Origin of the sequence: Mesorhizobium sp. B2-3-5 (assembly GCF_006442395.1) — a bacterium.
Classification (GTDB): domain Bacteria; phylum Pseudomonadota; class Alphaproteobacteria; order Rhizobiales; family Rhizobiaceae; genus Mesorhizobium.
In genome coordinates, this window is sequence record NZ_VFVX01000027.1 from 1 (window position 1) to 57,271 (window position 57,271).

The 57,271-nt window shown below is 61.4% G+C and carries 53 protein-coding genes and 1 pseudogene (1 of these 54 cut by a window edge); 26 read left to right on the forward strand and 28 right to left on the reverse strand.

Annotation, left to right across the window (positions count from 1 at the left end):
* Positions 1–732, reverse strand: a 732-nt coding sequence (locus tag FJ958_RS23985; protein ID WP_140746062.1) for an NmrA/HSCARG family protein, incomplete at its 3' end; no start/stop codon positions are given.
* 119 nt (positions 733–851) lie between these two features.
* Here FJ958_RS23985 and FJ958_RS23990 point away from each other — a divergent pair.
* The 9 genes from FJ958_RS23990 (at position 852) to FJ958_RS24030 (ending at position 10,948) form a co-directional block, all read left to right on the forward strand.
* On the forward strand, positions 852–1,745 hold the full coding sequence (locus FJ958_RS23990) for a LysR family transcriptional regulator (protein WP_140746064.1): 894 nt from the start codon (positions 852–854) through the stop codon (positions 1,743–1,745).
* 639 nt (positions 1,746–2,384) lie between these two features.
* Positions 2,385–3,407, forward strand: a complete 1,023-nt coding sequence (locus FJ958_RS23995; RefSeq protein WP_140746066.1) for a LacI family DNA-binding transcriptional regulator — start codon at positions 2,385–2,387, stop codon at positions 3,405–3,407.
* 192 nt (positions 3,408–3,599) lie between these two features.
* Positions 3,600–4,613: an SIS domain-containing protein gene (locus FJ958_RS24000; protein ID WP_140746068.1), complete on the forward strand. Its 1,014-nt coding sequence runs from the start codon at positions 3,600–3,602 to the stop codon at positions 4,611–4,613.
* A 28-nt stretch (positions 4,614–4,641) separates the two neighbouring features.
* Positions 4,642–5,964, forward strand: a complete 1,323-nt coding sequence (locus FJ958_RS24005) for an extracellular solute-binding protein (RefSeq protein ID WP_140746070.1) — start codon at positions 4,642–4,644, stop codon at positions 5,962–5,964.
* Between the two features lie 128 nt (positions 5,965–6,092).
* Positions 6,093–6,935, forward strand: coding sequence for a sugar ABC transporter permease (locus FJ958_RS24010; RefSeq protein ID WP_246676910.1), 843 nt, complete (start codon positions 6,093–6,095; stop codon positions 6,933–6,935).
* The gene (locus tag FJ958_RS24015; RefSeq protein ID WP_140746074.1) at positions 6,932–7,792 is read left to right on the forward strand and encodes a carbohydrate ABC transporter permease; all 861 of its coding nucleotides are present in this window, start codon (positions 6,932–6,934) and stop codon (positions 7,790–7,792) included. Before FJ958_RS24010 ends, FJ958_RS24015 begins: the two co-directional genes overlap by 4 nt.
* Before the next feature lie 23 nt (positions 7,793–7,815).
* On the forward strand, positions 7,816–8,670 hold the full coding sequence (locus tag FJ958_RS24020; protein WP_140746076.1) for a sugar phosphate isomerase/epimerase family protein: 855 nt from the start codon (positions 7,816–7,818) through the stop codon (positions 8,668–8,670).
* A complete protein-coding gene (locus FJ958_RS24025) occupies positions 8,667–9,527 on the forward strand; it encodes a PfkB family carbohydrate kinase (protein ID WP_140746078.1) in 861 nt (286 codons plus the stop codon). Before FJ958_RS24020 ends, FJ958_RS24025 begins: the two co-directional genes overlap by 4 nt.
* A gap of 2 nt (positions 9,528–9,529) precedes the next feature.
* Positions 9,530–10,948 (forward strand): FAD-dependent oxidoreductase, encoded by a 1,419-nt coding sequence (locus tag FJ958_RS24030; RefSeq protein WP_140746080.1) that lies wholly within the window; start codon positions 9,530–9,532, stop codon positions 10,946–10,948.
* Between the two features lie 78 nt (positions 10,949–11,026).
* On the opposite strand, the gene FJ958_RS24035 is transcribed toward FJ958_RS24030, so the two are convergent.
* The 3 genes from FJ958_RS24035 to FJ958_RS24045 all read right to left on the reverse strand — a co-directional run bounded on the left by FJ958_RS24035 (position 11,027) and on the right by FJ958_RS24045 (position 13,735).
* The gene (locus FJ958_RS24035; protein ID WP_140746082.1) at positions 11,027–11,911 is read right to left on the reverse strand and encodes an SMP-30/gluconolactonase/LRE family protein; all 885 of its coding nucleotides are present in this window, start codon (positions 11,909–11,911) and stop codon (positions 11,027–11,029) included.
* A 106-nt stretch (positions 11,912–12,017) separates the two neighbouring features.
* On the reverse strand, positions 12,018–12,788 hold the full coding sequence (locus FJ958_RS24040; protein WP_246679730.1) for an SDR family oxidoreductase: 771 nt from the start codon (positions 12,786–12,788) through the stop codon (positions 12,018–12,020).
* Positions 12,789–12,958: 170 nt separating this feature from the next.
* Entirely contained in the window at positions 12,959–13,735 is a 777-nt protein-coding gene (locus tag FJ958_RS24045; protein ID WP_140746084.1) for an SDR family NAD(P)-dependent oxidoreductase, read from the reverse strand.
* 204 nt (positions 13,736–13,939) lie between these two features.
* Here FJ958_RS24045 and FJ958_RS24050 point away from each other — a divergent pair, with 204 nt between their 5' ends.
* Complete coding sequence (locus tag FJ958_RS24050; protein ID WP_140746086.1) at positions 13,940–15,334, forward strand: NAD(P)-binding domain-containing protein; 1,395 nt, start codon at positions 13,940–13,942, stop codon at positions 15,332–15,334.
* 9 nt (positions 15,335–15,343) lie between these two features.
* Here the strand turns inward: FJ958_RS24050 and FJ958_RS24055 are convergent, their stop codons facing one another.
* Complete coding sequence (locus FJ958_RS24055; protein ID WP_246679731.1) at positions 15,344–16,417, reverse strand: helix-turn-helix transcriptional regulator; 1,074 nt, start codon at positions 16,415–16,417, stop codon at positions 15,344–15,346.
* 84 nt (positions 16,418–16,501) lie between these two features.
* Between FJ958_RS24055 and betI the strand changes: the two genes are divergently transcribed.
* The 7 genes from betI (at position 16,502) to FJ958_RS24090 (ending at position 23,812) form a co-directional block, all read left to right on the forward strand.
* Complete coding sequence (gene betI / locus FJ958_RS24060) at positions 16,502–17,131, forward strand: transcriptional regulator BetI (RefSeq protein WP_140746088.1); 630 nt, start codon at positions 16,502–16,504, stop codon at positions 17,129–17,131.
* A gap of 114 nt (positions 17,132–17,245) precedes the next feature.
* A complete protein-coding gene (locus FJ958_RS24065; RefSeq protein ID WP_140746091.1) occupies positions 17,246–18,055 on the forward strand; it encodes an SDR family oxidoreductase in 810 nt (269 codons plus the stop codon).
* A 57-nt stretch (positions 18,056–18,112) separates the two neighbouring features.
* Positions 18,113–19,048 (forward strand): ABC transporter substrate-binding protein, encoded by a 936-nt coding sequence (locus FJ958_RS24070; RefSeq protein ID WP_140746093.1) that lies wholly within the window; start codon positions 18,113–18,115, stop codon positions 19,046–19,048.
* A 189-nt stretch (positions 19,049–19,237) separates the two neighbouring features.
* Positions 19,238–20,227, forward strand: coding sequence for an ATP-binding cassette domain-containing protein (locus FJ958_RS24075; RefSeq protein ID WP_246679732.1), 990 nt, complete (start codon positions 19,238–19,240; stop codon positions 20,225–20,227).
* A complete protein-coding gene (locus FJ958_RS24080) occupies positions 20,224–22,314 on the forward strand; it encodes an ABC transporter permease subunit (RefSeq protein ID WP_140746096.1) in 2,091 nt (696 codons plus the stop codon). Before FJ958_RS24075 ends, FJ958_RS24080 begins: the two co-directional genes overlap by 4 nt.
* Before the next feature lie 893 nt (positions 22,315–23,207).
* Positions 23,208–23,468, forward strand: coding sequence for a ribbon-helix-helix domain-containing protein (locus tag FJ958_RS24085; RefSeq protein ID WP_140746098.1), 261 nt, complete (start codon positions 23,208–23,210; stop codon positions 23,466–23,468).
* Positions 23,468–23,812 carry a type II toxin-antitoxin system RelE/ParE family toxin gene (locus FJ958_RS24090; protein WP_140746101.1) on the forward strand — a complete coding sequence of 115 codons (345 nt, stop codon included), beginning with the start codon at positions 23,468–23,470 and terminating at the stop codon, positions 23,810–23,812. The genes FJ958_RS24085 and FJ958_RS24090 overlap by 1 nt, the downstream gene beginning before the upstream one ends.
* Before the next feature lie 844 nt (positions 23,813–24,656).
* On the opposite strand, the gene FJ958_RS24105 is transcribed toward FJ958_RS24090, so the two are convergent.
* From FJ958_RS24105 to groES, 3 genes are all read right to left on the reverse strand, one after another.
* Positions 24,657–24,872, reverse strand: coding sequence for a hypothetical protein (locus tag FJ958_RS24105; RefSeq protein WP_246679733.1), 216 nt, complete (start codon positions 24,870–24,872; stop codon positions 24,657–24,659).
* Between the two features lie 71 nt (positions 24,873–24,943).
* Entirely contained in the window at positions 24,944–26,572 is a 1,629-nt protein-coding gene (gene groL, locus FJ958_RS24110) for a chaperonin GroEL (RefSeq protein WP_140746110.1), read from the reverse strand.
* Positions 26,573–26,629: 57 nt separating this feature from the next.
* Positions 26,630–26,944, reverse strand: a complete 315-nt coding sequence (groES, locus tag FJ958_RS24115) for a co-chaperone GroES (RefSeq protein WP_140746113.1) — start codon at positions 26,942–26,944, stop codon at positions 26,630–26,632.
* A gap of 325 nt (positions 26,945–27,269) precedes the next feature.
* Here groES and FJ958_RS24120 point away from each other — a divergent pair, with 325 nt between their 5' ends.
* Both FJ958_RS24120 and FJ958_RS24125 read left to right on the forward strand, forming a co-directional pair.
* On the forward strand, positions 27,270–27,617 hold the full coding sequence (locus FJ958_RS24120) for a hypothetical protein (protein WP_246679734.1): 348 nt from the start codon (positions 27,270–27,272) through the stop codon (positions 27,615–27,617).
* A 13-nt stretch (positions 27,618–27,630) separates the two neighbouring features.
* Entirely contained in the window at positions 27,631–27,909 is a 279-nt protein-coding gene (locus tag FJ958_RS24125) for an usg protein (RefSeq protein WP_140746116.1), read from the forward strand.
* A gap of 724 nt (positions 27,910–28,633) precedes the next feature.
* On the opposite strand, the gene FJ958_RS24130 is transcribed toward FJ958_RS24125, so the two are convergent.
* From FJ958_RS24130 to FJ958_RS24200, 16 genes and pseudogenes are all read right to left on the reverse strand, one after another.
* A complete protein-coding gene (locus FJ958_RS24130; RefSeq protein ID WP_140746119.1) occupies positions 28,634–29,095 on the reverse strand; it encodes a phasin in 462 nt (153 codons plus the stop codon).
* A gap of 337 nt (positions 29,096–29,432) precedes the next feature.
* Positions 29,433–29,575 (reverse strand): annotated as a pseudogene (locus FJ958_RS32185) (IS110 family transposase); the annotation flags it as partial.
* A gap of 257 nt (positions 29,576–29,832) precedes the next feature.
* A complete protein-coding gene (locus FJ958_RS24135; protein ID WP_140746122.1) occupies positions 29,833–31,032 on the reverse strand; it encodes a mandelate racemase/muconate lactonizing enzyme family protein in 1,200 nt (399 codons plus the stop codon).
* Positions 31,032–31,943, reverse strand: coding sequence for a D-2-hydroxyacid dehydrogenase (locus tag FJ958_RS24140; RefSeq protein ID WP_140746125.1), 912 nt, complete (start codon positions 31,941–31,943; stop codon positions 31,032–31,034). The genes FJ958_RS24135 and FJ958_RS24140 overlap by 1 nt, the downstream gene beginning before the upstream one ends.
* Positions 31,940–33,445, reverse strand: coding sequence for an aldehyde dehydrogenase (locus FJ958_RS24145; RefSeq protein ID WP_140746128.1), 1,506 nt, complete (start codon positions 33,443–33,445; stop codon positions 31,940–31,942). Before FJ958_RS24145 ends, FJ958_RS24140 begins: the two co-directional genes overlap by 4 nt.
* 29 nt (positions 33,446–33,474) lie before the next feature.
* Positions 33,475–34,218: an ABC transporter permease gene (locus FJ958_RS24150; RefSeq protein ID WP_140746131.1), complete on the reverse strand. Its 744-nt coding sequence runs from the start codon at positions 34,216–34,218 to the stop codon at positions 33,475–33,477.
* 49 nt (positions 34,219–34,267) lie between these two features.
* Positions 34,268–35,035 carry an ABC transporter ATP-binding protein gene (locus FJ958_RS24155; RefSeq protein ID WP_140746134.1) on the reverse strand — a complete coding sequence of 256 codons (768 nt, stop codon included), beginning with the start codon at positions 35,033–35,035 and terminating at the stop codon, positions 34,268–34,270.
* A gap of 64 nt (positions 35,036–35,099) precedes the next feature.
* Positions 35,100–36,098 (reverse strand): ABC transporter substrate-binding protein, encoded by a 999-nt coding sequence (locus FJ958_RS24160; RefSeq protein ID WP_140746137.1) that lies wholly within the window; start codon positions 36,096–36,098, stop codon positions 35,100–35,102.
* Between the two features lie 51 nt (positions 36,099–36,149).
* Complete coding sequence (locus FJ958_RS24165; RefSeq protein ID WP_246679735.1) at positions 36,150–37,070, reverse strand: dihydrodipicolinate synthase family protein; 921 nt, start codon at positions 37,068–37,070, stop codon at positions 36,150–36,152.
* 142 nt (positions 37,071–37,212) lie between these two features.
* Positions 37,213–38,316, reverse strand: a complete 1,104-nt coding sequence (locus tag FJ958_RS24170) for an ABC transporter ATP-binding protein (protein ID WP_140746143.1) — start codon at positions 38,314–38,316, stop codon at positions 37,213–37,215.
* A complete protein-coding gene (locus FJ958_RS24175) occupies positions 38,303–39,454 on the reverse strand; it encodes a sialidase family protein (RefSeq protein ID WP_181176498.1) in 1,152 nt (383 codons plus the stop codon). Before FJ958_RS24175 ends, FJ958_RS24170 begins: the two co-directional genes overlap by 14 nt.
* Positions 39,455–39,496: 42 nt before the next feature.
* Entirely contained in the window at positions 39,497–40,705 is a 1,209-nt protein-coding gene (locus tag FJ958_RS24180; RefSeq protein ID WP_140746149.1) for a sialidase family protein, read from the reverse strand.
* Positions 40,706–40,746: 41 nt separating this feature from the next.
* A complete protein-coding gene (locus tag FJ958_RS24185) occupies positions 40,747–42,216 on the reverse strand; it encodes an aldehyde dehydrogenase family protein (protein ID WP_140746151.1) in 1,470 nt (489 codons plus the stop codon).
* On the reverse strand, positions 42,213–43,079 hold the full coding sequence (locus FJ958_RS24190) for a carbohydrate ABC transporter permease (protein WP_140746154.1): 867 nt from the start codon (positions 43,077–43,079) through the stop codon (positions 42,213–42,215). Before FJ958_RS24190 ends, FJ958_RS24185 begins: the two co-directional genes overlap by 4 nt.
* Entirely contained in the window at positions 43,079–43,981 is a 903-nt protein-coding gene (locus tag FJ958_RS24195) for a sugar ABC transporter permease (protein WP_150833163.1), read from the reverse strand. The genes FJ958_RS24190 and FJ958_RS24195 overlap by 1 nt, the downstream gene beginning before the upstream one ends.
* 99 nt (positions 43,982–44,080) lie before the next feature.
* Positions 44,081–45,421, reverse strand: coding sequence for an extracellular solute-binding protein (locus tag FJ958_RS24200; RefSeq protein ID WP_140746160.1), 1,341 nt, complete (start codon positions 45,419–45,421; stop codon positions 44,081–44,083).
* 193 nt (positions 45,422–45,614) lie between these two features.
* Between FJ958_RS24200 and FJ958_RS24205 the strand changes: the two genes are divergently transcribed.
* The gene (locus FJ958_RS24205; RefSeq protein WP_210243469.1) at positions 45,615–46,688 is read left to right on the forward strand and encodes a helix-turn-helix domain-containing protein; all 1,074 of its coding nucleotides are present in this window, start codon (positions 45,615–45,617) and stop codon (positions 46,686–46,688) included.
* 321 nt (positions 46,689–47,009) lie between these two features.
* Here FJ958_RS24205 and FJ958_RS24210 read toward each other — a convergent pair whose 3' ends face one another.
* From FJ958_RS24210 to FJ958_RS24220, 3 genes are all read right to left on the reverse strand, one after another.
* Positions 47,010–47,381 carry a hypothetical protein gene (locus FJ958_RS24210; RefSeq protein WP_140746166.1) on the reverse strand — a complete coding sequence of 124 codons (372 nt, stop codon included), beginning with the start codon at positions 47,379–47,381 and terminating at the stop codon, positions 47,010–47,012.
* Between the two features lie 97 nt (positions 47,382–47,478).
* A complete protein-coding gene (locus tag FJ958_RS32190) occupies positions 47,479–47,874 on the reverse strand; it encodes a hypothetical protein (RefSeq protein WP_246679737.1) in 396 nt (131 codons plus the stop codon).
* Positions 47,875–48,054: 180 nt separating this feature from the next.
* On the reverse strand, positions 48,055–48,534 hold the full coding sequence (locus tag FJ958_RS24220; RefSeq protein ID WP_140746169.1) for a DUF2188 domain-containing protein: 480 nt from the start codon (positions 48,532–48,534) through the stop codon (positions 48,055–48,057).
* A gap of 380 nt (positions 48,535–48,914) precedes the next feature.
* Here FJ958_RS24220 and ligD point away from each other — a divergent pair, with 380 nt between their 5' ends.
* A complete protein-coding gene (ligD, locus tag FJ958_RS24230) occupies positions 48,915–50,684 on the forward strand; it encodes a DNA ligase D (RefSeq protein WP_140746172.1) in 1,770 nt (589 codons plus the stop codon).
* Positions 50,685–51,038: 354 nt separating this feature from the next.
* On the opposite strand, the gene FJ958_RS24235 is transcribed toward ligD, so the two are convergent.
* Positions 51,039–52,214, reverse strand: a complete 1,176-nt coding sequence (locus FJ958_RS24235; protein ID WP_140746175.1) for an acetyl-CoA C-acetyltransferase — start codon at positions 52,212–52,214, stop codon at positions 51,039–51,041.
* A gap of 131 nt (positions 52,215–52,345) precedes the next feature.
* Here FJ958_RS24235 and FJ958_RS24240 point away from each other — a divergent pair, with 131 nt between their 5' ends.
* The 5 genes in view from FJ958_RS24240 to FJ958_RS24260 are tightly spaced (each overlapping or abutting the next) and all read left to right on the forward strand, a layout consistent with a single transcriptional unit that may run on beyond the window.
* Complete coding sequence (locus FJ958_RS24240) at positions 52,346–54,283, forward strand: acetoacetate--CoA ligase (RefSeq protein ID WP_140746178.1); 1,938 nt, start codon at positions 52,346–52,348, stop codon at positions 54,281–54,283.
* Positions 54,280–55,431: a thiolase family protein gene (locus tag FJ958_RS24245; protein ID WP_140746181.1), complete on the forward strand. Its 1,152-nt coding sequence runs from the start codon at positions 54,280–54,282 to the stop codon at positions 55,429–55,431. Before FJ958_RS24240 ends, FJ958_RS24245 begins: the two co-directional genes overlap by 4 nt.
* The gene (locus tag FJ958_RS24250; protein WP_140746184.1) at positions 55,431–55,871 is read left to right on the forward strand and encodes a zinc ribbon domain-containing protein; all 441 of its coding nucleotides are present in this window, start codon (positions 55,431–55,433) and stop codon (positions 55,869–55,871) included. The genes FJ958_RS24245 and FJ958_RS24250 overlap by 1 nt, the downstream gene beginning before the upstream one ends.
* Positions 55,868–56,320, forward strand: coding sequence for a MaoC family dehydratase (locus tag FJ958_RS24255; protein ID WP_140746187.1), 453 nt, complete (start codon positions 55,868–55,870; stop codon positions 56,318–56,320). The genes FJ958_RS24250 and FJ958_RS24255 overlap by 4 nt, the downstream gene beginning before the upstream one ends.
* Positions 56,317–57,271: the 5' portion of an MFS transporter gene (locus FJ958_RS24260; RefSeq protein WP_140746190.1), read on the forward strand. The gene runs 290 nt beyond the window's last position; only the first 955 of its 1,245 coding nucleotides appear in the window; its start codon is at positions 56,317–56,319; the stop codon falls past the right edge of the window. Before FJ958_RS24255 ends, FJ958_RS24260 begins: the two co-directional genes overlap by 4 nt.

Below are 57,271 nucleotides of genomic sequence, written 5' to 3' on the forward strand. Positions count from 1 at the left end.
CTCGTAGGCCGTCCATTTCGGCATGAAGCTCGCCATGTTCTGCTCGAACGCGCCGGGATCGTCGCCCCCATAGACCACCGGGCGATCCAGAAGCTCCGACCAGATCTTAGCCACGTCGGGGCCGCTCAGCGTGTCGGGCCCAACCACGTTGATGGTCTCGATCGGCAGCTTGCCGGGTGCGGAGTCGCGGCGCATCAGCTCGATCGCTGCTAGTTCGGCGATGTCACGGGCGTCCACCATGGCTACGCCCTTGCTGCCAATCGGCATCGGATAGACGCCGTGCTCCATAATGACGTCCCTTACCATCGACTCGTTGTCGATGAAGTAGGTCGGACGCAAGATGGTGGCGCTGAAGTTCATCTGCACCAGCATGCGCTCGGCGCCGAACTTCACGGCGAAATGCGGGACGTTCACCGCCCGATCGGCTTCGAACACCGAAAGATAGACGACACGGTCGATGCCCGCTTCGCGAGCAACATTGAGCGCGATGATCGCCTGGGCAAATTCGTCACCCGTGACGGCATTGAGTAGGAAGAGCGTACTCACGTCTTTGAAGGCGCTGCGCAGTGCATCGATGTCGAGGAAATCGCCCTTGGCGACGTCGACACCGGTCGGGAAGCTGGCTTTCGCGGGGTCGCGGGTCAGCACACGCACCGTCGCGCCGCGCTGAAGGAGTTGGTCGACGACATGGCGGCCGACGCGGCCGGTGGCACCTGTAACGAGGATGGTCATTGGGGTTCACTTTCTGTTTGAGTCAAAAGGCACGCTCAAAATGAGTGATCCACATACATCCCGATAGATGGTATGTTTGGACACATCGTCTCATTGGCGGAACAGCAAAGAACAAAATCGTGGATCTTCTCGCTCTTGCCGACTTCAACCTGGTGGCCCGCCACAGCGGGTTCGGAAAGGCCTCACGTGCCGCCGGCCGGCCAAAGGCGACCCTTTCCAGACGCGTGGCCGATCTCGAGGCAAGTCTTGATCTGCGCCTGTTCGAACGTGGTGCGCGGACGCTCAAGCTCACGGAGGAGGGACGAGCCCTGTTTGAACGAACGGGCTTTCTGCTCACAGAACTTGATGAGACGGCGAAAGCGATCGCTTCGGGCGGCCATAGCCCGCGTGGCCGGCTACGCATCAGCGCGCCACTGCTCTTTTCTCAGACCGCGGTCGGAAAGCTCGCGGCCGGCTTCGTCCTTAGATACCCGGAGGTTCGGTTGGAGATCACCACGGAAGACAGGGCCGTGGACATGATCGAAGAAGCCTACGACCTCGTCATCCGGGTCAACCCGGAGCCGGATGCCACCCTTGTTGGGCGAGTGTTCCTGCGCGATCGGCTAGTGCTGGTGGCTAGTCCGCACCTGACGCCCCCAACCTCGGGAAGTCTCGTTCCCGCGATCAGTCGAGGCTCGTTGAACGAGTCCGAAGCCTGGCAAGTCACGACCTCGTCCGGCAAGTCGACGATTAACGCCAAGCCAGTGCTCAGCCTGTCGTCGTTCGTCATGGTCCGGGATGCGGTGCGCATGGGGCTCGGCGCCGCGCGCCTTCCGTTGTCGCTTGCCAGCGGCGATTTGGCTGCCGGCACGCTAGTGCATTGGGGGGATGTGTCAGGGCCCGAGACGGCGCTTTGGGCCCTTTATCCCTCGAGGCGTTTGCTCAGCCCCCGCGTGTCAGCGTTCCTCGACTACTTGAAGGAAGCCTTTCCGCAGGGGACGGCTGATGAATTGGCAGCCTATGTCGCGGACTGAACAATCCGGCACCCTTCCCTATGAACCCACCTCTACAGCGATCAAAAAGGCGAACAAGCCAAGCGGATCAAATGGGGAAAACTCCCCGTGGCGCAACACGCTCAACACCGCAGCCGCCATGACTCTGCGAAGCAGACCGACCGGTTTCGGCCCCATTTCAGTCATTCCAATCGCCGGCCTGTGGGCCTTTCTGCGAGCAATATATCGTTTCAGCGAGCGGCGATTGCCGATATGTCCGGCGCTCAGCAAATTCGTTAAAGGGTGCAGTGACGCGAAATCGACGCTGCGCCCTCGCAGATCGCTGGCTATATTTGCGATCTGTCAACCGTCGCACGACGGTGAGCCAAAACTCGCAAATCTATGATTCGAGGGAAATTGGGGAGGAGGTGGCCGGCTCAATCTTCGAATACGGCGTCGGAGGAGGTGCACGGCATCCGGTACAGGCGTCGCACATCGGAGGGGTGGATGGCTGACAACAGCGGAATGGTTGCCGCAAGTGAAAGAATCCCCCAATACGCTTGTGCCCGGAGCCTTGGCACGAATGTTGGTGCCGTGACTATATGCGGCACAACGGCGGATGCAGCGCCGAGGCGGAAGGCGGCCTGGCACAAAATCCTGGTCGCGGGAGAACCATGAACCGTGACGCAAAAAGGGATCACCTTGAAAGACGTTGCCGCCGCGGCCAATGTCTCGCGAGCAACGGCGGCGCGGGCGCTCAACAGCTACGGTTATGTCGGTGACGAGACGGCGCTTCGGGTGATGGAAGCCGCCGATAGATTGGGCTATCGGGGAAATCTCGTTGCTCAGGCGCTCCGCAGCGGCCAGTTGCCGATCGTCGGTTTCGTGCCCGGCGATATCCAGAATCCCTTCTTCGCCCGAATCGCCCACGACATCGAGGTGGAACTGCGTAAGCATCGTCACAATCTGCTGATCGCCAGCAGCGAGGAGAATGTCGAACTGGAAAAGGAATTGCTGGACAGCCTGCGCGCCCTCAGCGTCCGCGGCTTCATCCTGGCCCCAACATCGGCAACCGACAGCGAGCATATCGTGCAGTTGGCGCGTGCAGGTTCGCCAATCGTGCTGATCGACCGCGTCGTCAAGGACTTGCAATGCGACAGCGTGGTCGTCGACAATGAAGGGGGAGCGCGCGAGGCGGTCGAGTACCTCGTGGCCAACGGTCATGAGCGAATCGGTCTGCTGCGGGACGATTCACGCATCTTCACCGCGCAAGAGCGTCTCGCCGGCTACCAGAATTCGCTGAAGTCGCATGGCGTTGCGTTCGACGAATCGCTGATCGGCGTGTCGCGTTCGACTGTCGAGCATGCGGTGGAGGCCACTATAAGGCTGTTCAGCCGCCGCAACCGCCCTACCGCACTGTTCACCGTGGACAGCCTGATGACCCAAGGCGCGCTTCTCGGCCTGCGCTCGATGGGTCTGTCCATCCCCCATGACGTGTCGCTGGTCGGCTTTGACGATTTCAATCTCGCAACCTTCACGGATCCACAGATCACGGTCATCGCCCAGCCCATCTCCGAGATCGGGCCACTTGCCGCCAAGCTGCTGCTCGAAAGGCTGGCCGGCAAGAAGGTCGCGCCGCGCGATATCCGGTTCCCGACGCGCCTAATCGTGCGTGGATCGGTAGCTCGACCCCACAGGCGCTGACCGGCGCCCCAGCTTCCAGCATTGGCAAAACTGCGGTGAGGGGCTTGCAAAGCGCAAAAATGCGTGCCCATTATCGCCATGTGAGATCGATCTCATATCATATGAGCCGATCGAAAAGGCTGGTTAAGACGGCGCATTGATGCTCGCGCCTGGGCAAAGGCTCTGCCGCATCCGAGTACAAGGAAGAACGACATGCTGAACTTTGATAAGGACCGCTTCATAAGGATCCAGAGCGGTGCGATTTCCATCGCCGGCCAGGCGCGCTCGCTCATGCGCACGCTGCTTTCGGAAGGCGTCGAGCGGCTGTTTTTCATGGGAACCGGCGGCGTGCAGCTTCTGACGCTTCCCGCGATAGAACTGGCGAAACGCCATTCGACATTTCCCGTGAGCGCCGAGTATCCCGCGCAGGTCGTTCTCGATCCACCGGCCGGCCTCGACAACAAGGCCGCGGTCGTCATTCCGTCACTATCGGGCACGACCAAGGAAAGCGTCGAACTCATGACTTTCCTGAAAAAACGGGGCGTGCGCACGATCTCGCTCACGGGTCATTTGGACACGCCGATCGCGCGGGAAGCCGACCACAACTTCACGAACTTCGCCGAGGACGACACCTCCTCCGAATCCTTCTACCTGCAGACGATGCTGATCGTTCTGGCGCTGCTGGCCGAGCGCGGCGAATATGATGGTTTCGACGCCGCTGTCGCCGAGCTCAAGCTCCTGCCGGGCCTGCTCGCCGACGCAAAAGCCGACTTCGAGGACAAGGCCGCCGAACTGGCCAAGACCATCAAGGACGAGACCTATCACATCTTCACTGGCGCCGGTTCGGTTTGGCCGGAAGCCAATTACTATGGCATGTGCATCCTGGAAGAAATGCAGTGGATCCGCACCCGCCCGGTGCATGCCGCGGACTTCTTCCATGGCACCCTCGAGCTGGTCGAGCCGGGTGTCAGCGTCTTCGTGTTCAAGGGTGAGGATGCCCTTCGCCCGCTCGCCGACCGGGTCGAGAATTTCGCCCGGCGCTACACCGACCGCGTCCGCACACTGGATGCCGCGTCGGTCAAATTGCCGGCCATCTCCCAGCAGGTGCGCGGCATGATTTCGCCGGTGTTGCTCGCCACGCTGCTCGAGCGGTTGAGCGCGCATCTTGAGGTGCTGCGCAACCACCCGCTGACCACACGTCGCTACTACAAACGCGTTGAATACTGATCCACTCTCACCTCGGAAGGAGCTGCTTATGAAACGTTCGCTGCATGTCGTGGCGGTCACAGTGGCCGCGGTATCATCATTGGGGCTGTCGATGAGTGGCGGTTCCGCCGCTTCGCCAGCGGTCGCGGCCGATCCCAACGCCAAGGTCGAATATAGTGGCACGCTGTCGATCCTGACCAAGTTTGGGCTGCAGCAGCTGTCGCCTTATTTCGTCAACATGGCGCAGGCCTACGAGAAACTCCATCCGGGCGTGAAGGTCGAACTCATCCAGGAGAGCGACGACAGCGTGAAGGGCAAGACCAAGACGCTGGTCGCCTCCAACTCGCTTCCCGACATCTATTTCTCGTGGACGGGCAGTTGGGGCGGCAATTTCGTGCGCGGCAACCGTGCCGTCGACCTGAGCAAGGTCATCGGTCCGGACACCGACTGGGGCAAGACACTGTCGCCCGCCGCCGTCAAAGCGTTCGAATACAACGGCAAGTTCTATGGCATTCCGCTTTACCAGGATGCCAAATTCATGGGCTACAATAAGCAGACGTTCGCAAAGCTCGGCCTGAAGGCACCCGCGACTTTCGAAGAGCTGCTGAACAGCTGCGATGCCATCCGCAAAGCGGGCACGACACCGATCTCGCTCGGCAACAAGGAAGCGTGGCCGGCGATCCATTATGCGGGCCAGTTGCTCGCCTACAATGTGCCGCAGGCGACATTGGAACGCGATTTCGATCCCGCCACCGCCCAATATACGGATCCAGGCTATGTCGCGGCGCTCAAGCAGTACCGTCAGCTTGTCGAGCGTTGTACCGACGGCGCCGGCGTCAACGGCACGTCCTATGCCTCGGCTTTGCAGGCTTTCACGAATGCGCAGTCGGCCATGTACTATCAGGAAATCATCGAGTTCGATCAGGCCGCCACACCGGACTCGGCATTGAAGCCGGCCGATTTCGGCTTCTTCAGACTGCCCGTGCCCGAGGGCGCCAAGGGCGATCCCAAGTCGATCGAGGGCGCTCCCGAGGGTTACATGATCAATGCGGCCTCGAAGAATATCCCGCTGGCGATCGACTTCATGAAGTTCGTCACCTCGAAGGAAAACGCGCAGGTCTTGTCCGCGCCTCCGTACGGCCAGCCGAGCGCCACCATCGGCGGCGCATCGGAATCCAACATGAGCGCGTCGATCGTCGATGGACTGAAGGACATCAACGCGGCTTCGTTCCTCATGCCTTGGTTGGACACGGCCAATCCGCCGCGCGTCGCCGCTGTCTGGCTATCCAGCCTGCAGGCGCTGACGGGCGGCTCGATGACGCCCGAGCAAGTGATGGACGAGGTGCGCAAAGCCGCCTCGGCAGCCAAATAAAGCGGACCATGGTCAGGGCATCGGATACAATAGAAAGCGGCGCCGTCATTCTCGGCGCCGCCAGGCGGCGAAGGTCCAGAAGCCTGCGGACCCGCTTCCGAAATCTGTTGTCGTTCCGATGGGCGGCGATGGCGCTAATCCTCATCGGCTGGTTCGTCTATTATCCGATCGTCGACAATTTCGTCGTCAGCACCACCGATCAGGACATCTATACTGGCGAGGTCACCAATGTCGGCTTGGCCAATTATGACCGGCTGCTGCATGACCCGATCGTGCTGGTCGCACTCTGGAACAATTGCCTCTACGCCGTCATCTCCGTCATCTTCCAGGTCTTCGGCGCGTTTCTCCTGGCGGCCATCATCGAAGATTTGAGGAACGAGCGCTGGCGTCGGCTATGGCGCGCCGTCTACTTCGTGCCCTCGGCCATCTCGATCACCGTCACCGGACTGCTGTTCTATTTTATCTACCAGCCGCAGATCGGCTTGCTCGATGCCGCACTCAGCCGCCTCGGTCTCGGTCAGTTCGTCCTGCCCTGGCTCGGCGATGAGCACACGGCCATTTACGCCATCATCGCCATGAGCCAATGGCAAGGCTTTGGCTATTCGACGCTGTTGTTCGCCATCGCGATCCAGAAAATTCCGCGCGACCTCTACGACGCCGCCACGATCGACGGAGCCGGCCCGCTGCGCCGTCTTTGGAGCATCACCTTCCCACTGACCCGGGAAATGACCGGGCTGATGATCATCGTCACCATCACCGGCGCGTTCCAGGTGTTCAACGAGGTCATGGTCATGACCGCCGGCGGGCCCAACAACAGCAGCCAGGTCCTGGGCACATGGCTCTATCAGAAGGCGTTTATCGAAGACAATTTCGGCTATGGTGCCGCGATTGCCGCGGTCATCTTCGTGCTGACCATGCTTACCGGCGCGGCACAGCTCTGGTATACGAAGCGTCGCCGGGTGCAGCTATGAGCGCGACCCTCGCAGTCGCACGCAGACGGCAGGTCAACGTCTGGTCCGTCGTTGCCAGGACGTTCCTCTATTCGTTCCTCGTCTGCCTCGGCGTCGTCGTCATCTATCCATTGATCTGGATGGCTCTCAGCGGCTTCAAGGACAACGCGCAAATTTTCGGCGATCCCTTCGCCCCGCCGTTGCACTGGTCCTGGAACAACTATGTGCAGGCCTGGAACCAGGGCGTTCGTGGCTATGTGACCGTCTCCGTCCTGGTGACCGTTGCCTCGGCCGTTTGCACCGTGCTCATCAGCGCATGGACGGCGTTCGGCTTAACCCGGACCAGGATGCCGGGAAAATCACTGGTCGTCGCCGTCGTGCTGGGTGGGCTGATGCTCAGCCCTACAGTGGCGATCATTCCGCTGGTGAAGATGTTGCAGGCGCTCGGGCTCTACAACACTTACTGGGCGCTGATCATTCTCTACACGGCGTTCCGGGTGCCGTTCACCACCTTCCTCATTCGCGCCTACATGCTGGACCTGCCCAGCGATCTCGACGAGGCGGCGACGATGGACGGAGCCAGCGAAGGTCAGATCTTCTGGCGCATCACCTTGCCGCTGTGTCGGCCGATCATCATCTCGTGCGTCATCCTGCACGTCCTGTTCGCCTGGAACGAGTATCTGTTCGCCATGGTGTTCACGAGCGGCAGCGATGTGCAGACGCTGCCGGTCGGCCTCACTTCGATCATGGCAACGCACGGGACCAACTATGCCGTCGTGTTCGCGGCCATGACGATCTCGGCGCTGCCCATCGTCGTCGTTTTCTTTGCCGCGCAGCGCTACTTCATTCGTGGCCTATCCGAAGGCATCGGCAAGTAGCAATTCCCCTGAAAGGACCCTTCATGCCGCAGCTTGCCTTTCATCAGCTGATCGGAGCCAACTTCAGCTTTCAGCACTTTCCGTTCGACCAGGTCGCGAGGACTATTCGCGACTTCGGAATGCGGGAGATTGAATTGTGGGGCGTTGCCCAGCATCTCGACCTCTTCCACGCCACGGATGCGCGCGTCGACGCCGTCGGCCGCGTGCTGGCCGACAATGGCCTGTCCACCTGGTGCTTCACCCCCGAACAGGTGCTGTATCCCATCAACATCGCCTCTGGTGATGCGGATCTGCGCCGCGACAGCATCGAGCGGTTCCGCCGCGCCGGCGACATCTGCGCGATGCTCGGCGCGCGCTATCTATTCCTGACCCCAGGACGGGGATTCGAGAGCGAAGCACAGCAGCCGGCGTGGGACCGAGCGCTCGAGGCGCTCGGCGAGATCGCAGCGCACGCTGGCCGAAATGGCGTGCGCTGCCTTCTTGAACCGCTGCAGCGGTTCGAGACAAATATCGTCAACGATGCGGCAGGCCTGCGCGGGATGCTGGACATGCTCGACGCGGACAATATCGACGTGGTGCTGGACACTGTCGCCATGGCCACGGCGGGCGACACGGTGGCGAGCTATATCGACCTGTTCGGTTCCCGTTTGGCGCATGTCCAACTCGTCGACGGCTCGCCTGGCGGGCATCTTGTATGGGGAGACGGCTCGCTGCCGCTCGGCCGGTACGTCAGCGAATTGGCAAATCTGGGATACGCGGGAAAAATCACCTTCGAGCCCTTCGGCAACGGCTCCTACGCGCTCGATCCGGTCAGGGCTTGGACACGCTGCCTCGACGCCCTCGAGCCTTACCTGGACCGCGCGGCGGTGCCGGCATGACACGGATGCAGAACCTTGTCGCGGTCGGGGACAATTGCCTCGACGCCTATCTCAGCCATGGCCTGCTCACCGTCGGCGGCAACGCCCTGAACGTAGCCGCGCAATGGCGGCGCAGCGGCTTGGCCGCACGGTACTTCGGTGCGGTCGGCGAGGACCCCGAAGGCGAGGTGGTGCTTGCCGGACTGGCCAGCGTCGGCCTGTCGCCGGACGATGTTGAGCGCCTGCCTGGCGACACCGCCGTTACCTTGCTTAGCGAGGAGTCCGGCGACCGGAAATTCCTGCATGAATCCTTTGGGGTCGGCGAAAATTACATGCCTTCGGCGGAGCACTACGCGCTCATCGCCAGGGCGGACTGGGTGCATCTTGGCACCAATGCCAACAAGGACCTCATCCGCCGGCTGGTCGCCGATCATGTGCCCTTCAGTGTCGATGTCTCGACGGCGCATCTGGCGCTGCCGCTCGAAGGCGTGCCCCTGCTGTTTGCCTCCGGGCCCGACGCCGCCGATGCTCCTGTCGAGCCGTTGTTGACCGCGCTCAGGGCGGCTGGTGCAGGACAGGTGGTGCTGACCTGCGGTCGACGCGGCTCCTACTTCGATGATGGCGCGAGCGTCGTGCACGCGCCGGCCACGCTGATCGATGTCGTCGATACGTGCGGTGCCGGCGACAGCTTCATCGCCACGTTCCTGACCGGCTTCCATTTCGATGGCCTTCGCGCTGTGGATGCGTTGCAAAAGGCTTCGATCGCGGCTGCACAAACCTGCACCCATCTCGGCGGGTTTCCCCAGGAGCCGCGTCCCCTCCCGGGTTGGCTTCCGGCCAAATATGCCAGCTTCATCACAGACCCCCAAGGAGCCTGATCGTGACGACACTTCGTTTGCGACAGCCGGCGGTGGCGCTTCCGTCCGACCGGTCGTTCTGGCTGCAGGACATCGGCGCCGACGCTGTGACTGAGCCGATGCAAGGCAGCGAGCGCGCCGATGTGCTGATCGTCGGCGGCGGCTATACCGGCTTGTGGACGGCGCTGCGCATCCGTGAGCTCGCGCCGGAGACGCGGGTCATCGTGCTGGAAGCCGATCTCTGCGGTTCGGGTGCGTCGGGCCGAAATGGCGGCCAGGTTCATTCTTGGTTCGCCGAACTCGACCAGATCAGTGCCGTCGTCGGCCTCGAAGAGGCGCGGCAACTGTGCGCCGACACGGCGACTTCGATCGCCGAACTGAGAGGGCTGCAGCAAAGCGGCACGATCGACATGGATCTGCGGCTGGACGGATGGCTGTGGACCGCCAGCTCCAAAGCCCAGGAAGGGGCGTGGGATCGCGCGGTTGCCTTGACGGCAGCGGTGGGCGAGGACCGTTTCAAGCCGCTGACGGCCGACGATATCAAACGCCGCACCGGGTCATCGGCGTCCTATGTAGGCGTCGTCGAGACCAATGCCGGCACGGTCCATCCGGCCAAGCTGGCCGCCGGATTGCGGAAACTGGCATTGACGCGCGGTGTGATCATTCATGAACGCAGCCCCGTCCTCGACATCGAGACGGGCAAGATGTGCAGAGTGCGCACGGCGCTGGGCACAGTGCAGGCAGAGAAGGTGGTGCTTGCCGCGAATGCATGGCTCTCGGCGCTGCCGGAACTGCGCCGCCATCTCTATGTCGTCGGCAGCGAGGTGATCGCCACCGCCGCCATTCCTGAACTGCTGGACGGCATTGGCTGGCGTGACGGTGCATCGATTTGCGATTCCCAAGCTCAGGTCCTCTACTACCAGCGTACCACCAAGGGCAGGGTCGTGTTCGGCCGCGGCAGCGGCGACGTTGCCTTCGGCGGCAATTTCGGCGGCGGCTTCAACCGCAGTCCGCGGCACGGCCGCGACAACCTTCGTGAACTGCACCGGGTCTATCCGGAGTTGCGCGGCGTGCGGATCGACCATGACTGGGCCGGCCCCATCGACTGTGTGCCGGAGCACGTTCCCGTCTTCGATCATCTGCGCGATCACCCCAACATTTTCTACGGCATGGGGTTCAACGGAACCGGAATCGCGCAGACGGCGATCGGTGGGCGCATCCTGGCCAGTCTCGTCCTGGAGCGTAAGGATCGCTGGAGCGCCAGCGGCTTGGTCGGCATCGGGCGGCGCATGGCGCTGCCGCCGGAGCCGTTCCGCTATCTCGGCGCCCGCCTCGTCGGTAGCGCCGTGCGTCGCAAGAATGAGGCCGAGATCCACAACCGGAAGGCGGACAAGATCACCAATCTGCTGTCTCGGCTGAAGCCGGGCTATCGCAAGAAATAGGGCGGTCATTGGACCTGCACTTTGTATGTCCGGGAAGCAGCCGATCCGTTGACCCGATCCGCAAAGGCCATCGCCAGGCTAGAGGGCTAAAATAGGCTCAGGTAGTCCAGCAATATCAACAGGCCGCATGAAGACTGCGCCACCGACATCGTTTGCCTTTGTCACCTCCGTCGTGCTGCTGTCCCAACCGGTAGTGACGCACAGGGCCTTGAGCTCTGGTCCCGCGAAACATAGGCTCGTGACGAAAGCGGCTGGCAAATAGAGTGACCGACGGAGTGTCCCCTTGGGGTCGATGCATACGACCTTGCTGCCGCCATACAGTGCACACCACACATTGCCTGCACTATCAACCGCAAGGCCGTCCGGCATTCCATCGATGTTGGCAAAAGCGAAGAACACCCGACGGCCTGATATCGATCCGTCATCGTCAAGGTCGTAGGAGAAGATACGACGGCCGACTGTGTCGCTGAAATATAGCTTGCGATTGTCAGGCGAGAAAGTTGGGCCATTGCAAATGACGAAGCCTCTGTCGCCGACTTCCCAATCAGAGCCAGGGACCATGCGATAGAAGAGAGCGTTTGGAACTCTCTCCGACACATCGTAGGTTCCCACCCAATAGCGCCCCGCGCGGTCGACCTTCCCGTCATTGTAAACAAGGTTCATTTTTCCTTGCTTGGGATCCGCAAAAAAACGCGCCTTCCCAGTATGTGTGTCGAGGAGATGCAGCCCATGATCCACAGCGAGAAGCAGGCCTTTGTCGGTAAGTACGAGCGACCCAATCGTCTCAGCGAAATCCAGCTTCCAGCTTTCGACAAGGCCGCTGCCTTGCCTTTGCCGATGGACAACCGGGCCGTAGAAGTCGATCCAATAGAGCGCCTGCTCTGCGGGGTGCCACAGTATGCTTTCGCCCAGCCGATCGCGCGTCGGGGCACAGATATTCCATTCTGCCTTGGACAGCGGCATGTTCCCGATCCTCCGGCCATTATAGTCGATCGTCGATCGGGCACAGGCGGCGATGAACCTTCTAGAGCCCGGCCGGCAGATGCCCGTGAAAAATAGAATCGGAGCTTCAGCTACCGATGTGGAAAGTCTCCGTGTGGCCGTCCACTGCTATAGCCTGACCTGTCACCATCTTTGCAGCCGGCGATGCGAGGAACAGACACATGTCAGCAATTTCCTCGGGATTGACAAAGCGCTTGATCGATTGGGATTGGACGTACTCCCTTTCCACGATATCGATAGCCATTCCGCGGCTCTCGGCCTCAGCCTTGATCACCTGTCGCATGCGCGTGCCGTCGACGGAACCTGGGCAAATTGCATTGGCGCGTACATTGTGGGGGCCAAGTTCCACAGCGAGTGATTTGGTGAATCCGATGACGGCCCATTTGGCTGCGGCATAGGGCGTTCGAAGGCCGTAGCCGTAAAGGCCCGCTGTCGAGGATATGTTGATGACGCTACCCGAACCCTGAGTCTTCATGACAGGCGCCGCACGTCGGGCACACATGAATTGCGCATCGAGACAGATGCCTACGCATTCTCGCCAGTCTTGAAGTTTGAGCTCCTCGACATAACCGGTGGGGCCCTTAGTGCCGGCATTGTTGATGAGAACATCCAGGCCTTCGAGATCGCCAAGAGCATCGTCGAACCAATCGTCGATCGCACTCTCATCGGATAGGTCCACTTTTCGTGCTGCGATCTTGGGATATGTCTGCGCGACAGTTTGCAACGCGCGTTCATCGACGTCACAAATATGAACCCTGGCGCCACTGTCGGCGAACGTCTTTGCGATAGCCCAGCCAATGCCTGAACCCCCCGCAGTGATCATCACTCGCTGGACCATTCTTCCGTCTCCTTCGCAATGGACGATCGGCGTCGCCTCTTAAGACTTAACCGATACCTGTAGGCGTGTTCCGATCGTCGGCGTCAGCCTCACACGATTGTCAACAGGCCGACACCTGTCTGCGTGTTTGGGCTTGCGGGCTGAAATCTCGGGGCGCGGCAGGTTGCCAGTCAGCGTGAAAGCTCGCCCCCGTCCACCACGATATTGGACCCGTTCACGTATGAGCAGAGACCTGAACAGAGTGCCACGGCGACGTAGGCGATTTCCTCGGGTTGCGCGAAGCGGCCCATCGGAATGGCCGCCTCATAGCCGGCGCGAATTGCCGCCGGGTCAGTGCCAGATTGTCGTGCTATGTTTGCCGTTGTTGTCGCAACCATCTCCGTATCGACACTGCCCGGTGAGATCGTATTCACGCGTATCCCGCGCGGTGCGAGCTCTCCCACAAGCGCATCGGCAAGTCTCAAGACACCCGCCTTGGATGCGCAATAGGCGCCCCAAAGAGGCCAGCCCTTCAGACCATACTGCGATGCGATAAGGACGAGATTACCACCCCGAGGCAGATGCCGTGATCCTTCCCTCGCGACAAGAAAGGCGCCCGTCACGTTCACGTCGAGCACGCGCCGGAAATCGGCCACGGGCATGTCGGCCAGGGGAGCGACAGCGCCGATGGCGGCAGCGTGAACGATGTCATCGATCGGACCATCGCGGGCTATCTTGGCCAAGACGCTTTTGACGGATTCCTCATCCGCAATGTCACAACGGTGAACCACGTCTGACGAATTGATATCAAGGCGGAAAACGGTTGCCCCGGCTTGGTCGAACGCGTCCGCGATTGCCTTGCCAATTCCGCGCGCGGCGCCCGTGACGACGGCGCGTCGTCCAGCAAGCAGGAGGGGCACCTGGAACAGCGAAGAGGACTTTTCCCGCGACGGGGTGTCGAGTGTCATTTGATGGCTCCGGCAAAGCGTTTTTGGCTGTGGCGGAGGCTATTTCACCTACGGTTGCCCCAGCAATGGTGCCGACGGTCACCATTCCATTATCGCTACGCCTGACCTGTGGCGCCGATGGTGACCGTCGGCACCATTGTTGGCGTCTCCGGGCCTGAATTAGGCTCCTGCCACGATCACGATTGTCTTGCGGGAGCCATTGCCATGAAGCCAGATACCCTTCCCAAATGCTGCATTATCGGAGCAGGCTGCAGTGGGATTGTCACCGCCAAGGCTCTTACCCAACGCGGCATTCCCTTCGATTGGTTCGAGATGAGCGATCGCGTTGGCGGTCAGTGGGCATTCGAGAACCCCAACGGGAAGTCGGCGGCCTATAGGTCCCTGCACATAGACACGTCGAAGCTGCAACTACAGTTGGCCGATTTTCCAATGCCTGCCGATACGCCGCATTATCTGCATCACACGCAGGTACTGTCCTATCTGATGGCTTACATGGATCATTTTGGCCTGTCAGGTAAGGTCAAACTCAATACCGAAGTCGCGAAGGCCGAACGTGACGCGGACGGCACCTGGCAAGTCCGGTTGGGCGACGGTCAGACGCGCCATTATGATGCGCTGTTCGTGTGCAACGGACATCATTGGGATTCCCGTCTGCCCGAACCGGCTTACCCGGGCAACTTCGACGGGGTCCAGATTCACTCCCACGGCTACCGCGACCCCTTCACTCCCGTTGATTTCAGGGGCAAAAGCGTCCTGGTGGTCGGGATGGGCAATTCCGCGATGGATATCGCTAATGAGCTCTGCCCACGTCATATCACGAAGAAGCTGTTCGTCAGCACCCGTCGCGGTGCTCACATCTTCCCACGTTTCCTGCTTGGCAAGCCTGCCGACAAAGGCAAGCTGTATCCCTGGTTGCCGCTGTCGCTGCAGCGCTGGGTCGGTCGCCGGATTTTCCATTTCGCGGTCGGTCACATGGAAGACTTCGGGCTGCCCAAGCCGGACCACCGCGTGTTCGAAGCGCACGTCTCGGTCTCGGATACGTTTCCGACGCTGGTCGCTTCCGGCGATATCGAAATTCGTCCCGGCATCAGGGAACTTGACGGGGATAGCGTCGTCTTCGAGGATGGGCGCCGTGAAAAGATCGACATCATCGTCTGGGCCACGGGCTACAAGGTCAGCTTTCCGTTCTTCGATCCATCGTTCATCTCGGCGCCGGGCAATCGATTGCCACTGTTCAAGCGCGTCCTCAAGCCTGGGATTCCGAACCTCTTCTTCATCGCCCTGGCTCAACCGAGCATCACCCTTTTCGCGCTAGCAGATCGCCAGGCAAAGTGGATCGCCGCATACCTTGCGGGTGACTATGCACTGCCCACGGTGGAGGAGCAGAAGCGTACCATTGTCGCCGATGAAAAGAAGCATATGAGCCGCTACTACGCGTCGGCCCGACACACGATGCAGCTCGACCAGGACATCTATTTTTCGGAGCTGGAGGGTGAACTCAAACGGGGCCGAAAGCGCGCCCGATCCCTCGGGTTTGGCCACGTCCGGCTGCCTGTCCCAAGGACATCTGATGCCGAGTTTCGCTCCGCGGCAGAATGACGGGCACTGTCACGTGCCGGTCGCTCGCAAATGCTGGACATAAGTCAGAAAGAGTTCGCGTTCGGTTGTGATATCGAGCTTTTGGTACAAGCGCAGACGATGGTTCTTGATCGTTCCGCGCTTTACCCCCAATCGATCCGCTATACTGGCGATGGGGTGGCCTTCGAGAGTCAGTTCGACAATTTGCCGCTCGCGATGGGTGAGGGTGGCGAGCCAGGCATTGCGATCGGCACGAGGTGCATGCATGGCCGAAACTTCGACCTGGTCGCATTGGCCACCTGGTGCTGCCCCGAAATCGGCACCAAGGGCTGATCTCACAATAAGCCGACCGTCAGGCAGCAAAGCTTGCCTTTTGCCCGAGCTGGCCAACTCGACCAACGCCTCCACCAACCCTCCATCCGGCGCGGCGACCAGTCTGCGCCACGCGCCGTTCGCGGCAAGTTCGTCGCCGCGCCGGTCGAGAAGTCGCAATGGTTTTTCGGTTGCGTCAGCTGCTAGGCCATGGCTGATGATGGCCTTCAGGTGGGCATCATGCAGCCCGGCCAGCAAAGGAAAAGCGTTGTCTATTGTCGCCAGTTCCGCTGCGTTGAACTCGCCAACAGCACGGTCGACAATGAGCGTCGGACTGGCGCCGCCAATTGGTGGCAGGAACACGGCAATCTCGTCGCTGATGCTGGCCGCGCGCAGGAACTCGAGAGCGTAACGGCTCTTCCACATTTCCGCCGGGGCCATCTGGCGCAAGGAACACACGGCCGGCAACCCCACAGTTCGCCAGTAGTCATGAAATGGGTCGAGCGCGTAGAGACCGGAGGCGTAAGGTGCTGCAACCTCGCTGCGAATTTCGCGCGGGATAATCAGGTCCGGCGCTCCAGAATTCGAATACCGGACCAAGGAGTGCTGATCGGCTTCCACCAAGGAGGTCATCACGTCGAGCATCCGGTCGTAGAAATCTTCTTCGCCAATCGCCGCACTGGCGCGTCCGATTGCCGTGCAGAAGCCGAGCTTTGCCATACTGTTCGGCATCTCGAAGCGAATCTGGCTGTGATCTGGAGCAAGCCTGCTCACCGGAGAATGAATGTTCATCTCTCCTCCCTTGGCCTTCTGGCCCAAAAATTGGTCAACTGGCCAATTCTTGATCCTTTTGGCCAAACATGTCAATGTGGCCCTATGAGCCTGACAAAAATCAGTGACATTCGACGCCGCGAACTGCGGCACGCAGCGTTTGAGGTCCTGCAAAGCGAGGGGATGGCTGGCGCAACAATAGAGAAGGTTGCCCAGAAGGCAGGAGCCTCAAAAGGCATTGTTCATCACTACTTCAAAACCAAGCAGGAGCTCTTCGAGCACACAATGCGCCATTCGAATTCGCTGCTGCGCGATGAAGTCATTCGGCAGATGCGACTCGCACGGAGCCCCGAAGAACGATTGTGGGCCATCATCGCCGGCAATTTCAGCACAGCGTTCTTCACGCCGGGAATCTGTCACGCTTGGCTGGCGCTCTGCGCGGAAGTTCCGCGCGAGCCGCAACTGGCGCGAATCCAGCGTGTCGTTCACGCCCGAATGCATTCGAATCTGATGAGCGCCCTGTCCGAGCTTGTTCCGGTCGATCAATGTGAAGCCGTCGCGCTTGGCATAACAACGATCATCGATGGCCTTTGGCTAAGGCTTGGGTTGCGACCGGCGAGGATTTCAGCACTCGAAGCCCTTGCACAGGTGAGTGATTACCTGACCCACCGCATCCCTCACATCCGTTGGGACGAGCATTTGTCGCGAACGGATCCCGGCCGTCAGTTAGGCTGAATGGTGGTCGGCTCTCGGATCGGCCTGCGCTGGGAATGGTGACCGTTGGCACCATTGTTGGGCTCTGGATGGCTGAATACGCTTTGCGGGAGCTGAACTGGAAGGAACGACATCATGGCCGCGCGGCTATCGGAGAGAGTAACCCTCATCACCGGAGCGGCCTCTGGCATCGGCCGGGAAACGGCCAGACTATTTGCGCAAGAGGGCGCCACGGTATTCCTCGGCGATATCGATCGCGGCCGCGGGGAGGCGGCGGCCGCCGCCATAGGAGCGTCCGCGTCCTATGTCTCGCTCGATGTGACGAAGGAGGATTCTTGGTCGGGTGCTGTCGAAACCGTCGTGCAGCACGCCGGTCGGCTCGATATCCTGGTCAACTCCGCGGGCATTTGGAGCGACGGTGATTTCATCACCTACTCGCTTTCAGAATGGCAGCGCACAATGGACATCAACGCCACCGGTACATTCCTCGGCTGCCGTGCCGCCGTTGCTGTGATGAAGGAAAAGGGCAATTCCGGCTCCATCGTCAACATCTCCTCGATCTACGGAAACATCGCTGCGGATGACGCGGTTGCCTATGCTGCCAGCAAGGGCGCGGTCAGGATGCTGACCAAGGGAGTCGCCATCTACTGCGCTGCCAACGCGCTGCCCATTCGCTGTAACTCGGTTCATCCAACCTATGTCGACTCGGAAATGCTCGCCAGCTTCGCTCAGGAAGTCGGCGGGCGCGAAGCGGCGGTGGCCGGGTTGAGTGGGGTGGTGCCGATGCGCAAGCTGCCGGTCCCCTTGGACATCGCGGAGGCGATCTTGTTCCTGGCGTCTGACGCAGCTCGGCTCGTGACGGGGGCTGAACTGCCTGTCGATGGGGGGATGCTTGCCGGAATCTTTGCACCTGTCAGCGCTCCGACACGCCATCTCGGTGCTTGAACACCCCGGGAACCGGAGTTCGAAAACAAGAACGAATGACAATGGGAGAAAGAAATCATGATCGGTCGAAAAATTGCACTGTGGACACTCCCCCTTGCCGCGGGTCTCGCGATCGCCCCGCCGGCGATAGCGAAGCCCCTGGGCGATACGGATACCTCGATTAAGATCGCCATCAACGAATGGACCGGCCAGAACCTGTCCGCGCATATCGCCGGCAAGTTGCTGGAAAAGCTTGGATACAAGGTGGAATATATCACTGCCGGCACGTTGCCCCAGTTCACCGGTATCGCAAGCGGCAGCCTGTCTGTGTCGCCAGAGGTCTGGCCGAGCAACCTGGGTGATGTCTACCCGAAGGCCAAGGCCGAAGGAAAGATCGAGGAGATAGGCGAACTCGGTCTCGACACAAAGGACGGGTGGCTCTACACCGCCGACACCAAAACAGTCTGTCCTCAATTGCCTGATTGGACTGCGTTGAAGGATCCAGCCTGTGTGCAGGCGCTGGCAACGCCGGAAACGTTCCCGAATGGGCGTCTTCTGGATTACCCGGCGGATTGGGGTTCGGCGAGCGGGCCAGAGCTGAAGAATGCAGAGATTCCATTCACGCCGGTGCCAGCTGGATCCGAGGGTGCGCTCGTCGCTGAGTTACAAGCGGCCGTGGCGGCTCACAAGCCATTGTTGATGCGCTTCTGGGCCCCGCATTGGGTGCTGGCCGAAGTGCCTGTGGAATGGCTCAAAATGCCGCCTTGTGACGAAAAGAACCTGGCCGAATGCATCGTGGCGCCGCCGGTGATCAAGGTTGTGTGGGCCGGATTCCACGAGAAGTGGCCAGCCGGATATGAGCTGATGAAATCACTTCAAATCCATGCCGATGACCAGCAGAAGATGATCTACGCCGTGGATAAGCAGGGCAAGAATCTCGATCAGGCTGTCGACGGTTGGATCGAGGAACACCAGAGCGACTGGCAGGCTTGGGTGAAAGCGGCTCAGAACTGATTTTGAGCGAGGCCAATCGCAGCTGGTGAAAGCTGTGATTGGTCGTGACCCCTTCTGCAACCGGCTGAAGAAAAGTTGGATATGACCAATCCTGTTGGTGGATCAGAGACCCCGAGCAAGGCGACCGCCAAGCTCAGGTCTCGCAATCTTTGGAAGATATATGGACCGCGGCCGGCGAAGGCGCTTGAGATGGCGCTCTCATCGAACGAGCCTGTCGCCGCGCTTAAGCGCCGGCTGGAGGCGAGTGGGAATTTTCTTGCCTTGGCGGATGTCAGCTTCGACGTTCAGCAAGGTGAGATTTTCGTTGTCATGGGCCTTTCCGGCTCAGGCAAGTCAACACTGGTGCGGTGCCTGTCCCGCCTGGTCGAGCCAACACATGGCGAGGTATGGCTTGGCCAGGAAAACCTCCTGTCCGCCACCGAGCGCCGATTGGTGGAAATGCGCCGCAAAGTCATGGGCATGGTCTTCCAAAGCTTCGGATTGCTTCCCCATCTCAATGCCCTCGACAACGTGATGTTTCCGCTGCGAATGGCAGGCATGCCACTGGCGCAGCGCTTGAAAACCGGCCGGGAAATGATCTCGCTCGTCGGGCTGCAAGGGCGCGAGCGCAGCATGCCGCACGAACTTTCCGGCGGTCAGCAGCAGCGCGTTGGCATCGCTCGTTCGCTCGCTGTCAATCCCGAGCTGTGGTTCCTTGACGAACCATTCTCAGCTCTTGATCCGCTCATCCGGCGCCAGATGCAGGACGAGTTTCTACGGCTGCAGCGCATGCTGCAAAAGACGATTGTGTTCATCACCCACGACATCCAGGAGGCCTTTCGCCTGGCCGACAGAATCGCAATCATGCGAGAAGGCCGGATCATTCAGATCGGAACCCCGGCCGAGATCATGCTTCACCCGGTCGACTCCTATGTGGCAAGCTTCACCGAGGAGGTCTCGCTCACCAAGGTGGTAACTGCTGGCTCTGTCATGGAGGTGATCCCCGCGGACTGGACTGGCGGTGAAGGCGTTCATGAAATCGATGCGGCCGTGCCGATCGAGGCCCTGTTGCCTCGAAGCATTGCCGGCACCCGATCATTTGTGATTACGCGAGAAGGTGAAGGTCGGGTGGGGCTTTTGCGATCCGAGGTCATCGCCAAAGTGCTGGCAAATGACACAATACATCGGGGTGCAACGTGAGCGCTCAACAGGCTGTGTTTGCACCAAACGAAAGCGTGCCGATCAAATCGAGGCAACTTTTGTGGCTCGTCGTTCTGGCCTTCATCGCGATTTGCATCGCAATGCGGCCCGCGTTGCCATGGCTTGTGACCTATCCAAGCTCTTGGTTGCTGCCGGTCCCATCCATCATAAACAGCGTCTTTGGCTTCCTAATTCCTTTGCTAACGCCGATCTGCGCGGTCTTGGCGATCATCTTGCGAGCAGCTTTGGATGCCTGCAGCGCAGCGCTCCAATGGATGCCTTGGCCGGCGATGATCCTCTTCTTCGCCATCCTGGGTTGGTTGGCACGAGGTTGGCAACTCGCGCTGTTTACGGCGGTAGGCCTCGGTTATGTGGTGATGGCCGGCTACTGGGAACAGGGCATGAATACCTTGTCGCTGGTCACATTGGCGGTGCCGCTGGCAGTGGGCTTTGGTTTCCTGCTCGGTGTGGCTGCTCACTCATCGCGGTATGTCCGCGGCATCACGATGGTCGTGCTCGATCTGCTGCAGACGGTGCCGGCCTTCGCGTTCTTGATCCCGCTGCTGCTGCTTTTCGGTTTCGGACCGATCGTCGGCCTGATTGCCTGTCTTGTCTATGCAGTGGCCCCCATGGTCCACTGCACCATGCTCGGGCTAGAGCGTGTTCCTCCCTCACTTCTTGAAGCGGCTAGCATGGCGGGCTGCACGCGCCGGCAACGGTTCTGGCATGTCATCCTGCCGACCGCCAAGCGGGAGATCTTGACGGGCATAAACCAGACAACGATGGCGGCCTTCAGCATGGTCATCATGGCGGCCATCATCGGGGGCTTCAACGACGTCGGTTGGGAAGTGCTGAACTCCATGCGGAAGGCAGAGTTTGGCCAGAGCCTATTGTCCGGCCTCGTAATAGCGGTCCTGGCGATGGTCGTTGACCGTATCACCTTCGGCATGGCCCAGCCGGCGCGGGACAGAACACAGACGACATTGCGCAACGGCCTGCGAATGGCAGTCATCCTGGCGCTGCCACTTTTTGTTGCGTTCTTGTTAAATGCCTCGCCCTCCACAATGGCCTGGGCCGATAAAGCGCAAGGGGTCATAGACCCGTCCGGTTTGAACCGGGTTGTTATCAGGTTTGTGCAAGACTTCTCTGCACCGCTGGACGCCTTCAAGGTGTTCGTCCTGTATCATTTCATGCTGCCGCTTCGTATTGGTCTGGTTGGCGCCGTAACTCCCTTCACATGGGGGTTTGCCTGGACATTTCAGGTCAGCACCATTTATTGCGGACTCTCGCTGTCGCTCGCTGTCTGGCTATGGTTCAGAGGGCAATGGCAGGTTGGCGCCGGCGTTTTGATCGGCTCGACATTGTTGCTGCTGGGTTTCGATGGGTTTCCCTGGCCGGCGTTTGTCATCGTCGTCACTGCCTTGGCGTGGTCGGTAAGCGGTGCGCGCCTGGCATCTCTGGCGGGCCTCGGAACTTGCTTTATTGTTGGCGCCGGCCTTTATGGCCCGCTCGGTCAGTCTCTCTATCTGTGCCTTCTTGCCGTTTTGATATGCATGTTTGTCGGCGGACTTCTAGGTGTCGCGGCAGCCAAGAGCGATCGCTTTTCAGCTGTTTTGAAGCCCGTATGTGACGCACTCCAGACTATGCCCCAGTTCATATTTCTCATCCCTGCCTTGATGTTTTTTCAGGTAGGCGAACTCACCGGCCTGATTGCCATTGCGTTGTACGCAATCGTGCCGCCAATCCGCTATGTGGAATATGGGATAAGAAGCGTGCCAGCCGATCTCGTCGAGACATCGCGGCAGATCGGATGCACCGCATGGCAACGTTTGATCCATGTTGAGTTGCCAGTCGCCAAGCCGGTCGTTGTGCTTGGCGCAAACCAGACGATCATGGCTGCCCTTTCGATGCTTCCGGTGGCGGCGCTGGTCGGCACGAAGGATCTCGGACAGCAGGTCTATATCGCACTCAGCAAAGCGGATGCAGGCCTAGGACTGGTCGCAGGCCTATCGGTTGCACTGGTCGCCATGATTTCAGATCGCATCATGCGAGCGACTGTCTCAAACACGGGGGGCGCATTGGATTAGGCTGCTAGGGTGCCTTGAATCCTTGCTCCCTTGCAGCTTTGAGCCAAGCTGGTCCGGATTTACGTGCACCATAACTTCCAATTACTCGTGCGGGGCGGAGAGCCTAACCCCGGCCGGAATGAAAACGCGCCGGCGTGAAGGTCTTCCCGACTCAACGGCTCCTTTGGGTTTCGCTGAGATCTAAATCCGCCGCTTCGAAGTCGGCCCCTAAGCGGATCGTCCGCAACGCGCCTTCGTGTGGCCGTAAAGGCAATTTTGTGAGCGCCCAGAAGCGGACTTCGCGGATGACCATGCTGCAGGTCGCAGCGCGCCATCGACATTCCAGGAGCAACCGAGCGATGTGTCCAGGCTTGCAAGAAGAGTTCGGCCGCAGACCATCTTTTGAGTGGGAAGATGGCTAGCGGCCGACCCGCTGAGTGGATTGTCGGCATCCGTCGGCGCGCGCGCCGACATGCGGGTTTTTGACCCGTCTCATGCAAGTGAACACTGCCGGCCTTATGACGGCCAGCGTTGCGATGACCCAAGACCCAACCAACGCCAAAACTTCCTTGCCTATGCGGTTGCGCTCCGCCCCATCCCATCGCGCGTCACCTTCGAGAACTCCTCCGTGACGACCCCGATCGGCCATCCCGGCAACAATCCCCATAGCGCCAGATCACCCGGCGGCTTCGCTCAATCCGGCTTGCAATGAGATCCGATGTTGAGGCCGCGTGCCAAACCAGTGTCTCGGACCTCACAGAACCCTCCAGATTCCCATGGGCGAGAATATCTGATTCATCATTTCTGCTGGATATGGACGCCAGCAGGCATGGTTAAGCTGGGTCATCCTCGCAACTTCGATTGACGGCACGGAGCGAATTTGTAATACTGCGTATTACAAATGGAGAAGTGCAATGCCTAAATCAAATCTTTCTGACCCGATCACAATGCGCTTGCCGGAGGAGGTCTTGGCTGCAATCGAACAGATTGCTGAAACCTGCGACAGGTCGCGCAGCTGGGTGATGGTCAGGGCGCTGAAACTATACCTTGCAAGCGAAGGATCTGACATCCTCGCTGTTAGGAAAGGCCGGGAGCAGGTGGTCGACGGCGATGTCCATGACATGGATGAAGTTCTCGGAGAGATCCACGAGATCGTTAACCGCAAGGTCGCCTGATGAAGGTGCGTTTGTCGGGAGATGCGCGGGCTTATCTTAGACAGGAGGCCGCTTATCTTCAGAAGCACAGTCAGAAAGCAGCCAAGGCATTCGTCGACAGGATGACTGAAGCTCGCAAGAATCTGGCTCGGTTTCCAGAGATAGGCAAAACGTTTGATCGCCTGCCGATTCCGGGTTCCCATCGATTGGTCGTTGGGGACTATCTTCTCGATTATGATCTAAGCGATGAAGAAGTGGTCATCCTTTCAATACGTCACGGTCAACAGCAACCATTGACTCCAGAAATTGAAGACGACTTCGATTACGAAGAGAATGCCGCGAAGCCATCCGACCCCAAGCGGTAAATGGGCTTAACCTTGTGCAGCCCGATCGATTTCTGGCAGCGAGAATCTGAGACCAAGGGTTTGTTGTCCGGACTAGCCGGTGCTGCAGCTTCGTCGCTCTGCATGCAGTCTCAACGCCAGAAGCGCCTAGTGTTGACAAAGGTGTCGTGTGCTTCCGCGGCGTCCTTGAGAAGCTTGGATTTCTCCTCGGCGCTGAAGAGATCCTTCGCACCGGCCAGGTCCGAAAGCTCCAGCGTTGCCAGCAAATCGGGGGCGGTGGCCGACAGACAGACCCGAGTGGAAGCCGGGTTGGCGGAAACCGAGACCACCCTTGCGGCAGCGCAAGCACGCTGGGATCGGGAAAAGGCACTTGTGACCGACCTGCGCGACTTCATCGAGGCCCATAAGCAGGGAGTATCCTGCCACGTCTGCGGCGAAATGGCCGCAAGGCGGCGATGCACTCGTCGTTCGGTCACAGATGTGGACCTTCAAGATCAGAAGGAAGAAGATTGTATGAATGACCGCCCGCCAAGTCTACAAGCGAGACCGGCGTTTGGACACCAAAACCAAGCCGTCACAAGTGCGGCGTGTTAGAGTGGGATGAGATTACTTCCGGTCATATCCTGAGTTTTCGAAGTAGTTTGAGCACTCCATTGGTGTGACGCGGTCGAGGGTTTGGCCGATCGCGTCGCAAACCGTTTCAATGGTGCGCCTTGCAGCCATTCTCAGCCAGTGCTTGAGCTTTGAGAAGAGCTGTTCGAACGCATTGAGATCGGGCGAGTATTTCGGCAGGAAGAAGAGCTTGGCGCCGGCGGCGCGTGGCCCGGCGCACCGCCGGCCTTTGTGTGAAGGGGCCAGATTTCGCTCAGCTTCGCGCGGATGCTTCGGCGGCCGACACCTGCTGTGCGGCAAGAAACATTAGCGCCGAGGCGACGGTCCGGCGGTTCCACCCGGCAGACTCGGCCGTGTCGAGCAAGTCTGTCAGCAGCGGCTTCAGCGCGCTTCGGCATTCGGCCTCATGGGCCAGGAATTCGCTTGCCGGATGCGTCGGGGGCGGAATCGAGCCACTGCCGCTCATCATATTCATGAGGGCCTCCCATTGTTGTTGGCGAAGCGCCCGCTCCCGGCCGGGAGCGGGCTTCCGTCTGCGTCTCAGAAGTCCATGCCGGCGCCCGCCGGCATGGCCGGGGCGGTTTCCTTCTTCGGCTTTTCGGCCACCATCGCTTCCGTGGTGACCAGCAGGCCGGCTACGGAGGCAGCGTCCTGAAGGGCCGCGCGCACCACCTTGGCCGGATCGATCACGCCTTGGCCGTAGAGATCGCCAAATTCGTTGGTCTGGGCATTCCAACCCCAGCCGAACTCGCTCCTTTCGCGCAGCTTTCCGACGATAATTGAGCCCTCGGCGCCGGCATTCTCGGCGATCTGCCGAACCGGCGTTTCGATCGCGCGACGCACGATCTCGACGCCGGTTTTCTGGTCCGGGTTGTCGGTCTGCACAAGGTCGAGCGCCTTCGCGGCCCGAAGCAGTGCGACACCGCCACCGGGCAGCACGCCTTCCTCGACGGCGGCCCTGGTGGCGTGAAGGGCATCGTCGACGCGGTCCTTGCGCTCCTTGACCTCGACTTCGGTCGAGCCGCCAACGCGGATTACCGCGACGCCGCCGCCAAGCTTGGCTAAGCGCTCCTGCAGCTTTTCGCGGTCATAGTCCGACGTCGTTTCCTCGATCTGCGTCTTGATCTGGGTAACGCGGCCCTGGATTTCTTCCTTGCGGCCGACGCCGTCAACGATGGTCGTGCTCTCTTTCTCGATCACAACCTTCTTGGCGCCTCCCAGCATCTGCAGCGTTACATTCTCAAGCTTGATGCCGAGGTCTTCCGATATCGCGGTGCCACCGGTGAGGATCGCAATGTCCTCCAGCATGGCCTTGCGGCGGTCGCCGAAACCGGGGGCCTTGACGGCCGCCACTTTCAGCCCGCCGCGCAGCTTGTTCACGACGAGCGTCGCCAGCGCCTCGCCCTCGACATCCTCGGCGATGATCAGCAGAGGTTTACCTGACTGGACCACGGCTTCGAGTACGGGCAGCAGAGCCTGGAGGTTTGACAGCTTCTTCTCGTGAACCAGGACATATGGCTCGTCGAGCTCGACACGCATCTTGTCCTGATTGGTGATGAAATAGGGCGAGAGATATCCGCGATCGAACTGCATGCCTTCGACGACTTCAAGCTCGGTCTCGGCGGTCTTGGCCTCCTCGACGGTGATCACGCCTTCGTTGCCGACCTTCTGCATCGCCTCGGCAAGGAAGCGGCCGATCTCCGCATCCCCATTGGCCGAGATGGTGCCGACCTGGGCGATCTCGTCGTTCTTGGTGACCTTGCGGGCGTTCCTCTTGAGTTCCTCGACCACCGCATCGACCGCCTTGTCGATGCCGCGCTTCAGATCCATCGGGTTCATGCCCGAGGCGACAGCCTTCGCGCCTTCGCGCACGATCGCCTGGGCAAGCACGGTGGCCGTCGTGGTGCCGTCGCCGGCGATGTCGCTGGTCTTCGAAGCGACTTCGCGGACCATCTGGGCGCCCATGTTCTCGAACTTGTCCTCAAGTTCGATTTCCTTGGCGACGGTGACGCCGTCCTTGGTGATGCGCGGGGCGCCGAACGATTTGTCGATGACGACGTTGCGGCCCTTGGGGCCGAGCGTGACCTTCACCGCGTCGGCGAGGATGTTGACACCGCGCAGCATGCGCTCACGGGCGTCGGAATGGAATTTGACTTCTTTGGCAGCCATTGGATCACTCCTTCACTCTAGGCAGCTTTCATTGACTGGTTGGATTCCGAGAAGCCCTCAGGCGGCCTTCTTTACTTGCGCGGTCTGCTCGATCACGCCCATCACGTCGCTTTCCTTCATGATGATGAGGTCTTCACCGTTGAGCTTGATCTCGGTGCCGGACCACTTGCCGAACAGGATACGGTCGCCGACGTTGACGTCGAGGGGCACGAGCTTGCCGCTCTCGTCGCGGGCGCCCGGACCGACAGCGATGACTTCGCCTTCCTGCGGCTTTTCCTTGGCAGTGTCGGGGATGATGATGCCGCCGGCCGTCTTCTCCTCGGCCTCGATGCGGCGGACCAGGATACGGTCGTGCAGTGGACGGAACGTCATATCGTTCTCCTTCAGGACAAACAGATTGCGAGAAGCTCCTCCGCTCCGGACCGGCAGGACCGGAGCGGGCCTCGCGCGACCCTTTCGGCATCGCGCGCATGTCGAGTTAATTTTGCCTTCTTCTACTTTCAAGGGGCGCCGCAAAATTTTTAGCACTCTCGACCGTCGAGTGCTAGCCTGCTGAAAACATGCGGTAAATTCGATCGTGCGAACCAAATGAGAGGCTTGAATTCGCTATTGAGCTGAACAAGATTAATCGGCGCCCGGCACCGCCGGGACCGCTGAGACAAGCCAAACAAGGAGTTTTTGGATACGGAGGACAGAAATGAACCGACAGACGCTTTCGCCGATTATTCCTTCCCTGACTCGCGAAATATCAGATCTTTCGCTCGACCGGCTGCTGTCGCCGGCCAGCCATTTTCAGCACCCGTGGGACGTGCTGGAGGACGGCTCGCTCGACCTGTTGGAAAAGCGGGCGATCCTTTCGTCCTGGGCATCCGACGCTTGCGCCGTGGAATCGATGCCAGCGCTGCGCCAACCACCGGGCACCGAGCGGCCGGTTTGCTTCGACGACATCATGGATGCGTTGCGTCGGCTGGATACCGCTGCCCCGCCGCCTCGCAGCCCCGCCGATGACGACCACCGGCAGCTGTTCGACCGTCTGAGCGCGTGAGGCGCGGAAGGCGATGGCGAGCGCGGTCAGCAGGGAATTCCGCTTGCAGATGAATGGCTACGGCTTGACCACTGCCGAAATCCACTACTATCTGCCCGACCATCCGAACCTGCTGCAGCTTTACGTCTGGCAGGACTACGATGTCGCCCCGGATTTCCCCGCGCTGAGGGACTTCCTGGGCTTTTGGGAACGCGAGCTGGAGGGTGGCTTGCACTCTGTGCGCGTCGCCCACCATGGGCTTATCGGGCCATCCGAATGGCGGGCCGTCGACGGGATCATCGCGATCAATTGAAGATCACCCCGGCGGCGCGCCAAGGGCGCCCGCAAATCATCATCGCGTGCCTGCTGCAGGCAGGCGAGGATGGCGGCTTTTCACGACCTTGACGATGGCTTCCGCCGGGCCTAGGCGTCCAGGCTCGGAATCCCCAGGCCGGTGCTTGAGAGACCGGCAAGGTCAAGGGGCGCCGCTTCCTTGGCGTTCCTCGTATCTATGTTGCTCAAGGGAGGATATAGCTATGAGAACCCCGTTTGACTTCGGTCCCTGTTCCGGTCGAGCATCGACTTCGATCGGATCCTCATCGAGATCGCAGCCGCCAAGGCGATGCCCAAGGGCACGACAAACAAGATCGAAGCCGAGAAGCAGGCCGCCTGAGGACGTTCCTGTGACGGCGTGACGCGATTATGCCGGACCGTCAGTGTGAGGTCGGGTTCTTGCCGCCTCAAGAGCCTTGATGGCGTTATAGACGGCCTGACGCTTGGACTCGGCGGGCTCGTTGGGATGGAAACGAGCCTGCCCCAGCCGGGTGAAAGCCACCGTCAGGTCGGCAACACGGTCGCGTCCTTGCTGTCCACTTCCTTCCTCTCGATCCTGGGAGGGTCGATCGGGTTACCACGGCAACTGATAAAGCTCACTGTTTAGGCGACAGAGTTCCTTTGCTTCGCCACGCTTCGGGGGAAAATGGACGAAGACCGGCCGGCGCGAAGAGCCGGTCTTCGTCTCCCATCGCGTGAGGCAGTCAGGCCGCCTTAAGCCCCTTCAAAGCCTTCTCGAAGGCGGACTTGACCGGCTTGGATACGTCCTCGACGGCTTTGGTCGTGACGGCTTGGAGTTCCTTGGCCTGCTCGACGGCCGTTTCAAGCTGCTTGCGGACAAAGGCGATTTGCAGGTCAATGAATTCGGACGGCGACTTAACGGCAACCAGGGCTTCAAAGTGCGAGAAGGCGGCTTCAGTATTGGCGCGCAGAACGGCAATTGTCTTCAGCGACACATCGCCGCCAACGGCTTTGGCCGTTTCGAAGCTCGACTCGAGAGCGTTCTGGGCGTCTTCAGAGCCCGCCTTGAACCTGGCAAGAACTTCTTTTGACTGTTCGACGCCTCTTTCAGCTGCAGCGCGGAACTCAGCCGCAGCCTTGGACGGGTCAAAGGTCGGCAACGCGGCGCCTTCGATAGTATCAGGGGTCTTTTCAGCCGTGGACATGGTTCCATCCTTCCGTGGGCAGCCCCAAAACGCCTCCTCAATTTATGAAACCCGCTCGAACCGATAGCAATGCTTTTGTGCGCTGCACTATGAATTTCTTCCCTTGCGGTAACTACGCGCTGAAGGCAGGGCCATCGCATGAGACGTGGCACCCACAAGGTTCGAACTTGTGCCCTGCCTTTGCGGAGGGCAGGCTGTCTTGATTGGCGACGTTCGCGCTTTCGCTGAACGTCGCCGAAAATAGAAGAGAGTTTGCTCGATAGTGGGTCTCACGATTTAGCGGTCCTCCGCGACCAATCGCCCGTGCATGTCAAGCGCCCCACTGGCCACGATGCAAAGTAAGCCCGAAGCAGGCCGCGACGACAGGCAAGCCGCGGGAAGGGAAGTCTTGTCGATCGCCGTCATGAAGGAGAGCGCCGTCACCGGGCCGACCCCAGGGTTCGCCATGCAGCGGCGGCATGGATCACTGCGCGCGATGATCTTCTAGTGTTGTGACCCTCTTATCACCGTGATCGAAAGTGATGCGCAGACTTGTTCGTCCCATGTCATTGCCACAGGTCTGTTGCCGTTGATGGGCAGCACCGGGACGAATAGGCCAAGAGACGACGGTTGATCGAGCTCTTATCCGCGGATTGGCTACCGCAGTTCCGTAACTCAGATCGGGGCAGCGCTGATCGCGGCTTATCGCGTTGCCGCAAAACGTCGGTTTCGACCAACATCCGCGACCGAATTTACCGTCAGTCCTGCCAGTAGCTGTCCGGGGGAGGGCCCCAGTCGGTCAGTACACAGGAATAGACGGCGGTCTCGTCAAACGGATAACGCGCTTCCATCTCCGGGGTGAGCGTTAGGCCGAGCCCTGGCGCGGTTGGGCGGATCAGCCTTCCGTTCTCTATACGGCCCTGGTCGCCGATCATCTCGGCGCCTAGCGGAAAGTCGAGCATCGGGTATTCGACCAGGGTACCGCCGGCTGCGAAGGCCGCGTGGTAGCTCGCCATGATCGCAGCCGCCCCGCCCCAGGCGTGCACCACAACGCCGGTGCCCTTGGCCTTGGCTGCCTCAAACACCTCCATTACCGCCGAAATTCCACCCATGACGGATGCGTCGGGCTGGACGAAATCATAGACGTCGGCGTTGATCCGCTCGATCATCTCCTTCGGCGTGGTGACGATCTCGCCGCCGCAGACCGGAACGTCAATTCGCCCGCGCAATTCGCGAAAGGCGTCGGGTTGATCGGGGCCGAGCGCCTCCTCGACGAACACCATGCGCTGGTCGGTGATGGCGTGAACGGCCGTGACGAAGGCGACTACGTCCTCGACCGCCTGCGGCGGATCGGCAAGGTTCTGGCACATGTCGACACCCACTTTGATGCCGCGCCGTCCGGCCTCCTCAAGCACCCAGGCAGTGCGCAGGATGTCACGCTTGACCGAGCGGATCTTGTAGATCTCGATGCCGAGCGAATTCAGCATGTCCATCTCGCGAAGGAATTGGCTCTTGGCGTCGCAACAACCGCCCGAGCCGTAGATCTGAATGGACGAGGCCCGCGCGCCGCCCAGCAGTGTGTAGACCGGAATGCCCAGGCTCTTGGCCTTGGCATCCTGCAACGCGATCTCGAACGCCGCTATGACGTGGCGGGCCGCCCCTTGAAGAGACCAGTAGTCGCACAGACTGCGAAGGTCCTTGACCCGACGGTCAATGTCGAAGCCATCGCGCCCCAACACCTGCGGACGGCACAGGTCGACGATCGATTGGAACACCAATGGCGCGAAGACTGCGAGATAACCTTCGCCAAGCCCGGTCACGCCGTTGTCCAGCGTGACCTCGACCATGCCGATGGTGCGCTTGGGGCCGTTGGGAAAGCATTCCTTTATTTCCGGATCGTCGGCGTCGGCGTAGGGCGACGACAGCAGGACGCAGCGAATATTGGTGATTTTGACCATCAGTATCCTCTTGAGAAATTGACGATGCCTTCGAGCGGCGCACCGGCACGAAACCGCGCGAGGTTCGCCAGGAAGACATCGATCTTGCGGTCAAGCTCGTCCATGGTGCCACCGCCGGAATGCTGCGTGAGGATGATGTTCGGGCAGGTCCAGAATCTGTGTTGCGCGGGCAAAGGCTCATCGCGAGTGACATCGATCACCGCGCCTCCCAGCCGGCCTGTCTCCAACGCGTCGGCAAGTGCATCCTCATCCAGGATCGACCCTCGCCCGAAATTGCAGAAGACCGTGCCCTGGCGCATCGTTGCAAGACGGGCGACACCGAACAGCCCCGCGGTGGCAGGGGTGGAAGGCGCCGTGCAGACGACAAGATCAGCGTCGGCAAGAGCGCTGTCGAGCGCTTCCAGCCCGCCGGCGCGCGTGATCGGCGTGATAGCGCACCCAAAGGGTCCCAGCAGGTCCGCCAGCCGCTGGTTGATCGCGCCGTAGCCGAACAGGACGACGCGTGCTCCACGCAGGACCCTGAGCCCGGTCCGGATCGGATCGCCGACCCAACGCTTCTGCGCCTGGAGCCCGACAAGCCGGTCAATTCCTCGGTAGAGTGCGAGCACGCCTGCAAGCGCGGATTCGGCGACCGGATCGGCGAAGAAGCCGGCAAGGTTCGTGACCACAATATCACCATGGCTGCGCGCGCGGTCGAGCCCGGCATATTCGCCGAAGCCAACGGATTCCAGCTGCATCCAGCGCAGGTTCGCATTGGCCACGACCATTTCCGGGTCCGGATTGCCAAACACGATGGCGCAATCGCATGGCTCATGCGCCGCCACCAGCCTGACGGGTAGATCACCGGCGCCTTGCCTCAGCCTCGCCACCTGATCGTCCGAAAATACACCGCAGACGCCGATCTCCATCATCGGGATGCCGCTGGAATCTTGGTGCTGATCCAGATCGTCTTTGTCTGCAGATACTGGTCCATGGCCTCGGTGCCATTGTCGCGCGCCAGCGAACCGGAACGCTTGTAGCCGCCGAAGGGTGTCTTGACGTCGCCTTCAGAAAAGCCGTTGACCGAGACCGTCCCGCAAGGCAACCGCCGCGCCATATGGATGGCGCGGTCGATGTCCTTGGTGAACACAGTCGCGTGCAAGCCGTAGTCGGTGTCGCGCGCGATCCGTAGCGCCATCTCCATTCCGGCCACGGGTAGGATGCCCAGGACAGGGCCAAAGATCTCCTCGCGGGCAATGCTCATCGTGGGCGTCATGTCGGCAAACACAGCGGGCTCGATGAAGCAGCCTGGCCCTGTCTTGCCGCCGCCGGTCAGCAAGCGGGCGCCTTCGGCCGATCCGCGCTCAATGTAGCCCATCACACGCGTCTGGTGTTCGGCGGTGACCATGGCGCCGATGTTGGTGGCGGGATCGAGTGGATCGCCGACACGGAATGCCTTGGCGCGGACTGTGACGCGGTGCGCGAACTCCTCGGCCAAGCTGCGGTCGATGAGCTGCCGCATGTTCGCGGAACAGTTCTGTCCGCCATTCCAGAACGCTGACATAGCGGCATGCTCGATCAGGTCGTCAGTGAGATCGGCATCATCGAGTACGATGAACGGGCTTTTGCCGCCCATCTCCAGGCCAATCATCTTCAGATTGCTTTCGCCGGCATAGCGCAGGAAATAGCCGCCAACCTCGGTCGACCCGGTAAACGAGACGATGTCGATATCGGGGTGACGGCCGATCGCCTGACCCGTGGTTTCGCCGAGGCCGGGCAAGACGTTGATCACACCATCCGGGATGCCGGCTTGCTGTGCCAGTTCGGCAAGGCGCAGGACGGATAATGGCGTCTGCTCGGCGGGCTTCACCAGGACGGAGCAGCCGGCGGCGAGCGCGGGCGCCATCTTCCAGGCCGCCATCAGCAGTGGGAAATTCCATGGCAGGACCAGGCCGACGACGCCGGCAGGCTCCTTAACGATAAGCGCCAGTGCATTCTCACCCGTGGGTGCGACCTTGCCGAATGACTTGTCGGCGAGTTCGCCATACCACTGGAAGAAGTTCGGAACCTCGCGCCCGATCTCGTTGGCACAGTCGGTGACGGTTTTGCCGCTGTCGATGCTTTCGAGGACGACGAGTTCGTCAGCATGGGCGCGTACGAGGTCGGCGAGCCGCAACAGCGCTTCCTTTCGAAACTCGGGAGCCGCCCGCGACCAGGCACCGTCGTCGAAGGATCTGCGGGCAGCCCTGACGGCGCGATCAACATCGGTGCCGCCGCAGTGCGCCACAGCTGCAATGACCTGGCCGGTGGCCGAGTTGATGGTATCGAATGTCGCACCATCGGCCGCCGCGGTGAACTTGCCATCGGTGAAGGCGAGACCGTTCGGGGCCAGCTTCGAAGCGATCGCATGGGCGCTGTCTTTGCTCAGGGTCACGTCTTGTCTCCGTCGGATGCGTTGAGAGTTCAGTGTGACTGGCGCCGCACCGAGATGTGCCAGGGAATGAGAAGGCGTTCGGCGAGCGTCACCACGCCGAATAGAGCGAGGCCCAGGACTGTCAGGAAAAAGATGCCCGCGAAGGCAAGGTCTGGACGCATGTTGCCGGTGACGATCTGGATGTAGAAGCCGAGCCCCTGGTCCGAGCCGATGAACTCCGCGATGGCGGCGCCGACCGTCGCGTTGATCGCGGCGTATTTGAAGCCGACGAAGCATTGCGGCAGCGCGGCCGGCAGCCGGACCTTGACGAAGGTGCGCCATACGCCCGCGCCGGTCGAGACGCTGAAGCGCGACAGCTCCTCGCTAAGCGAGCTGAACGCGAGAATGGCGTTGAGTACGATGGGAAAGAAACAGACCAGAAAGACGATGATGACTTTTGGCAGCAGGCCAAAACCCAGCCACGAGATGAAGAGCGGAGCGAACGCGATCTTGGGCACCATTTCGACGCAGACGAAAAACGGATAGATCGTGCGGCGCAGGACAGATGAGAATGCGATGGCGAGGCCGAGCGGTAGCGCCAGAATGACCGCCACCCCGTAGCCTAGCAGCACCTCCACGCCGGTGATCCAGGTGTAGTAGAGCAGCCTGTCGATATCCGCCCAACCCTTCATGACGATGACCGAGGGGGGCGTGAGGATGTAGCGGGGGATTTCGAACCAGACCGTTGCGTATTGCCAGACCAGGAAGAATGCCGCGAAGAAGGCGATGGACATCCAGGACCGCGCAATCCAGCGGGCGGCGCGCTCCGGTGACGGGTGTCGATCAGAGGACGCCATAGCCGCGAAATATCTCCTGTGCCTGCCGGACGTAGCCGATGAATTGCGGGCTGCTCTTGGCCTCGAAATCGCGCGGAAAGGGCAGATCGACGGAAATCATGCGTTCGATGCGTCCGGGACGCGGCGTGATGATGGCGACGTGGGTCGAGAGCTGGATAGCCTCCTCGATCGAGTGGGTGACGAACACAACTGTCGGATGGCGTTGCATCCACAGCGCCTGCAGGTCGGTGCGGATTGCTTCCCGGGTCATGGCGTCGAGCTTGCCGAGCGGCTCGTCGAGCAGCATGGTCGCGGGCTGATGCACCAATGCCTGGCAGAACGCGGCACGCTGCTGCATCCCGCCGGAGAGCTCGTGCGGGTAGCGTCGTTGGAAATCCTGGAGGTGGACAGAAACAAGCAATTCGTCCACGCTGGCGCGATGGTCGGCCAGCGACAGGCCTCGCAGTTCCAGCTGCAGCTCGATGTTTCCTCGCACGGTGCGCCACGGCACCAGCGTGTTGTCCTGGAACATTATGCCGATGTCGGTCTGCGGCCCGGCGACGGTGCGCCCGTCGATGGCGATGCGCCCTCTCGTAGGGTTGAGCAGTCCGGCAATCATGAGCATGAGGGTGGATTTGCCGCATCCAGACGGCCCGAGCAGCGAGACGAACTCACCCTTCTCGACCTTTAGGTCGACCGGTCCGAACGCGTGCAGGGCGCCGGGGCCTGATCCGAACACTTTCTGCACGCCCTCAAGTTCGATAAGCGGATTCATCGGTCCAATCTGTTACTGCACGGCGCGAGGACCGGAGTGACGGCAAGCCACTCCGGTCCGCCGATTACTTGACGAAGTCGTTGGTGTAGAACTGCGTGGCCGCGACCTTGGGGTCGAGGTCATTGTACTTCTTCATGAGGGTCACCATGCTTTCCCAATCGGAGGGCACGTTGAGGCCGAGCGTCTTGTCCTTGTTCGCGGCCGAATAGAGAAGGCTGAGCGTCACATCGAGCACGGCGCGGGCCTGCGCTTTTCCCTCGTCCTCGTTCATCGTTCCCCCGACGATGTCGCCGATTGCCGCGATCGCCGCATCAGGATTGGCCGCGGCCGCCTTGTATGACTTGATGGTCGCCTGCACGAACCGTTTCACGAGGTCCGGGTTTTTGGCGACCATCTCCTTGCGAGCCACGATGCAATATCCGATCTGGTTCACTCCATAGCTCGAATAAGGAAAGACCACCGGCGCGGCTCCGCCGTTCTTCTTGATCTCGGCCGGCTTGTCGTCGATGCCGCCAAGCATTCCCACCGCGTCGCCGGCACCTTGCAGATAGCTTGATACGAGCGCGCCATCAGGCACATTGGTGAGCGTGATGTCGGAAGGCGCAAGGCCGGCCGTGGAAAGGACGATCGGAAAGAACGTGTTGACGCCGGCATTGGATGTGGTGAGCAGCTTCTTGCCCTTGAGGTCGGATATCGTGGTGATGGCAGCGTCGGGACGAACCAATATCGCATCCGATCCCATCGCGTCGATCACCGCGACCGAGATCAGCGCGGCACCCTGCGAGGCGAGGTTCACCATCGATCCGCACGAGCCATAGGAAAAATCGCTGTCGCCGTTTGCGACCAGGCGATGAGCGGAGCCCGAACCGTTGCCTGAACGGATATCGAGATTGATTCCGGCATCCTTGTAGAAACCCTTCACCTTGCCGAGGGCGAAGCCGGCATGGGAGCCGTAATACATCCAGTTGAGGCGTAACTTCACATCGTCGTCGGCTTTGGCGGCGCTGACGAGCAACATCGTGGTTGCCACGGCTCCGAGCATCAAATTCTTCAAATTGGTCATAGCAGTCGCTCCTTTTGGTTTGTCGCTTCTTGTTATGTTCCCTATGTTTTTCTAATTGGCCACGAGGCGTGGCACGCCCGCGGCCCGCATCATGTCAAGTGTCCTGGCACGATAGTTCTGGCGAATGTCACGCGTCGGCGGGCGGCAGCGGCTCGACGGCAGTCCGATCAATTCCATGCACAATTTGTCGAGATAGCCGTCACCGCTCGTGTAGCCTTTCTCGATCTCGACCCATAGCTTATAGAACGGCATGGCCTCCTCCACCATCATGCGCGCGATCTCGGTGTAGTTCTGCGCCTTGACCTCGTCGATCAGCTTTATTCCCCATTCCGGCCAGTAGTTGCACAGATGCACCTCGAAGGCTTGCGCGCCCAGAGACGGCATCGCCGAGTAGGGAAAGAACAGATTGTTGTCGATGATGGTGAAGCGCTTGGAGAAATTGGACGTGACGTCCTCGAACTCCATGGCGTCCGTTCGCGGCGTCGCCCATTTCAGCCCGACGACATTGTCGATCTTGGCAAGGCGGTCGATCATGCCGAATGACAGGCTCGTCGATGTCCAGAACGTATTGTAGACAATGATGCCGATGCGGGGCGCCGCCTTTGACGCAGCCATGACGAACTCCTCGAAATCGGCTTCCGTGTGGGTGAAGTAGAACGGGCACGAGACCTGCAGGAAATCAAACTCCATCGACTGCGCCGCCTGGGCCAGCCGCACCAGTTCCAGCGTGCTGGTCGATTGCCCGCCGAAGGCCAAGGGAACACGCCCCCGTGCTTCGTCGACAACGGTTTCGCCGACGCCGATCCGCTCCTCGAACGACATCGTCGAAAAGTCGCCCGCCGCCCCGCCAGCCAGCAGCGTGGCATATTCAGTGTTAAGGCCATTTTCGATCAGGAAGCGCACATAGGCCCTGATCGCCTGATGACTAACCGGAAAGCCGGTGCTGTCCTCGAATGCCGTGGGTATCGTCACGTAGCAACCCGCGAGGCGTGATTTCAATTTTTCGAAGTCCAAAGTCATCTCCCTTGTGCAGGCCGTAGGTCGCGCTGCTCGCCACTGCTCGTTTCGCGTTGACCGCGGCCTCTCCAGGCTTCTGGATTGACAGCAGCTGGATCTAAGGCTCTCGTTTAAGCGGAATTGCTCCTCCGTCCCGCGCGAACAGATGCGCCTTGCGCCAGTTCACGCCGATCTCGTATTTGCCCGCGCCGGAGCTTCTGTCGTTCTCGTCGCTCTGGCGCATGACCAATGCGCCAGCCGGATGCGCGGGCGCATGCAGGAAACTCTCCCCGCCAAGCCGTTCGACGAACTCGACATCGGCCAACAACCGGGGGCCGGCTGCTCGGCGCGCATTGAAATGTTCCGGCCGCAAGCCGACCACCACGCCGCCCGTCAGCGCTGTGGGGCGCTCTAACTCGAGTTCCACGCCGCCGCCGGTCGTCCCGGCGATCTGAAGCATCAGCCGTGTGCCTTCCACGCGCTCGATGAAGGCCTCGAGGAAGCTCATCTTGGGCGAACCCATGAAGCCGGCCACGAAGCGGTTGCAGGGCGCGTCGTAGATCTCTGTCGGGGTTCCAAACTGCTCGATCACGCCGTCCCGGAGCACGACAATCCGGTCGGCAAGCGTCATGGCCTCGGTCTGATCGTGCGTGACATAGATCATCGTGGCGCCCAGGCTTCGATGCAGCTTGGCAAGCTCGAGCCTCATCTGCACGCGCAACTCGGCGTCAAGGTTCGACAGCGGTTCGTCGAACAGGAAGACCTCCGGTTCACGCACGATCGCCCGGCCTATCGCCACGCGCTGCCGCTGCCCTCCCGAAAGCTCCTTGGGAAGCCGGCCAAGCAGCGGTCCAAGTTGAAGCGTTTCGGCAACGACCGCGACGCGCCGGTCGCGCTCGGCCTTCGGCATGCCCTGCATCAGCAGCGAGAACGCCATATTCTCGGCGACCGTCTTGTGCGGGTAGAGCGCATAGCTCTGGAACACCATCGCCACGCCGCGCTTTGCCGGCGGCACGCCGCGCATCGGCTTGCCGCCAATCACAACCGATCCGCCGCTGATCGGTTCAAGCCCGCAGATCATGCGCAGCAGCGTTGATTTTCCGCAGCCCGACGGTCCGATGAAGACCAGGAATTCGCCATGCTCCACGGTGAGATCGACACCATGGATGACCGCCTTTTCGCCGTACTTCTTGCTGACGCCCGAAAGTTCAACCTTGGCCATGGGATGGTCCTTCCTGGCGCCAGCCCTCAGCATCGGGCACGAGGACGCTGGCATGGATGCCCGTCACGCCTTCGCTATCCTGTGCGTAGTAGACGATGAACAGACTGCCATCTTCGCGCAGTGCGAGCGACGGATAGCCGAGATCCCGGTTGGGCAGACCCGAGCGCATCGCATGGGAGCGCGCCGGATTCCAGCTGTTTCCCTGGTCATTGGACATGTAGAGCGTGATGCCGAACGGCTCACGGCGCCGGCCGGCGACGCAGGCGATGCGGCCATCGGCGAGTTCAACCATGTCGGCCGGATAGTCGTGGATTCCCGTCGGCGACGGTGCGCTCCAGGAATGTCCCGCGTCGGTGGATGAGACGACATGCAGGACGCGGGTGAGATTGTCGCGCAGCAGCATGACGATGCGGCCGCCGCGCAGCAACAGCGGCGCCGGTTCCTCGAACTCATGGCCTTCGCCCGCCGCGACAAGTCGCGGCTTTGACCAGCTTTCGCCGCCATCGCTCGACCGCACGGTGAAAACCGCGGCATAGTTCGGCACATCGCAAAGCGGCAGCACGATGTCGCCGGCGAGCTCGACGCCGCCACGCATGCCGTATCCGCCACTGAACGGCGCCGTGTCGATGCGTGTCGACGCGGTGAAGGTCTTGCCGCCGTCGTGCGAACGATGCATCCAGGTTTCGCCGCCGCCGCGTGCCCAGGGATAGCGCTCGGCGATGGTCGCTTTTTCGGGCGTCCAATCAGCGAGTTCGGCGGCCATGGCGTTCGCCCCGACCAGGTCCTCGGGCCGCTTGTAGCTGTCGCGGGCGAGGTTTGCCTCCGCGTAAGCCAGCGTGTGCCAGTCGAACCGCCACTGGTTCAACAACACCACGCCGGACCGCAATGGGGTCAGCCCGGCGCATTCCACGCCTTGCCAGCCGAAACCGGGCACGACGGAAGGCGCCGACCAGCTTCTGCCTTCGTCCGCCGAACGCATCAGCATGTTGCGGTACAGCGGATCCTGCGGCGGGTGCAGCACCCCGGCGTGGCGACGAGACTGCGTGAAGACCAGCAGCCAGTTATCGTTGGCGCCAACCGCGAGATGCGGATGCGCGCTATAGGCATGCGGATCGCGATGGATCGTTTGGTGATCCATCGACCGTCTTGACTGTACTGCGCCGGGTTTCATCGCCTGGACTCAGATCCGGAAGCGTGTGCAGCGGACATATTGCAGCGGTTTGGGATCATCGCTCCATTCATGGTAGGAGCAGACGATGGTTCCATCCGTCGCCTGGACGACGCTTGGATAGCCGATGTGCTGATAGATGCCTGGGTGGTTCCAGTCGACGCCGCCGCCTTCGATCTTGCCCGATGCCGGCGACATGCGGCTCGATCCCGGCGTTTCGGTCACCGTCTGGCCGGGCACGCCGCCTTCGCGGATGACGAATTCGTTCTTCACATCCCAGGTGACGCCGTCGTCGGAGATGATGGCGCGCACGCCGTAAGGAGGCCGGCGATAGCCGTAGACCATCAAGTAGCGGCCGTCCTGAAGCGCGATCAGTTCCGGCGGATAGCCCCAGATGTTGGTCCACTTCGGCGGCGTCCAGCTGAAGCCGTCATCCTCCGAGACGATCATGACCATGTTCTTGGCATCGCTCGTCGGATTGACATGCGTGCGCATGAAGCAGACCAACCTGCCGTCGGCGAGCCGCACCAGGCCAGGCTCCTCATAGTCGATGATGCTGGCCGGGTCGTAACCGAGCGTGGAGAAGTATTCCCAATTGTCGCCGCCATCGTCCGAGCGCATCAGCGCCGAACGCGTGCTTTCGCCCTCACCCTCTTCCTCATAGCCATGGATGCGGCCGTAGAGCCCCATCAGCAGCGAGCCGTTCGGGAGCTCCCAGCAGCCGAGCCGGCAGCCGCCATGCTTGAGCGGGCGAACATTGACCGGGATCGGCTGGGTCCAGGTCTCGCCGCCGTCCTTCGACTTGACGACGAAGGTGCCGAGCCAGGCCTGCGTCTTGTAGGCCCAGGTCCAGTCACCCCATTCCTTGGTGTTGGGGTGCGAGCTCCACGACGGCTGCTCGGGCTTGATGCCCCGCTTGAAGAAGCCCGTTATGGTCAGATTGACGATCAGCGTGCCGTCATGCATCTCACAGATGCCGCAGTCCCAGTTGCCCTGCGTTTCCGACCAGGGCAGAACGACCTTTGGCGCACTCCAGCTCTTGCCGCCGTCCTGCGAGCGGGTCATCAGGGTCTGGCCGCTGTCGTGATGGAACGGAAACCGCTCCTCATTGAATACGGCCACTATGTCGCCGTTCTTCAGAAGTCTGGTCGCGATCTGGTTGACGCAATGCTTCGGATCTTTGAAGATCGTGAAGTGCTCAACGTCTTTTATAACAGTCATTCCGTGGTTTCCTCTATTGGGACGTCTTGATTTTCCGGCCTCTAAAGCCGAATTCCGATGTTCTTGGTGCTGAGGTAATTGCGTATGCCCGGCAGGCCGCGCTCACGGCCGATGCCGCTGTCCTTGATGCCGCCGGTCGGCGCCTGCACGCCGCCGATGAACCAGCCATTGATCCACACCGAGCCGGCTTCGATATCGCGGGCAAACGACAGGGCGCGGGAAATGTCGCGGCTGTAGACGCCGGCGACGAGCCCGAAATCCAGGCCGTTGGCCATGTCGAGCGCCTCGTCCGGGGTGTCGAACGAGAGGGCGACGGCGACCGGGCCGAATATCTCTTCGCGGGCGAGGGCGCTGGCCGGATCGACGGCGTCGAATATGGTCGGCTCGATGAAGTATCCAGCATTGAGCCCGCGCGGGCGGCCGCCGCCGAGACGCAGTTTTGCGCCAGCCCTGCTGCCCTCCTCGATATAGGACCGCACCTTGGCGTATTGTTCTTGCGAAACCAGCGGTCCGAGATCGCAATTGTCCAGACCTCGACCGACGGTCAGCTTCGCGGCGCCTTCCGCGAGCCTGTCGAGGAACTCGTCGCGGATCGAGCGATGCAGCAGGAGGCGCGACGACGACGAACAGACCTGACCGCTGTTGCCGAAGCAGCCGTCGAGCGCATCGAACGCCGCCCGTTCCAGATCGGCGTCCTCGAACACGATCATCGGGTTCTTGCCGCCGAGTTCCAGGACAACGGGCTTGAGCCCCAGGGCAGCACCGGAATAGATCTTACGGCCGGTTGCGACCGACCCGGTAAAGGTGATGCCGCGCACCAGCGGATGCGAGACCAGCGCGGCCCCGGCGTCTTCGCCAAACCCGGCCACGACATTCACGACGCCATCGGGAAAGCCCGCACGCTGGCAGAGTTCGGCGAAGGCGAGGGCGGTGAGCGGTGACTGTTCGGCGGGCTTGATCACCGCCGTGCAGCCAGCGGCAAGCGCAGGCGCCACCGAGCGCGCCACCATGCCTAGCGGGTAGTTCCAGGGCACGATATGCGCGGTGATGCCGACCGGCTCCAACATGGTGAAGTCGACGAAGTCGCGGCCGAGCGGAACTGTCTGGCCTTCCATCTTGTCGGCCGCGCCGGCATTGTAGCGCAGCGTCGCGCAGACGCCGCGGACATCGCCGAGCGCCTCCCTGACCGGCTTGCCGACGTCGAGCGTCTCGAGCAGCGCGAAGCGCTCGGCATCCATTTCGAGCATATCGGCGAGCTTGAAGATCAGCCGGCCGCGCTCGGCCGGCGAAACATCGCGCCAGTCGCCACGCTGGGCCCGATGCGCGGCCTGGACGGCCTTGTCGATGTCGCTCGCATCGCCGCGCGCCGCCTTTGCCAGGACCTGCTCGCTGCTGGGGTCGATGGTTTCGAACGTCCGGCCGTCGGCGGATTTGCACCATTGGCCGGCGATGAAATGCGCGTCGGGGATCGGACCCCCGAGATCGGCGCGGGAATAGGCTCTTTCGGTCATTGCTTGACGCTGCCTTGCGACAGTCCCTGAATGAAGTAGCGTTGCAGGAAGCAGAACAGCAGCAGGCTCGGAATGCTGAGGATGGTCACCGCCGCCATCGCGATGCTGAAACCCTCGATCTGCGTGCGTGTTCCAACCACCGGGGTGAAGGCGGCGACGCCTACAGGGAGGGTTTTCATCGACTCGTCGAAGGTGACGAGCAGCGGCCAGAGGAAATTGTTCCAGTTCAGCGTGAAGATAATGACCGAAGCCGCGATCGCCGGCGCCCTGGCAAGCGGAAGCGCGATGCGAAAGAACAGGTTGAAGGGGCCAGCCCCGTCCATCTTGGCGGCCTCCTCCAATTCCTTTGGAAACGACATGAAGAACTGGCGGAAGACGTAGACGCTGAAGACATTGCCGATCGAAGGCAGGATCAGCGCCTGATAGGTGCTTGCCCAGCCGATCTTGACGAAGCCAAGCAGCAACGGGATCACCGATACTTCGGTCGGGATCATCAGCGACGCCAGGAAGGTGTAGAACAGCATGTCGCGGCCGGGGAACCGCATCCGTGCCAGCGCATAGCCCGCCATCGCGCCGAACAACACGCACAGAAAGGTCGACACCGTCGCCTGTACGACGCTGTTGATGCCCCAGCGCACCACCGGGTATTCGAAGACCTTGATGTAATTGTCGAATGTGACACGCCTGGGCAGCCACTCGATATCCCTGGTCATGACGTCGCCCGGAAATTTGAACGACGTCGAAAGCATCCAGACGAAGGGCAGTGCCCAAAGTACCGCGACCGCCATGCCGAGTGGCCAGATCAGGAGATCGGCGGTTTCCAGACCGCGCTCGTCGAGCTTCGCGTCAAGCCACGCCTTCATCACACGCGCTCCCTGAGAAGGAAGCGCTGCACCACCGTGATCGCCAGGATCAGCGCGAACAACAACAAGGATACCGCGGCCGCGTAGCCGAACAGATTGCGGACAATGGCGAGGTTGTAGATGTAGTGGATAGGCGACGACGACGAGCTGGCCGGGCCGCCATTGGTCATGACGTAAACCTGACTGAAAATGCGCAGCGTTGCGATCAGCTGCAGCGTCACGATCATGCTGACGACGGGCCGCAAATGCGGCAGGATGACATGCCTGAAGCGCTGCCAGCGGCCTGCGCCGTCCACCCGCGCCGCATCGATGATCTCGCCCGGAATGTCCTGCAGCGCGGCCAGGAACAGCACGAAGGCCAATCCCAGGTCCCACCAGACCGAGGCAATGCTGACGCCGACCAGCGACCATCGCGTGGATGTCAGCCAGGGCACATCGTCGAAGCCGAGAAAGGAGAGATAGTAGTTGATGAGGCCGTACTGGGTGTCGAGCATCCAGACCCAGACGAGCCCGATCACGGTCGCCGACACCACGGTCGGGGCAAAGAACAGCGTGCGCGCCAGACCTGACAGCGGATAACCTTTGTTGACGAAGAGCGCGAAGAGCAAGCCCAGCACGGTCACACTGGGAACGATGATGAGGCCGTAGAGAAAAACGTTCCTGAAGGCCTCCGCTACCCACTGATCCTTGAAGGCAGTGGCGTAGTTGCTGAAACCCACCCATTTCGGCGAGCCCACGATGCTCCAGCGCGTGAAGGAAACGTAGACGCCGAAGAGGACGGGAAGGATGTTGAAGAGGAAGAACGGCACCGCGAAGAACGCGATCAGGACATAGCCTGCCTGGTCGGTCTGGTGGCGCTCGGGCATGGATCCGGCGCTGCTTTGTGCGGTTGTCATCGTCATGTCGATCATTCTTCCGCGACCATTGCCCTATGGACCCGTCGCGATCGTGGTCGCGACGGGCAGGGGGGTCGGCGATGTGCAGATGATTGCCGTCCCGTGTCAGCCCTCGTCGAGGTCAGCCTGCCACTGCGTCTGGATCTGCTGCATGGCCGCGTCGATCGTCGTCTGCCCGGACCAGACGCCCTCAAGCGTCTTGGCAAGGAAGTTGCCACCCGAGTAGATGGTGAAGTTCGGGCCGTTGACGACGGGGATTTCGCCGATCGAGGCGAAGGACATGCCATCGACGAAGGCGCCTCGGATATCCCATGGGCTGCCGGCGGTCTTGTAGTCGGGACGTGTCAGCAGGGATTTGCGTGGTGAGGCGCCCCGTCCAACAGTCGTCCACAGGAACGAGTTGTCCGACAGCCATTTGACGGCCTGCATCGTGGCCTCGTGGCGCCCCGTATCGGCCTGCTTGTAGAGCTCGAGCCCGCCCATCTCGAAATAGGTGACGAGCTTGCTGCCGATCTTGGGAAACAGAACGGTTTTGAAGGGCAGTTTCTGCGCCACGTAGCCGGCAAGCGTCCATGGGCCGGTCCAGAAGATCGAGCCCTGCCCGGTGCCGAAAGCCTTGTAGCGGTCGGTGACGTCGCGGGTCGAAACCTTATACTTGTCGAAAAGATCGAGCACCCATTGCATCGCGGCCTTGCCTGCCTCGGGGTTGACGCAGGCGGTCTTGAGGTCGTTGCTGGCGCGCTGGAAGCCCATCTGCTCGGCGACAATACCCCAGGTTACCGTCGGCTGGACGCCCGAGCCGGTCATCATGATGCCCGAGCGTGTGACCTTGTCGCCTTCGCGCTTGGTCATCGCCTTTGCCCATTCCAGAAGCGTGGCGCCATCCGTCGGCGGCTTGCTGATGTCGAGGCCCGCTTCCTTGACATGGTCGGTATTGATTTCCGGCTGAAGACTCATCAGGTCCATCGGGACCATGAAGATCTTGTTGTCATATTTGGGATAGCGTGAAGCGGCGATCGACGACGCACTGAAATCGCTCAGGTCGAGGCCCGAGGCGGCGATCAGGTCGTCAAGCGGCACGGTGACTTCGTCGCGTGCCAGCTGAGCGCTCTTGCCGGCCGTGCCCCAGCCGAAATCCGGCGCCTTGCCCGTGGCCGATGCCGCGAGCACCTTGGTGACATACTGCTCTTCGGGGACCACCTCCATGCGGATCTGGACGCCCTTGTCCTTGTGTGCGTCGTTGAAATTGGCGATCATTTTGGCCCAGACTTCGCCATCCGAAGCCGCCAGCCAACTCCAGTGGACGATCTCGATCGGATTGGCCGCGCAGGCGCGACCGGTCCAGAAGTGTGGAACGGCAAGACCTGCTCCCGTAAGCGCGGCCGTTTGCAGAAGCGTTCTGCGATTCACCGGAACCCGCGGTTTGTTCAAGAAATTGAAATCCATGACAATCTCCCTCGCGGCAAGCGATGGCCTACCACGTTTGTTCAACCTGATTTTTCTATGTTCCCTCGCCGATCACCATCCCAGGAAGTGCTTTCGGCGTGGTGTAGTGTTGGTCAATCCGCCGCAAGATAGTTGACCGACAGCGTCAATTATTCTACGTATAACGTCAGAAATCATTTTTTCGGGAATGACCTTGCACGTCGAGCAAAATCCGGTCATCGCCGCCGCCTCCAGCCGGCGACCTCGGTTCGCCTTCATGCTGCAGCCCGAATTCCCGATGAATGCGCTCATCATGGCGACCGAGGCGCTGCGCATCGCCAACCAGAACAGCGGCCAGGATCTTTTCGAGTGGACCATGATTTCGGATCATGGCGAGGCTGTGCGCGCCAGCAATGGCATGTGGGTTTCCGCGCACCATGATCTGGCCGACTTTCCGCGCTGCGACTTCCTGGTCGTGCTGGAGGGCAACCTGCCAACGCAGAACATTTCGGCTGGTGTGCGCGGTGCGCTCCGCAACGCCTATCGACATGGTTCGATGATCGTGGGTGTCGACACCGGCGCCTTCGCGATCGCGGCGGCGGGGCTTACGGGCGATCGCGCACCAGTCGTCCACTGGGAGGCCGCCTCGTCCTATCACGAGCATTTTCCCGATTCAGGAACCAAGAACCAGATCTATTCGATCGACCGTCAGCTCGCCTTCTGTGCCGGCGGTGTGGCGACGCTCGACCTGATACTGGACCTGATCGGCAGGCTGCGCGGCACCGTGCTTGCCAGGGAAGTCGCGAACGCGCTGATCCATACGCCGCGCAACGACATTCACCCGCAGCGAACCGACGACAACGAGGCCGGCGAAACCAAGCCTTCGCTCTCGCGCCGCATCGTCGCCCTGATGGAAGGCAATCTCGATTTTCCGCTGGAGCCGAAGAGCCTCGCCCGCCATCTCGGCATTTCGGTGCGAACCTTGGAGCGCTGTTGCCTGACGCGGTTCGGCCAGACGCCGAACCAGCTTTATTTGCGCACCCGGCTGCAGGCGGCGCGCAATCTGCTCTTTTACGAAGAGCGCGAGATCAAGGATATCGCCGTCGCCTGCGGCTTCTCCTACCCGTCGGTGTTCTCCAGGGCCTTCTCCGCCCAGTTCGGCCAGTCGCCGCGAGCATTCCGCCGGGCGTTCCGGGAGACGCAGCTTACCGTGCGGCCAGAAATCATGCGAATGTCGCGAACCTATCGGTCCGACCCAGAAGTACTTGCCGAAAAAGCCACTCGGTGAGCAACCGGTCGCATTTCAGCCGAGATCATCCGACCGCATTCCAGTTGGAGGCTCATGCTTGTCGGTCCCGACATGGAAGCGGGGTTAATGTAGCAACTCGCTGATCGCGACATGCTTCATGCGAAGCGGAAGCGCCCGATGGAGGCGAGTTTAGGCACGAGCAGAGCTGATGTTTCTCGTCATGGGTAAAATAGCTGGCTTCCAGTGAGCAGGGACGTCAAAGGGTCGGCTCGGCCTCGCCTGTCACAATGCGCATGACGCGGACGGCATTGCCTCTCACACCGGCGGGCGTTCCTGGCCTTTAGGCCCAGTCGGTAATCCCTAGTTCTCCGCGTGACTAAACACGACAGCACCGTTGTCCTTGCGAACTTCAACGCACACGACGCCATCGTCACCCCTTCGGGTCTGGAACATAGCGATTGCATGATCCTTGGCCGTCTTCTCGGCGTCGAAAGTCACCTGGTCGATAACGCCCTCTCTTCCATACCAGATCACAGTGAAGGCCATTACCGTTCCCATCTTAGCGGAAAGCATAGGCGCTTTCGCTTTCCCCTTCAAACGGGATAGGTGATTGGGACAAATTTCAAACTGAGACCCTACCCAGTCGTTGCGATTGTCTGCCTCTGGTATCGCACGGCGACCATGGCGTGGAAGCAGCGGGCCGCGAACGATGAGGATGCGCACCATGGCCATGCTATCCGTGGTCATTCTTGGCTGAGGCCCTGCATCCCACGCTGCATATCGGTCCGGTCGACCGCCAAGCAGATCCGCAGCTGGCCTGGAACCGGGATCATGAGACGCGCAGCGCCATCGCCATCAGCGCAATGGCAGCCTCGCCTAGCCGACGGTCTTCAGCTCGATCACCGCTGGTGGCCTGTTCAATCACCGCGGCCACTGCGGACGCTTTCGACAACATGATCATGTGGCTGCCTTCGACCGTCCTGGTCTTCGCTTTGATAGTTTGGCCATTCCGCGCCTCGAGCGCCGGTTGGATCGCGCGGTCAGGCAGCGGATAAAGCCGAGCTGACGGGAACCGCCAAGCGTTTCCAACTTGCGGGTTGGCCCAAGAAGGATAGTACTCGCCGCTGACAGGCAGGCGTTGGGATAGAGATATTTGGTGATGCGAATGGCTGCTTGAGTACCGTCGCCTCGACATCCTCCCAGCATCGACATAGATGCCGCGCATCAGCTGGACGAGCCTGCCCGTCTCAGCCTGAGAGTGGCTGCGGGTTTTGTCTGTTTTTTCCAACCAGGTGCAGGGGCATTTTCTAACTTTCGCGTATCTCACATACGCCAAAGTTAGAAAATGCAGCGACTTTTTCGGCCTGGTCGGACAGCATATTTTGAGTGGTCACAAAAGGATCAGTCATGAGCAGCCGACGCGCTGGCTTCCGTGCTGACGCCGCCAGCTGCGCAGCAGCAGGTTCAATTGCCCGGTGCGTTGCACCTCAGCCATAGGGCCATTCGGTTCGCCATTTCCATCCAGACCTTGGACCAGTACCTCTGCCCCATGTCCTAAAGAAGCGGCGCTGCTCGCAGCTTTGGTCGCGGCCAGGACAGCTTCAGAGTGCGTCTCAAACGGATAGTCCTTATCGTCGTACCGGACCTTCCAACGATCGGCAGCTTTCGACACGTAGTATCTAACATTTGCCAAAAGCGCCCCCCGTATGCCATGCTTGACCAAACCATGGCGGCAGACGCGCTGCAATGCCTGGCATGCCAAATGCCGTCGCTCACGGCTCAGCCTTACATTTGTGCAATTTTTTGAAAGCGCAGCAAGATTGTTAAATTCCACGACCGGCCTTGCCCAAGTGTCTATCACCTGAATGCCGCGCTTCGCGGCCAAGCTTGCGATCGCCGCAGCGACGACCAGCGCGCGGCCCGCAGCGAGGTTGCCTCGTTCGCTGTGATTGTCGACGTGAAGGACGATGGCGCCCGAGCCTTTTACGAGCGTGAGAGTTTTCTGCCGTTTCCAGACCAGTCGATGAAGCTGTTTCGACCGATGGCCGACATAGTAACGCTATTCAGGTGAGCAGATAAGACGAGGGGAGGGCCAAAAAATGTTTACCCGTTTAATACGGAAAGGCCGCCGACGATCCATGTAACGAACGTTTGTGGGCCGGCTCTGCAGCCTTATCCAGACCCGTATTACATTCATTTTTTCTAAAATACCCGGAACCGATAGCGCTCGCACGGTTTGAATCCCGTTCAGGGAGTTCCGAGCGCATGCGTAAACCGACGGGCCAACTCGCCTTCATCGATTTTCAGTCGCCGACGCTGGTCGAGAAGGCTCCCGACGGCGACAACTGGCTGCATGAGATCAAATACGACGGCTATCGGACGGAGCTTGTCATCGAGGGTGGCGCGGCACGTGCCTTCACTCGTCGCGGCTACGACTGGTCGCATCGGTACAAGCGTATTGTCCAGACGGCTGCGAACCTGCCGGTCAAATCCGCCATCATTGATGGCGAGGCTGTCGTGCTCGGAGCCACCGGTTTGCCCGACTATCAAGCCCTCGAGCGGGAGCTGGGGAATCCGAACTCGCCAAAGCTGATGTTCTTTGCATTCGACCTTCTACACCTCGATGGCCGCGATCTTCGGCAACAGCCGCTGATTGAGCGCAAAGCCGCACTGCGAGACCTGCTGGACGAAACGGCGCCGACGCTGACCTATGCCGAGCATCTGGAGCTGGGTGGTGAGGATGTGTTCGATCATGCCTGCCGCTTGGGCCTGGAGGGCATTGTCTCCAAGCGGGCAGATTCTCCTTATCGCTCGGGCGTCCAGGCGAGCTGGCTCAAGGTGAAATGCGTCAAGAGCGACACGTTTCCGATTGTCGCATTCGTTGAAAAGCTCGGTGCCAAACCGCGCCGCATTGCATCCCTGTATATCGGCAGGCGAGAAGGCGACCGGCTGCTTTATGCCGGAAAGGCCAAAAGCGGCTATACGTTGGAAGCTGCGCGGCGCGTTCGGGAGCGGCTTGATCCGCTCATAACGGGCAAATCACCTTTGTCGGAACACATCAAGAAGCCCAAGGCGACGTGGGTGGAACCCGTGGTGCTGGCCGAGGTGCAGTTCAGTGGCGTGACGGATCGCGGGATATTGCGTGAGGCGGTGTTCAAGGGGTTGCGGGAGGATCTGCAGACGATCCCGGCCAAGCCGCCATCACCTTCCAAGCGGCGCTCGGACAGCCAACACGGGGTTCCTCGTGAGAACATTCTGCAGCTTCTCCCCGAAGCCGTCACACCCTCCAGGGAAGAGCTCGCACAATACTGGGAACGTGTGGCCGATCAGGCTCTGATCCATCTCGGCCGACGACCGCTGAAGCTGGTCCGCCATGCCTTCGGCGCCACCTTCTACCACAAGGGACCCCTGCCTCCGATACCGGCATCGGTGCACCAGCTACGGGTGCAAAAACGCGAAGGCGGCGAAGGCGTCCGGGTGTGGGTGGATGGTCTCGACGGCCTGCTTGGCCTAGTAGAAATGGATGCCGTCGAGCTTCATCCTTGGAACGCCGCTATTGACGATGTCGAACATGCCGACCGGCTCGTCCTGGACCTCGATCCCGGCGAAGGCGTTCCATGGGATGCGGTGATCGAAGCCGCGCTGTCGCTACGCGGCATCTTGGAGGCAACTGGCTTGGAGAGCTGGCCGAAGGTCACTGGCGGCAAAGGCATCCACCTGATGGCCCCGCTCGCTGCGAAGATGACCCATGACAGTGCCCGGCAACTTGCCAAGTCAATCGCCCAATTGCTCGTTGACGCCGATCCTGACCGGTACCTGCTGTCCGCCGACCCAGCAGCTCGGAGAGGCCGCATCTTTCTTGACTACCTCCGAAACGGCCGGGGCAATACCGCCGTCGGCGCGTTTTCACCACGAGCCCGCCGCGGCTTCCCAATCGCCCATCCAGTTACGTGGAAACAGGTCGAGGCTGGCATTCGGCCGGACGCTTTCACGCTGGCGCACCCGTTCAAAGCCACGCCTCGAAAAGCCGCGTAGCCCGTGACCGGCGTCACCACCCTGTGCGGCATCCCCAGCGGGAACTATCCAACTCGATCCGGAGATTGATTTGCAGCGCGATCTCTGAAGTAGGTCGAAAGGTTCCAATGGGTAAGATGGCGACATTGCTCACGTCTACCTGAATGTCCGCCTTTGAGGATTCGCGCCTGAAGCTGCCGGTGTGCCTCCGGTCCCAAGCGACTCCTCTGGCCCAAGGCTATCAGACAGCAATGCCCCAACGTCCGCCATAGGGTTCAGTGCTACCAAGCTGCCCTTCGCTGGATCGATGCTGGTAGACGGCGTGGCCACGCCACCATCAATTTCCGCACACATCAACCACTTGGCGTGTCCGGCTCATCGCTCCAGGCAGATCGCCACACCCTGGCCGCCGCCGATGCAGAGGGAGGCGAGGCCCTTCTTCGCATCGCGGCGGATCATCTCGTAGAGCAATGTCACAACGATGCGGCAGCCGGAGCCAGCCAGGGGATGGCCAAGCGCAATGGCTCCGCCGCTCATATTGATGATGTCCTCGTTCCAGCCCATCTCGCGGTTGACCGCGATGGCCTGTGCGGCAAAGGCCTCGTTGATCTCCATGACGTCGAGGTCCGACGACCGCCAGCCGGCCTTCCGAAGCGCGAGACGCGAGGCGGCAACCGGGCCCAGCCCCATGTCCATCGGTTCGACGCCAGCCGAAGCATAGGAAGCGATCCGGGCCAGGGGTGTAAGCCCTAGTTCGTTCGTTCGTGCTTCCGACATCACCAGGACGGCGGCGGCACCGTCGTTGAGGCCGGAGGAATTGCCGGCGGTGATCGACCCGGCCGGGTCGAAGACCGGCTTCAGGCGGCCAAGACCTTCGATGGTGGTCGAGGGATTTGGGTGCTCGTCCCGGGCGACGTTAGAATGGCCTTGTCTGGTCTTTATCGAGACCGGGACGATCTCATTGTTGAACCTTCCGGCCCGAATGGCGGCGTCCGCGTTCTCCTGCGAGCGCAGCGCGAAGCGATCCTGCTCATCGCGCGTGATCTGATAGCGCTTTGCGAGGGACTCGGCCGTCATGCCCATGTGCACATTGTGGAAAGCATCCCACAGCCCGTCGGTGATCATGGAGTCCTTGGCCGTCAGATCACCCATGCGCACTCCGCCGCGCGCGCCGGAAATGAAATGCGGCGCCGATGTCATCGAGTCCTGCCCGCCGGCGATTACGCAGTCGGCGTCGCCGCAGCGTATCGCCTGCGCGGCAAGATGGATCGACTTCTGGCCGGCGCCACAGACCTTGTTCACCGTCAAGGCGGGAACGCCGACCGGCAGGCCGGCCTTCAGCGACGCCTGCCGTGCCGGATTCTGCCCAGCGCCGCCGGTCAGCACCTGGCCCATGATCACCTCGCTGACGGCGTCGGGCGCAAGCCGCGCATCGACCAGAATTGCTTGGACAACTTGCGCGCCCAACTCCGCCGCCGAGAGGGTCGCAAAGGCACCGTTGAGCTTGCCAATCGGCGTGCGTTTGGCGGCAACGATATACACGGCATCCATTTCCAGTCCTCCACAACGCGAATGGCGTGCCCACGATAGCTGCTTGACATTCTGGTTATAACCAATAATCTGAAATGCATCGGCAGGCAAGGTCGCGGTATCCGGCTGGCCTGCATTGCGGGAGGAAATCCATGTCGTCCGTGCTTTGGACGCCGGCGCCGGCCGCGTTCCAGTCGTCCAACCTTGCGCGCTTTTCTCTGGCCAACGGCTTCGACCCGCGGGACTACGAGACGCTGCATCGCTGGTCGATCGGCGAGCCCGGCGCATTCTGGCGCGCCGTGTGGGACTTTGCGGAGGTCATCGGCGAGCCTGGCGCTATTTCCTTTTTTCGCGACGATCAGGCGCCGATGACGCGGAGCCGCTTCCTGCCAGAAGCGCGGCTCAACCTCGCGGAAAATCTGCTGCGCGGCGACGAGGAAAAGCTCTCGGTCATCGAGGCCGATGAGAGCGCTCATTTCCGCACCACCACGTTCGGCGAACTGCGTCGTCTCGTCGCCAGGGCGGCGCAAGGACTGCGCGAAGCCGGCGTCGGCAAGGGCGATTGCGTCGGCGGCATCCTGCCCAATCGCCTCGAGGGCCTCGTCGCACTTCTGGCGACGCTGTCGATCGGCGCCATCTGGTCATCCTGTTCGCCGGATTTCGGCGCCGCCGCGATCGTCGATCGTCTCGGCCAGATCGGCGTCAAGGTGCTGTTTGTCGCGCCACGCTACCGCTATGCGGGCAAGGAGCACGACATTTCCGGCCGGCTGGCCGAAATCGTAGCCACGCTGCCGACGGTGACGATGGTGGTGCTGACGGGCGGCGACAAACCCGCCATGACCGCGGCTGTCGCTTTCGAGGATTTCGGCGCCGACGTACCGCTGGCTTTCGAACGCGTGCCGTTCGACCATCCGGCCTATGTGCTCTACACCTCCGGCACTACGGGCGCGCCGAAGGCGATCGTCCATCGAACCGGCGGCGTGCTGCTCCAGCATCTGAAGGAACACCTGCTGCATGGCGACGTCCGCCCGGGCGACGTCGTGAGCTGGTACACCAACACGGCCTGGATGATGTATCACTGGCTGATCTCGGGCCTTGCTTGCGGCGCGACGGTCGTTCTCTATGACGGCGCGCCGATCCTGAAATCTGCCGACGGCCTCGACCCCCGCCCGCTCTGGACAATGGCGGAGCGCGCCAAGGTCACCCATTTCGGCACGAGTCCGAAATATCTGGCCACGCTTGCGGCCGAAAGCTATGCGCCGGGGCGTCTGCACGACCTTTCATCGCTGCGCTCGTTGCTCTCAGCCGGCGCGCCCGTCTCCCCCGGCCAGTTCGATTGGGTCTACGCGCATGTGAAGCGCGACATGATCTTCGCCTCGATCTCCGGCGGCACCGAGATCATCGGTTGCTTCCTGCTCGGATCGCCCATCCATGCGGTTCGTCGTGGCGAACTGACCGTAAAAGGTCTTGGCCTCGCGGTGGCGGTGATGGACGAGCGCAACGCGCCGCTCATCGGTCGACAGGGCGATCTCGTCTGCACCGAACCCTTCCCGTCGATGCCGCTCACCTTCTGGGGCAAGGACGGCGACGCGCGCTATCACGCCACCTATTTCGCGGCACGCCGCGAAATATGGACGCATGGCGACGTGGCCGAGATGACGCCTCATGGCTCCGCTGTCATCCATGGCCGCTCGGACACGACCTTGAAGCCCGGCGGCGTGCGCATCGGCACGGCAGAGATTTACGCGGCTTGCGAGACCTTTGCCGAGATCGAGGATTGCCTCGTTTTCGGCGCGCCGGTCGAGCGTGACGAGGAAATCGTGCTCTGCGTCAAGCTGCACGATGGCTTCGCGCTGACACCCGGACTCGCAGCCCGCATCCGCCACGCCGTCCGTGAAGGCGCATCGCCGCGCCACGTGCCGCATCGCATCCATGCGGTGCAGGCCGTGCCCTATACGCTGAACGGCAAGCGTGTGGAGGGTGCGGCTCGCTCGACCCTCGAAGGCAAGCCGGTGAAGAACATGGCTTCCCTCGTCAATCCCGCATGCCTCGAGGAATACCGCATGCTCGACCGGAGCGAGGCGGCATGAGCCGGTCGAAAGGAGCCATCGTCGGCATTGGCGAGCTGAAGCCGCAGCGCCTGACCAGCGGGGTGACGACGCTGGAAATGATCGCCGAGGTCTCACGCCTGGCGGTCCTCGACGCGGGACTGGAGCGGGGAGCCATCGATGGGCTGCTGGTCGGGCCGCAAGTCGGCGAGACGCCGCAGCATGTCCCGGCGACCATCGCCGAATATCTGGGACTCGCTCCGACCATGGCCAATGTCGTCGATCTAGGCGGCGCGTCCGGCGCCGGCATGGTCTGGCGCGCGGCTGCGGCGATCGAAGCGGGTATGTGCGAGGCGGTGCTCTGCGTGCTCGCCAACAACCGCGAGGCGGCAGCACCCCGTTCGCCCAATCGCAATCCGATCCGCGAGTTCGATGTGCCGTTCGGCGCCTCGGGCGCCAACATTTCCTACGCGCTGCTGATGCAGGCGCATATGGCGGAATACGGCTCGACGGCGCGGGATTTCGCCATGATCGCGGCGGCGGCGCGCGCCAATGCGCAGTCCAATTCCGACGCCATCTTCTTCGGCAAGCCGGCGGATGTGGAAGCGGTGCTGGCCTCGCCGATGATCGCCTCGCCGCTGCATCTTCTAGAAATCGTCATGCCGGTCGCCGGCGGCGAGGCTGTCGTCGTCACCTCGGCCGAACGCGCTCGCTCGCTGCGCAAGCCGCCCGTCCATCTGCTCGGCGCCGGCGAGAAGGTCACGCACCGGGCCGTCAGCCAGGCGCCCAGCCTCACCTCCGGCCCGCTGAAGAGCGCCATGGCGCGGGCGTTCCAGCAGTCCGGTACGCAGGCCGACGAGATGGACCTTCTCTCGCTCTACGATTGCTACACCATCATGGTCGCCACAACGATCGAGGATGCTGGCCTCTGCGCGCCGGGCGAATTCGGCGCCTGGCTGCGCGATCGCGATCTATCACACAAGGGCGACATGCCGCTGAACACGCATGGCGGCCAGCTGGGTTTCGGTCAGCCGGACCTTGCCGGCGGCATGACGCACGTCGTCGAAGCGGTGCGCCAATTGCGCGGCGCGGCGGGCGGACGCCAGATCGGCAAGGCCGAGCTCGCTTTGGTCACCGGCAATGGCGCGACGATGAGCGAGGCGACCGCCCTGGTGCTGGGAGCCGCCTGATGTCCGTCGATCTCAACGCTTTGAAAACCGCCGGCCCGACGATCACCGCGCTCACTGCACCCTTCTGGAATGCCGCCGCCGAGGGGCGGCTGACCATCCAGCGCTGCGAGGACTGCGGCGAGGCCGTCTTTTATCCACGCCCGATCTGCCCACATTGCTGGAGCAAGCGCCTCGTTTGGCAGGACGCTTCCGGCAAAGGCCGGCTGAAATCCTTTTCGGAAGTCCACAAGCCGGGTCATCCCGGCTGGTTGCCGGCCGCACCCTATGTCGTCGGGTTGATCGAACTAGCCGAAGGGCCAACGATGCTGAGCTTCATTCAGCCCGGCGCGCGACCACCGCAAGTAGGGGACGCGCTGCTGCTCGCGCCGACGGCTATTGGCGGCCGCGTCCTGCCGGCCTTCAAATCAGTCGAACCAGCAACAGAGGAGAAGCCGGAATGAGCACCGAGACGAAAGACGGTTGGGCAGGCGTCGTGAAGGGCCGCCCACAGGTCGGCGCCTTTGCCGAGCGCACGCGGCGCACGCGCATGAGCGACATCGAAGCCTTCACCGACATCACCGGCGATCGCAATCCGCTGCACTACGACCGCGCGCTGGCCGAGAAGTCGGTGTTCGGCAAACTAATCGTCCAGGGCGGCGTCACTTCGGGTATCCTCAATGCGCTGGTCGCCGAGGACCTGCCAGGCCCTGGGACCGTGTTTCTCGAAGTGGCCTGGAAGTTCGTCAGGGCGGTTGGCGTTGACGAGGAGATCACCGGACGCGTGGAGGTCAAGGACGTGCGGCCCGACAAGCCGATCTGCAAGATCGAGACCAGCGTGCGCAACGGCCAGGGCGAGCTTTGTCTCACCGGCACCGCCACCGTGTTCACCGTCCCGCTGCAGGCTGGATGAGCGCGCTGAATGACAGCCGGCCCCGCACGGCGGCCGACACGGAACGCTGGCGGGTGCTGGCGTTGCTTTGCCTGGCGGTCGTTCTGTCGCTGACGACATGGTTCTCCGCGACCGCCATCCTGCCCGAGCTGAAGCAAGAGCTGGGGCTTGGGCCAAGCGCCGAGGCCTGGCTGACAAACGGCGTCCAACTCGGCTTCGTCATAGGCGCGCTGATGGCGAGCCTGGTCAACCTGCCCGACCTGGTGCGGCTCAGCCGCCTCATGGCAGTGGCCGCGCTGGTCGCCGCGCTCGCCAATGCAAGCCTGCTGCTTCATCCCGGGCCGGGCGGCGTCATTGCCGCGCGGATCATGACCGGTATGGCACTGGCCGGCGTCTATCCGCCGGCGCTGAAGCTGGTGGCGACCTGGTTCACGCGCGACAGGGGCTTGGCGCTCGGCGCGGTCATTGGCGCGCTCACCATCGGCTCGGCGCTTCCCCATCTCTTCCGCGCGGCGTCGAGCACACTTGACTGGCGGCCGGTGGTTGCCGCCGCCAGCGTGGCGACCGCCATTGGCGCGCTGCTGTTTCTCTTGTTTGCCAAGGAAGGGCCCTATCCCTTCGGCAAGGCGCTGTTCGAGCCGTCGCGCATCGGCCAGGTGTTCCGCGAGCGGCCTTTGCTGCTCGCCAATCTCGGCTATCTCGGCCACATGTGGGAGCTCTACGCCATGTGGGCGTGGCTGCTTGCCTACACGCGCGCTGCCTTCGAGGCGCAGGCGATCGGCACGGCCGCTGCGGCGTCTTTGGCGACCTTCTTTGTCGTCGCGTCCGGCATTCTTGGCTGCCTGCTCGGAGGCTATCTGTCTGACCGTATCGGCCGCACGGCGACCACCGCCGGCATGATGATCGTGTCGGGTGGCTGCGCATTGCTGATGGGCTTCGTGTTCACGGGCCCGCTCTGGCTCTTCATGCTCG

What these genes read in the sequence shown, in the direction of transcription:
- FJ958_RS24000 (WP_140746068.1), top strand. Translation starts at nt 3,600, where the DNA reads ATGCTGAACTTTGATAAGGACCGCTTCATAAGGATCCAGAGCGGTGCG.
- FJ958_RS24005 (WP_140746070.1), top strand. Translation starts at nt 4,642, where the DNA reads ATGAAACGTTCGCTGCATGTCGTGGCGGTCACAGTGGCCGCGGTATCA.
- FJ958_RS24010 (WP_246676910.1), top strand. Translation starts at nt 6,093, where the DNA reads ATGGCGCTAATCCTCATCGGCTGGTTCGTCTATTATCCGATCGTCGAC.
- FJ958_RS24015 (WP_140746074.1), top strand. Translation starts at nt 6,932, where the DNA reads ATGAGCGCGACCCTCGCAGTCGCACGCAGACGGCAGGTCAACGTCTGG.
- FJ958_RS24020 (WP_140746076.1), top strand. Translation starts at nt 7,816, where the DNA reads ATGCCGCAGCTTGCCTTTCATCAGCTGATCGGAGCCAACTTCAGCTTT.
- FJ958_RS24025 (WP_140746078.1), top strand. Translation starts at nt 8,667, where the DNA reads ATGACACGGATGCAGAACCTTGTCGCGGTCGGGGACAATTGCCTCGAC.
- FJ958_RS24035 (WP_140746082.1), bottom strand. Translation starts at nt 11,911, where the DNA reads ATGCCGCTGTCCAAGGCAGAATGGAATATCTGTGCCCCGACGCGCGAT.
- FJ958_RS24040 (WP_246679730.1), bottom strand. Translation starts at nt 12,788, where the DNA reads ATGGTCCAGCGAGTGATGATCACTGCGGGGGGTTCAGGCATTGGCTGG.
- FJ958_RS24045 (WP_140746084.1), bottom strand. Translation starts at nt 13,735, where the DNA reads ATGACACTCGACACCCCGTCGCGGGAAAAGTCCTCTTCGCTGTTCCAG.
- FJ958_RS24050 (WP_140746086.1), top strand. Translation starts at nt 13,940, where the DNA reads ATGAAGCCAGATACCCTTCCCAAATGCTGCATTATCGGAGCAGGCTGC.
- FJ958_RS24055 (WP_246679731.1), bottom strand. Translation starts at nt 16,417, where the DNA reads ATGAACATTCATTCTCCGGTGAGCAGGCTTGCTCCAGATCACAGCCAG.
- betI (WP_140746088.1), top strand. Translation starts at nt 16,502, where the DNA reads ATGAGCCTGACAAAAATCAGTGACATTCGACGCCGCGAACTGCGGCAC.
- FJ958_RS24065 (WP_140746091.1), top strand. Translation starts at nt 17,246, where the DNA reads ATGGCCGCGCGGCTATCGGAGAGAGTAACCCTCATCACCGGAGCGGCC.
- FJ958_RS24070 (WP_140746093.1), top strand. Translation starts at nt 18,113, where the DNA reads ATGATCGGTCGAAAAATTGCACTGTGGACACTCCCCCTTGCCGCGGGT.
- FJ958_RS24075 (WP_246679732.1), top strand. Translation starts at nt 19,238, where the DNA reads ATGGCGCTCTCATCGAACGAGCCTGTCGCCGCGCTTAAGCGCCGGCTG.
- FJ958_RS24085 (WP_140746098.1), top strand. Translation starts at nt 23,208, where the DNA reads ATGCCTAAATCAAATCTTTCTGACCCGATCACAATGCGCTTGCCGGAG.
- FJ958_RS24090 (WP_140746101.1), top strand. Translation starts at nt 23,468, where the DNA reads ATGAAGGTGCGTTTGTCGGGAGATGCGCGGGCTTATCTTAGACAGGAG.
- FJ958_RS24105 (WP_246679733.1), bottom strand. Translation starts at nt 24,872, where the DNA reads ATGATGAGCGGCAGTGGCTCGATTCCGCCCCCGACGCATCCGGCAAGC.
- groL (WP_140746110.1), bottom strand. Translation starts at nt 26,572, where the DNA reads ATGGCTGCCAAAGAAGTCAAATTCCATTCCGACGCCCGTGAGCGCATG.
- groES (WP_140746113.1), bottom strand. Translation starts at nt 26,944, where the DNA reads ATGACGTTCCGTCCACTGCACGACCGTATCCTGGTCCGCCGCATCGAG.
- FJ958_RS24120 (WP_246679734.1), top strand. Translation starts at nt 27,270, where the DNA reads ATGAACCGACAGACGCTTTCGCCGATTATTCCTTCCCTGACTCGCGAA.
- FJ958_RS24125 (WP_140746116.1), top strand. Translation starts at nt 27,631, where the DNA reads ATGGCGAGCGCGGTCAGCAGGGAATTCCGCTTGCAGATGAATGGCTAC.
- FJ958_RS24130 (WP_140746119.1), bottom strand. Translation starts at nt 29,095, where the DNA reads ATGTCCACGGCTGAAAAGACCCCTGATACTATCGAAGGCGCCGCGTTG.
- FJ958_RS24135 (WP_140746122.1), bottom strand. Translation starts at nt 31,032, where the DNA reads ATGGTCAAAATCACCAATATTCGCTGCGTCCTGCTGTCGTCGCCCTAC.
- FJ958_RS24140 (WP_140746125.1), bottom strand. Translation starts at nt 31,943, where the DNA reads ATGATGGAGATCGGCGTCTGCGGTGTATTTTCGGACGATCAGGTGGCG.
- FJ958_RS24150 (WP_140746131.1), bottom strand. Translation starts at nt 34,218, where the DNA reads ATGTCCATCGCCTTCTTCGCGGCATTCTTCCTGGTCTGGCAATACGCA.
- FJ958_RS24155 (WP_140746134.1), bottom strand. Translation starts at nt 35,035, where the DNA reads ATGAATCCGCTTATCGAACTTGAGGGCGTGCAGAAAGTGTTCGGATCA.
- FJ958_RS24160 (WP_140746137.1), bottom strand. Translation starts at nt 36,098, where the DNA reads ATGACCAATTTGAAGAATTTGATGCTCGGAGCCGTGGCAACCACGATG.
- FJ958_RS24170 (WP_140746143.1), bottom strand. Translation starts at nt 38,316, where the DNA reads ATGGCCAAGGTTGAACTTTCGGGCGTCAGCAAGAAGTACGGCGAAAAG.
- FJ958_RS24175 (WP_181176498.1), bottom strand. Translation starts at nt 39,454, where the DNA reads ATGGATCACCAAACGATCCATCGCGATCCGCATGCCTATAGCGCGCAT.
- FJ958_RS24180 (WP_140746149.1), bottom strand. Translation starts at nt 40,705, where the DNA reads ATGACTGTTATAAAAGACGTTGAGCACTTCACGATCTTCAAAGATCCG.
- FJ958_RS24185 (WP_140746151.1), bottom strand. Translation starts at nt 42,216, where the DNA reads ATGACCGAAAGAGCCTATTCCCGCGCCGATCTCGGGGGTCCGATCCCC.
- FJ958_RS24190 (WP_140746154.1), bottom strand. Translation starts at nt 43,079, where the DNA reads ATGAAGGCGTGGCTTGACGCGAAGCTCGACGAGCGCGGTCTGGAAACC.
- FJ958_RS24195 (WP_150833163.1), bottom strand. Translation starts at nt 43,981, where the DNA reads ATGACGATGACAACCGCACAAAGCAGCGCCGGATCCATGCCCGAGCGC.
- FJ958_RS24200 (WP_140746160.1), bottom strand. Translation starts at nt 45,421, where the DNA reads ATGGATTTCAATTTCTTGAACAAACCGCGGGTTCCGGTGAATCGCAGA.
- FJ958_RS24210 (WP_140746166.1), bottom strand. Translation starts at nt 47,381, where the DNA reads ATGGCCATGGTGCGCATCCTCATCGTTCGCGGCCCGCTGCTTCCACGC.
- FJ958_RS32190 (WP_246679737.1), bottom strand. Translation starts at nt 47,874, where the DNA reads ATGCGCGGCATCTATGTCGATGCTGGGAGGATGTCGAGGCGACGGTAC.
- ligD (WP_140746172.1), top strand. Translation starts at nt 48,915, where the DNA reads ATGCGTAAACCGACGGGCCAACTCGCCTTCATCGATTTTCAGTCGCCG.
- FJ958_RS24235 (WP_140746175.1), bottom strand. Translation starts at nt 52,214, where the DNA reads ATGGATGCCGTGTATATCGTTGCCGCCAAACGCACGCCGATTGGCAAG.
- FJ958_RS24240 (WP_140746178.1), top strand. Translation starts at nt 52,346, where the DNA reads ATGTCGTCCGTGCTTTGGACGCCGGCGCCGGCCGCGTTCCAGTCGTCC.
- FJ958_RS24245 (WP_140746181.1), top strand. Translation starts at nt 54,280, where the DNA reads ATGAGCCGGTCGAAAGGAGCCATCGTCGGCATTGGCGAGCTGAAGCCG.
- FJ958_RS24250 (WP_140746184.1), top strand. Translation starts at nt 55,431, where the DNA reads ATGTCCGTCGATCTCAACGCTTTGAAAACCGCCGGCCCGACGATCACC.
- FJ958_RS24255 (WP_140746187.1), top strand. Translation starts at nt 55,868, where the DNA reads ATGAGCACCGAGACGAAAGACGGTTGGGCAGGCGTCGTGAAGGGCCGC.